At 55.7% G+C, this 57,671-nt stretch carries 41 protein-coding genes and 1 pseudogene (1 of these 42 running past the window's edge); 32 read left to right on the top strand and 10 right to left on the bottom strand.

The features are described from left to right. Positions 1-670, top strand: partial view of a nickel pincer cofactor biosynthesis protein LarB gene (larB, locus tag B149_RS0114200; RefSeq protein WP_018125835.1) — the 3' portion only. The gene continues 80 nt to the left of window position 1, outside the view; the window shows 670 of its 750 coding nt (coding positions 81-750); its start codon lies beyond the left edge, outside the window; the stop codon is at positions 668-670. Between the two features lie 98 nt (positions 671-768). On the opposite strand, the gene purN is transcribed toward larB, so the two are convergent. The 3 genes from purN to B149_RS0114185 form a co-directional block, all read right to left on the bottom strand. After that, on the bottom strand, positions 769-1,476 hold the full coding sequence (purN, locus tag B149_RS0114195) for a phosphoribosylglycinamide formyltransferase (protein WP_018125834.1): 708 nt from the start codon (positions 1,474-1,476) through the stop codon (positions 769-771). A gap of 13 nt (positions 1,477-1,489) precedes the next feature. Continuing rightward, a complete protein-coding gene (locus B149_RS0114190) occupies positions 1,490-2,020 on the bottom strand; it encodes a hypothetical protein (protein WP_018125833.1) in 531 nt (176 codons plus the stop codon). Between the two features lie 69 nt (positions 2,021-2,089). Further along, entirely contained in the window at positions 2,090-2,857 is a 768-nt protein-coding gene (locus tag B149_RS0114185; protein ID WP_018125832.1) for an exodeoxyribonuclease III, read from the bottom strand. Positions 2,858-3,190: 333 nt separating this feature from the next. Between B149_RS0114185 and B149_RS0114170 the strand changes: the two genes are divergently transcribed. Further along, positions 3,191-4,363, top strand: a complete 1,173-nt coding sequence (locus B149_RS0114170; RefSeq protein ID WP_018125829.1) for a BaiN/RdsA family NAD(P)/FAD-dependent oxidoreductase — start codon at positions 3,191-3,193, stop codon at positions 4,361-4,363. A 3-nt stretch (positions 4,364-4,366) separates the two neighbouring features. Here the strand turns inward: B149_RS0114170 and B149_RS0114165 are convergent, their stop codons facing one another. Beyond that, positions 4,367-5,131, bottom strand: coding sequence for a prepilin peptidase (locus tag B149_RS0114165; RefSeq protein ID WP_018125828.1), 765 nt, complete (start codon positions 5,129-5,131; stop codon positions 4,367-4,369). 197 nt (positions 5,132-5,328) lie between these two features. Between B149_RS0114165 and B149_RS0114160 the strand changes: the two genes are divergently transcribed. The 3 genes from B149_RS0114160 to B149_RS0114150 are packed head-to-tail and all read left to right on the top strand — an operon-like array spanning position 5,329 to position 8,894. Next, positions 5,329-6,621 carry a phenylacetate--CoA ligase family protein gene (locus B149_RS0114160; protein WP_018125827.1) on the top strand — a complete coding sequence of 431 codons (1,293 nt, stop codon included), beginning with the start codon at positions 5,329-5,331 and terminating at the stop codon, positions 6,619-6,621. A 42-nt stretch (positions 6,622-6,663) separates the two neighbouring features. Further along, positions 6,664-8,196, top strand: coding sequence for a sialidase family protein (locus B149_RS0114155; protein ID WP_018125826.1), 1,533 nt, complete (start codon positions 6,664-6,666; stop codon positions 8,194-8,196). Beyond that, positions 8,193-8,894 (top strand): dienelactone hydrolase family protein, encoded by a 702-nt coding sequence (locus B149_RS0114150; RefSeq protein ID WP_018125825.1) that lies wholly within the window; start codon positions 8,193-8,195, stop codon positions 8,892-8,894. The genes B149_RS0114155 and B149_RS0114150 overlap by 4 nt, the downstream gene beginning before the upstream one ends. On the opposite strand, the gene B149_RS0114145 is transcribed toward B149_RS0114150, so the two are convergent. Next, complete coding sequence (locus tag B149_RS0114145; RefSeq protein WP_018125824.1) at positions 8,891-9,622, bottom strand: tetratricopeptide repeat protein; 732 nt, start codon at positions 9,620-9,622, stop codon at positions 8,891-8,893. The two genes, B149_RS0114150 and B149_RS0114145, sit on opposite strands and share 4 nt — an antisense overlap. Positions 9,623-9,831: 209 nt before the next feature. On the opposite strand from B149_RS0114145, the gene B149_RS0114140 reads away from it, so the two are divergent. After that, positions 9,832-10,122, top strand: coding sequence for a hypothetical protein (locus B149_RS0114140; RefSeq protein ID WP_018125823.1), 291 nt, complete (start codon positions 9,832-9,834; stop codon positions 10,120-10,122). A 6-nt stretch (positions 10,123-10,128) separates the two neighbouring features. Here B149_RS0114140 and B149_RS0114135 read toward each other — a convergent pair whose 3' ends face one another. Continuing rightward, positions 10,129-11,034 (bottom strand): rhodanese-like domain-containing protein, encoded by a 906-nt coding sequence (locus tag B149_RS0114135; RefSeq protein ID WP_018125822.1) that lies wholly within the window; start codon positions 11,032-11,034, stop codon positions 10,129-10,131. A 223-nt stretch (positions 11,035-11,257) separates the two neighbouring features. Between B149_RS0114135 and B149_RS18105 the strand changes: the two genes are divergently transcribed. Beyond that, the gene (locus B149_RS18105; RefSeq protein ID WP_018125821.1) at positions 11,258-14,320 is read left to right on the top strand and encodes a bifunctional diguanylate cyclase/phosphodiesterase; all 3,063 of its coding nucleotides are present in this window, start codon (positions 11,258-11,260) and stop codon (positions 14,318-14,320) included. Between the two features lie 51 nt (positions 14,321-14,371). Here the strand turns inward: B149_RS18105 and B149_RS0114125 are convergent, their stop codons facing one another. Then, positions 14,372-15,010, bottom strand: coding sequence for a hypothetical protein (locus B149_RS0114125; RefSeq protein WP_018125820.1), 639 nt, complete (start codon positions 15,008-15,010; stop codon positions 14,372-14,374). A gap of 319 nt (positions 15,011-15,329) precedes the next feature. Between B149_RS0114125 and B149_RS0114120 the strand changes: the two genes are divergently transcribed. The 13 genes from B149_RS0114120 to B149_RS0114065 all read left to right on the top strand — a co-directional run bounded on the left by B149_RS0114120 (position 15,330) and on the right by B149_RS0114065 (position 36,142). After that, positions 15,330-15,755, top strand: coding sequence for an RrF2 family transcriptional regulator (locus B149_RS0114120; RefSeq protein WP_018125819.1), 426 nt, complete (start codon positions 15,330-15,332; stop codon positions 15,753-15,755). A gap of 341 nt (positions 15,756-16,096) precedes the next feature. Further along, on the top strand, positions 16,097-16,354 hold the full coding sequence (locus B149_RS18590) for a hypothetical protein (protein ID WP_156816842.1): 258 nt from the start codon (positions 16,097-16,099) through the stop codon (positions 16,352-16,354). A gap of 14 nt (positions 16,355-16,368) precedes the next feature. Then, positions 16,369-17,988 carry an FAD-dependent oxidoreductase gene (locus B149_RS0114115; protein WP_018125818.1) on the top strand — a complete coding sequence of 540 codons (1,620 nt, stop codon included), beginning with the start codon at positions 16,369-16,371 and terminating at the stop codon, positions 17,986-17,988. A gap of 84 nt (positions 17,989-18,072) precedes the next feature. Continuing rightward, the gene (sqr, locus tag B149_RS0114110) at positions 18,073-19,308 is read left to right on the top strand and encodes a type III sulfide quinone reductase, selenoprotein subtype (protein ID WP_018125817.1); all 1,236 of its coding nucleotides are present in this window, start codon (positions 18,073-18,075) and stop codon (positions 19,306-19,308) included. A gap of 18 nt (positions 19,309-19,326) precedes the next feature. Then, positions 19,327-20,031: a DUF1641 domain-containing protein gene (locus B149_RS0114105; protein ID WP_051069588.1), complete on the top strand. Its 705-nt coding sequence runs from the start codon at positions 19,327-19,329 to the stop codon at positions 20,029-20,031. Positions 20,032-20,282: 251 nt separating this feature from the next. After that, on the top strand, positions 20,283-20,642 hold the full coding sequence (gene divK, locus B149_RS0114100) for a DVU0259 family response regulator domain-containing protein (RefSeq protein ID WP_018125815.1): 360 nt from the start codon (positions 20,283-20,285) through the stop codon (positions 20,640-20,642). A 99-nt stretch (positions 20,643-20,741) separates the two neighbouring features. Next, positions 20,742-22,256: a hybrid sensor histidine kinase/response regulator gene (locus tag B149_RS17390; RefSeq protein ID WP_018125814.1), complete on the top strand. Its 1,515-nt coding sequence runs from the start codon at positions 20,742-20,744 to the stop codon at positions 22,254-22,256. 395 nt (positions 22,257-22,651) lie between these two features. Further along, positions 22,652-24,034 (top strand): TolC family protein, encoded by a 1,383-nt coding sequence (locus B149_RS0114090; protein WP_018125813.1) that lies wholly within the window; start codon positions 22,652-22,654, stop codon positions 24,032-24,034. Between the two features lie 85 nt (positions 24,035-24,119). Next, complete coding sequence (locus tag B149_RS0114085) at positions 24,120-26,243, top strand: efflux RND transporter periplasmic adaptor subunit (protein ID WP_018125812.1); 2,124 nt, start codon at positions 24,120-24,122, stop codon at positions 26,241-26,243. Between the two features lie 16 nt (positions 26,244-26,259). After that, positions 26,260-30,198: an efflux RND transporter permease subunit gene (locus tag B149_RS0114080; RefSeq protein WP_018125811.1), complete on the top strand. Its 3,939-nt coding sequence runs from the start codon at positions 26,260-26,262 to the stop codon at positions 30,196-30,198. A 24-nt stretch (positions 30,199-30,222) separates the two neighbouring features. After that, a complete protein-coding gene (locus tag B149_RS0114075; RefSeq protein WP_018125810.1) occupies positions 30,223-30,780 on the top strand; it encodes a hypothetical protein in 558 nt (185 codons plus the stop codon). Positions 30,781-30,951: 171 nt separating this feature from the next. After that, positions 30,952-35,769, top strand: coding sequence for an AAA family ATPase (locus tag B149_RS0114070; protein ID WP_018125809.1), 4,818 nt, complete (start codon positions 30,952-30,954; stop codon positions 35,767-35,769). A gap of 97 nt (positions 35,770-35,866) precedes the next feature. Then, a complete protein-coding gene (locus tag B149_RS0114065; protein WP_018125808.1) occupies positions 35,867-36,142 on the top strand; it encodes an amphi-Trp domain-containing protein in 276 nt (91 codons plus the stop codon). 127 nt (positions 36,143-36,269) lie between these two features. Here B149_RS0114065 and B149_RS0114060 read toward each other — a convergent pair whose 3' ends face one another. Beyond that, the gene (locus tag B149_RS0114060) at positions 36,270-37,895 is read right to left on the bottom strand and encodes a glutamate synthase-related protein (RefSeq protein ID WP_026167623.1); all 1,626 of its coding nucleotides are present in this window, start codon (positions 37,893-37,895) and stop codon (positions 36,270-36,272) included. Positions 37,896-38,485: 590 nt separating this feature from the next. Here B149_RS0114060 and B149_RS0114055 point away from each other — a divergent pair. From B149_RS0114055 to B149_RS0114045, 3 genes are all read left to right on the top strand, one after another. Beyond that, the gene (locus B149_RS0114055) at positions 38,486-38,881 is read left to right on the top strand and encodes a PA2779 family protein (protein ID WP_018125806.1); all 396 of its coding nucleotides are present in this window, start codon (positions 38,486-38,488) and stop codon (positions 38,879-38,881) included. 116 nt (positions 38,882-38,997) lie between these two features. Then, positions 38,998-39,546, top strand: a complete 549-nt coding sequence (locus B149_RS18405) for a C39 family peptidase (RefSeq protein WP_245533222.1) — start codon at positions 38,998-39,000, stop codon at positions 39,544-39,546. A gap of 89 nt (positions 39,547-39,635) precedes the next feature. Continuing rightward, positions 39,636-40,037, top strand: coding sequence for a tetratricopeptide repeat protein (locus tag B149_RS0114045; protein WP_169332927.1), 402 nt, complete (start codon positions 39,636-39,638; stop codon positions 40,035-40,037). Between the two features lie 908 nt (positions 40,038-40,945). Here the strand turns inward: B149_RS0114045 and B149_RS0114040 are convergent. Beyond that, entirely contained in the window at positions 40,946-42,121 is a 1,176-nt protein-coding gene (locus tag B149_RS0114040; protein ID WP_018125803.1) for a Fic family protein, read from the bottom strand. Between the two features lie 512 nt (positions 42,122-42,633). Between B149_RS0114040 and B149_RS0114035 the strand changes: the two genes are divergently transcribed. Both B149_RS0114035 and B149_RS0114030 read left to right on the top strand, forming a co-directional pair. Beyond that, positions 42,634-44,424, top strand: a complete 1,791-nt coding sequence (locus tag B149_RS0114035; RefSeq protein WP_018125802.1) for an ATP-dependent nuclease — start codon at positions 42,634-42,636, stop codon at positions 44,422-44,424. Position 44,425: 1 nt separating this feature from the next. Beyond that, positions 44,426-46,216 (top strand): ATP-dependent helicase, encoded by a 1,791-nt coding sequence (locus B149_RS0114030; RefSeq protein WP_083909246.1) that lies wholly within the window; start codon positions 44,426-44,428, stop codon positions 46,214-46,216. A gap of 168 nt (positions 46,217-46,384) precedes the next feature. Here the strand turns inward: B149_RS0114030 and B149_RS0114025 are convergent, their stop codons facing one another. Next, complete coding sequence (locus B149_RS0114025) at positions 46,385-47,089, bottom strand: hypothetical protein (RefSeq protein WP_018125800.1); 705 nt, start codon at positions 47,087-47,089, stop codon at positions 46,385-46,387. A gap of 164 nt (positions 47,090-47,253) precedes the next feature. On the opposite strand from B149_RS0114025, the pseudogene B149_RS19000 reads away from it, so the two are divergent. From B149_RS19000 to B149_RS0113980, 7 genes and pseudogenes are all read left to right on the top strand, one after another. Continuing rightward, positions 47,254-47,560 (top strand): annotated as a pseudogene (locus B149_RS19000) (transposase); the annotation flags it as partial. 1,117 nt (positions 47,561-48,677) lie between these two features. Further along, a complete protein-coding gene (locus B149_RS0114010) occupies positions 48,678-49,643 on the top strand; it encodes a site-specific integrase (RefSeq protein ID WP_018125799.1) in 966 nt (321 codons plus the stop codon). A 223-nt stretch (positions 49,644-49,866) separates the two neighbouring features. Next, positions 49,867-50,121, top strand: a complete 255-nt coding sequence (locus B149_RS18995; RefSeq protein ID WP_425386882.1) for a helix-turn-helix domain-containing protein — start codon at positions 49,867-49,869, stop codon at positions 50,119-50,121. Between the two features lie 44 nt (positions 50,122-50,165). After that, positions 50,166-51,254, top strand: a complete 1,089-nt coding sequence (locus tag B149_RS0114000) for a tyrosine-type recombinase/integrase (RefSeq protein WP_018125797.1) — start codon at positions 50,166-50,168, stop codon at positions 51,252-51,254. A gap of 899 nt (positions 51,255-52,153) precedes the next feature. Further along, a complete protein-coding gene (locus B149_RS0113995; RefSeq protein WP_018125796.1) occupies positions 52,154-52,945 on the top strand; it encodes an Hsp70 family protein in 792 nt (263 codons plus the stop codon). Continuing rightward, on the top strand, positions 52,857-55,235 hold the full coding sequence (locus B149_RS18100; protein ID WP_169332926.1) for a Fic family protein: 2,379 nt from the start codon (positions 52,857-52,859) through the stop codon (positions 55,233-55,235). The genes B149_RS0113995 and B149_RS18100 overlap by 89 nt, the downstream gene beginning before the upstream one ends. Before the next feature lie 365 nt (positions 55,236-55,600). Then, entirely contained in the window at positions 55,601-56,392 is a 792-nt protein-coding gene (locus tag B149_RS0113980; protein ID WP_018125793.1) for a hypothetical protein, read from the top strand. The last annotated feature ends 1,279 nt before the right edge of the window (positions 56,393-57,671 follow it).

The following is a 57,671-nucleotide window of genomic DNA, read 5'->3' as shown; positions in this document are numbered from 1 at the left end:
GCGCGACCTGCCGTACATGGATCTGGGGCACACCAAGTTCGATCTGCACCGCCCTTTACGAAACGGATTTCCTGAAGTGATCTACGGCGAAGGCAAGACCCCGGAACAGGTCGGCGAAATTTTCACCAGAATGGGAGATCACACCAACATTCTGGCCACCCGCGTCTCTGCGGAAATGGCCGAGCACGTGTTGCGGGTCTGTCCGGACGCCGAACACAACGCCGCGGGCCGCACCCTGACCCTGACCCGCACGCCGGTGGAATACCGGGACGGGGAAATCGCCATCGTCACCGCGGGCACGTCCGATCTGCCCGTGGCCGAAGAGGCGCTTGACACCTGCCGGATGCTCGGCAGCCACGCCTCCATTGTCTGTGACGTGGGAGTCGCGGGCATTCACCGCCTGCTGGAGCGCGTCGAACAGCTCCGAAAGGCGCGGGTGATCATCGTCATCGCGGGAATGGAGGGCGCGCTGGCCAGCGTGGTCGGCGGCCTTGTCTCGCAGCCCATCATCGCAGTGCCGACTTCGGTCGGCTACGGGGCGTCATTCTCGGGCCTGTCCGCGCTGCTCGGAATGCTCACCTCATGCGCCAGCGGCGTGAGCGTGGTCAACATAGACAACGGCTTCGGCGCTGCCTGCGCAGCCTGTAAAATCAACAATCTCGGCTCCTGAGCGAACCTTTTCCCGCCGAGCGCATTGCGAACGGCAAAGAGGCCGGGACGAACCTTGGTTCGTCCCGGCCTCTTTGCATTGCGTCTGAGAGTCGTCTGCTAGAATCCTTCCTCAAGCGGCGGCCAGACAAGAGCGGGCGCCGAGGGCTCCGAATCGGCCCGAGGCTGGGCAGCAAGCGGCTTGGGGCCGACTTTCACATGGACATGCCGCCCGTCCACGGTCAGCCGCTCTTCCGCCAGCCACTGCAGGGCCTGCGGCAGGATGCGGTGTTCGAGCTTGAGGATGCGCGGGCCGAGGGAATCGCCGTCTTCACCCGCCTGCACCGGAACGGCGGCCTGAATGATGATCGGTCCATTATCCATTTTCTCGTCCACGAAGTGAACCGTGCAGCCGGAGATCCTCACTCCGTATTCGGCAGCGTCGCCCTGCCCGTGGATGCCGGGAAAGCTCGGCAGGAGCGCGGGATGGATATTCACCACGCGGTCGGGAAAGGCATCCAGCAACTCCGGAGTGACGATGCGCATGAAGCCCGCCATGACAACGGCCCCCTCGGGGGCGGTGACGCCGTGTTCGCGCATGGCCGCGACCATGTCCCGGTCAAAGGCTTCGCGGCTGGCGTAGTCCTTATGGGACATGACCTTGGTGGGGATGCCGTTGTTGCGGGCGCGGGTGATGCCGTAAGCTCCCGCCTTGTTGGAAATGACCAGCCGGACTTCCGCGTCGAGCGAGCCCTCCTCGATGCGGTCTATGATGGACTGAAGGTTGGACCCTCCGCCCGAGACGAGAACTGCTAGGGGCAGCGCCATGTCGGAATCTCCCTTAATGCGTGCGTTGAAAAACCAGTCCGGCCTTGTCGTCGGCCAGCTCCAGGCCCTTGGTTTCCAGCCAGTGACGGACTTCCTTGTTCCCCCATGGCAGGGTCCCGAGTCCGGCGTGCAACAGGTCCCAGCAATAGAGCCGGTCTCCCCGCTTGCGTGCCAGAAAGAAAACGTTTTTGAAGTCTTCGCTGCCGCCGTCGCCATCGACGGTGAACCGCGAAAAGCTCAGGACCCGGATGTCCGTGCCGGGCACCTTTGAAGCCACGAACCTGCCGCCGTAGCTCTCCCCGCAACCGAAGGCCTGGGCGTGCCACTCGGGTCCGCTTCTGCCGATGACCACTACGGGGTCGACACCACAGTCGCCGGGGGATTCGTCGCTTACGGCGACGTATTGCCATTCGCCGAGCCAGCTTTCCGGCAGCCCGACGGCGTCTTCGTAGACCATCGGCTCCACCGATGCGGGCAGGCAGCCGCTCAGCACGGTGCAAAGAATCAGGGCCGCGAGCAGCCCTTTGAAAAGCATCCTGTTCATGTCTTCCCCCGCTTGCGTGCGGTCCTTGTAATGCAAGCGGACGGGATGCTCAAGAAAAACCCCGGCCCTCTAAAGGTCCAGTTCAATGCCGATGGGACAATGGTCGGAGCCCATGACATCCGGCTCTATCCACGAGCGCAGCACCTTCTCGCGCAGTTCCTCGGAGACAAAAAAATAATCTATGCGCCACCCCGCGTTGTTCTTGCGGGCATTGAAGCGGTACGACCACCACGTGTAGTGGTGCGGTCCGTCCTCGAACATACGGAAGGTGTCCACATAGCCGTGCTCGATGAACTTGTCGAGCCACTGCCGTTCCTCGGGCAGAAACCCGGAGCGCTCGGAGTTGGACTTGGGATTCTTGAGGTCGATCTCGGTGTGAGCGGTATTGAAGTCGCCGCCGACCACGATGGGCTTGTCCTTGCGCAGCTCTTCGGCGTGGGCCAGAAACGCGTCGTAAAAACCCATCTTGTAGCCGAGGCGTTCGTCGGACATCTGCCCGTTGGGATAGTAGATGTTGAAGAGCCAGAATTCGGGATATTCCAGCCGCACCACGCGCCCTTCGCCCTGATAGGCTTCGTCGGGAAGACCGTAGTGCACGGAGAGCGGTTCCGGGCGGGAAAAGCAGGCGGTGCCGGAGTATCCTTTCTTGACCGTGGCCCAGTTCCAGTAGTGATGCTCGTAGGATTCCGGAGCCCTGCCCTCTTCCGTGAGCTGGTCGGGATGCGCCTTGGTCTCCTGTAGCATGACCACGTCACCACCACAGGCATCCAGCCAGTCCTCGAAGCCCTTCTTGAGCACGGCGCGATAACCGTTCACGTTCCACGAATAGATGATCATCCGGCCTCCCGGGAACACGCAAGGGAACCACCCCCGCCAATTCGGGGACGGCTCCCTTGCGGAAAAGATGCTTCGCCCGTCACCGGGCGACCAGTCCTAGTCTTCGTTGGGCGTGCTGACCTTGATCATTACCAACGTGGCGATGACGGCGATCAGACCCAGAAAAAACCAAAAGAAACCCATCATAAGCCTTACCCTCCTCGATTGCGGCGAATCTACGCCATAAGTCCGAACTCCATAACAAAACTTTCCATGGTTGAAAAGCACCCGCGACGCTGAAAGGCAAACGCGTTCCCGCTTGCCAGCGGCGGCCCCCTGCCGTACAAATCCGCCATGCCAGAAAGCGACGTCATCATCCTCGGAGCCGGGGCATCCGGCCTGTATTGCGCCATCCACGCGGCCCGCTCGGGTCAGAGCGTCACCGTGCTCGACCATGGGCAGAAGCCCGCCATGAAGGTCCGCGTTTCGGGCGGCGGCCGCTGCAACTTCACCAATCTGGAGACCGGCCCGGAGGACTACCTCTGCGCCAACCCGCACTTCTGCAAATCCGCGCTGGCCCGCCACACGCCGTGGGATGTGGTGGCCTTTTTCTCGGAATGCGGGCTAAGCTACGAGGAAAAGACCGCAGGGCAGCTTTTCTGCGTGGAAAAGGCCGGCAAGCTCGCCGGGGAACTGGTGGACCGCGCCAAAAAGGCGGGGGTCGAAATCGTTCTCAACGGCAGCATCGACGCCGTTTTCGGCGAAGGGCCGTTCACCGTGCGCTTCAAGGGCGCGGAGTACACCGCCTCGAAGCTCGTGGTGGCGCTTGGCGCACCGTCGTGGCCGCAGGCCGGAGCCAGCAGTCTCGGATTCGACATCGCCCGGCAGTACGGCCTGAAGGTCATCAAGCCCCGCCCCGCGCTGGTGGGATTCGAGCTCTCCGCTCCTGATGCCGAACTGTGCCGCTCACTCGCCGGGACCGCGCTTCCCGCACGGATCGAGACCGGCGGAACCGTCCACCTCGACGACCTGCTGTTCACGCACAAGGGCATCTCCGGCCCCGCTCCCATGCAGGCATCCCTGCACTGGAAGCCTGGCGCCCCGCTCATTGTGGATTTTCTTCCCGGTCAACAGCTTACCGAACTCGTCGAGAACAATCGCGGTCCCATGAAGCTGGGGAAACTGCTGGAAAAGCATCTGCCGAAGCGGTGCGTCGCCCTGCTGCCGGACACCCTGATACGCAGGCCGCTGGCCGAACTGTCAAAAGAAGATGCGACACGGGCCGCCGACCTGCTGCACCGCCGCGAGCTGCTTCCACGCCGAACCGAAGGCTACACCAAGGCTGAAGTCACGGCGGGCGGAGTGGACACGGACGCAATTTCTTCCAAGACTTTCGAATGCGGGAAGGTGCCGGGACTGTATTTCATCGGCGAGGTGCTGGACGTAACGGGGCGGCTCGGCGGCTACAATCTCCAGTGGGCATGGGCCTCGGCGCACGCCTGCGCACAGGCTCTCGGTGAAGATTGATCGCTACAGGGAGACGTACCAGCGCATGGCCGCTTCCCCCACGAGGATGTAAAGCATGGCACCGAAACACAGGAAGGGGCCAAAGGGAATTCTGGTCTTGAAGCCGGATGAACCGGGCAGTCGCATGTAGATGAAACTGCCGACCATGGCGCCGAGCGCGGCGGCGAGAATGGTGAATGGCAGCCCCGCCGGCCCCACGAGCGCCCCCACCGGCAGCATGAGCTTCACGTCGCCGGTGCCGAGGCCTTCTTCTTTTCGCACGATGCGGTAGACCCGCTGCATGACCCAGAACAGTCCGGCGGCGAACCCCGCACCCAGAAGCGCGGGTTTGAGCGGCATCAGGATATTGCCGAGATGCAGGCCGACAATGGCCTTGTAGGCGATCGCCAGCACGAAACCGCCGAGCGTCACGCGATCCGGCAGGATGAACGTTCGCAGGTCCACGAAGCTGCCGAAGATGAACAGCGCGCCGAAAACCATGTTCGCCAGCCAGAACCACGACAGCCCGAATTTGAGTGAGAGCGCGGCCGCCCAGAGCACAAAGGTTACCTCGATGGCCGGTCCGTGGGGCCGCTCCGGGTTGCCAGCGGGAGCGGGCGAAAAGAGCCAGCGAAGCGGCATGGGGAAGCGAAACGGCGACAGCAGCGGCTTTTCCTCCACGTAGCGATGCACGAAAAGGGTGCACAGACTGCCGAGAAACAGCCCTGCGACCATGGCGAACGGCAGGGCGATCCACAGTGTTTCGGGTATGGCATCCGGTGACGGCATGAGGCTTCCCACTTGATGAATGCGTCGGAATTATGCATGAATGGCGCGTAGCGGGCAGTCGATACCGCAAGCTTTGCGCACTGCCCCCTCCGACCGCCGGGACCACCACGCGGCTCCCGGACGTTCTCGCCATTTTGGCTACTTCATTTCCAGCCCGCGCACAAGCCGGGTCCACACGGAATCATTCGAGGGAGACCATGTCCGAGCATCGATTCATACCGCACCTTTCGCAAGACGAAATCGCCGACATCCAGAGCAGGGGGCTTCAGTGGACCGTGAAGCACTCGTTCGAGAACAGCCCCTTCTACGAGGCGAAACTGCGCGAGGCCGGAGTGGAGCCGGGCGACGTCACCTCCCTGGACGACATCACCAAACTGCCCTTCACCACGGCGGAGGACCTCAAGGCGGGGTACCCCCTGCCGCTGCTGGCCGTGCCCGAGGCGGACGTGGTGCGCATCCACGGCTCCAGCGGCACCACGGGCAAGCGCAAGATTCTCAGCTACACCCAGCGCGACATCGACACCTGGAAGCACATGTTCGCCCGCTGCTACGAGCTGGCCGGACTGACCGTGGAGGATCGTGTACAGATATGCGTGGGCTACGGGCTCTGGACCGCCGGCGCCGGTTTTCAGCTCGGCTGTGAACATTTCGGGGCCATGGCCCTGCCCATCGGCCCGGGGATGCTGGAAATCCAGCTTCAGATTCTGGAAGATCTAAGCCCCACCTGCCTGTGTTCCACGGCCTCCATGGCCCTGCTCATGGGCGAGGAAGTGCAGAAGAACGGCCTGCTGGAGCGCATCTCCCTCAAGAAGGCCATCTTCGGCGGCGAGGCGCACTCCGAGAAGATGCGCAAGCAGTTCGGCGAAGCGCTGGGACTGGAAGACAGCTTCGACATCACGGGTATGACCGAACTTTACGGTCCGGGCGCGGGGCTGGACTGTCCCGCCCACGACGGCGTCCACTACTGGGCGGACATCTACATTCTGGAGATTCTCGACCCGAACACCCTGCAACCCGTGGCACCGGGCGAAGTGGGCGAGATGGTGGTCACCACCCTTTCCAAGGAAGCCTCCCCGCTGATCCGTTATCGCACCCGCGACCTGACGCGCCTGATCCCCGGCACTTGCGACTGCGGCGTTTCCATGCCGCGTCACGACAAAATTCTTGGCCGCTCGGACGACATGTTCATCTTCCGCGGCGTGAACATCTACCCCGGCCAGATCGCCGAAGTGCTGGGACACGTGCCCGGCGTCTCCGCCGAATACCTCATTCAGCTCACCCGCCGCGACGGGCTGGACCACATGGCCGTGCGCGTGGAACGCAGGCCAGGGGAAAGCGCCGACAGCGATCAGGCGCTGGCGCGGGCCGTGGGCGACGAGATCAGAAAGCACATCCTCGTTCGCAGCGAAGTACAGATCGTCAACCCCGGCGAGCTTCCACGCAGTTTCGGCAAGACCAAGCGCGTGCAGGACGACAGGGCCGATACCTGATCCAACCGCAGACCCGCCCCGAGGGGTCACAAGGAGAACGCCGTGCCAAGCATTTCCGACGACGCTTCCCGCCACGTGGTCATCGACCATCGGCAGGGGCATTACCTCTGTTTTCCGGACGTGCGCACCATGGACGACGGCAGCCTGCTCGTGGTCTACAATGAATATGATCGGCACGTGGGCAACCGCCGCAGGCTCATGCAGCAGCGCAGCAAGGACGGCGGCCGCACATGGTCCGGGCCGAGGATGATCCGCGCCCGCCGCAGCCACTGCCCGCGCCTCAGCGCACTCTCTGACGGACAGATTCTGCTCATGGACGACGTGCCGCCCAACGCCACATGGTCCACGGACGAAGGCGAGCACTGGGTGACGGACGACCGCGTGAAGATCACCGGGCACGGGCTGCTGGACCGACCGCTGGCCCTTGACACCGAGACCCTGCTCACCACCGGCCACTGTCACCGAGGACAGGCGGCGCATCCTGCCATCCGGCAGGCGCCGACGGAGCAGATGCTCTACCGCTCCGATGACCGGGGTGCCACGTGGAAGATGCACGCCCCCATTGCCCGCCACCGCAATCTGGTGCTGTGCGAAGGTAGCCTGTGCCTGCTCCCCGACGGCAGGTTGGCCTGCCTCATGCGCGAAAACAGCATGGTCTATGAGCCCATGTACCTGAGCCTGAGCGATGACGGCGGCAACACATGGTCCGACCCGATCCCAACTCCGCTCATCGGCCATCGGCCCACGCTGGGACTCACCCCGGGCGGAAAGCTGCTGGTGACCTACCGCAACGTGGGACCGGACTGGGGAACCGCAGCATGGCTTGGCGAGCTGGACGAACTCACTTCGGGTTTCCGCGTGCACGGCAGAATATCGCAGGCGTCGCCGCCGGAATTCACCACCGAGGGGATGCGCGTGCGAAACGGCCCTGGCCCCGATGTCACCCGCTTTGCCCTGCGGCCCATGACCGATCCGCGCTCCGCCACCGCCGAGCTTGAAGCCACCCTGCGCGTGGACCGTGCCGGGCAGAACGGCTGCGGCCTGCGCCTTGGCTGCTGGTGGCGCGTCTTTCCGGACCGCGTCGAGTCGGAAGGCGAGCACGTGCTGCCGCTGAAGTCCGGGCAATTCAACCACTTCCGCCTGAGCTACTCGGGCGGGGTCTGCGAACTGACGGTCAACGACCGCGACCGCATCGCCATGACCGTGCCTCCCGACGGCGCGGAGACGCGCGGCATCATGGTCGGCGCGCCCCTGCCCTTTGAAGACAACGAGGTGGACTGCGTCTGGCGGGACGTGAAACTGAACGTCAATGAACCGCGCGAACTGCGCGAACATCAATTTACGTGGGACCACACGCAGGGCCTGCCGGACCGCTGGATGCGGGATAGCGTGCTGGAGCTGAAAAACGACCGCCATGCGGCATGGGCGGATTTCGGCTACTCGGGCTGGTGCGTCACCCCGGACGGGGACTTTTTCTGCGCCTATCACCACGGCGGGGGCGAAGAGCCGGATTACGCTCCCGGCCTGTCATCGCGAATCATGGGTACACGTTTTTCAAGGGATGATTTCAAATGATACGGGAACAGGATTTCGAGCACGAACACGACGGCACGCGGCTGCAAAGCGTTCTGGTTCTGCCGGACGGCGATGGCCCGTTTCCCGGCGTGCTGCTGATTCACGAGTTCACGGGCCTCGGAGAGTCCACCCTCGACCATGCCCGCGCCCTTGCCGCCGAAGGATTCGCGGTGCTGGCCGCGGATTTCTATGGCTCCGAACTGCGTCCCGCCACGCGCGACGAAGCAGCCACGGCCCATCGCGTCTTTCGTGACGACAGGCCGTTCATGCGTCGTCGGGCCAGAGCTTGCCTCGATGCGATCGCCCAGCATTCCGCGGTGGACGAAAGCCGTCTCGGCGCGCTGGGATTCTCATTCGGCGGCGGAGCCGCACTGGAGTTGGCCCGCACCGATGCGCCCATCGACTGCGCCGTGAGCATCTACGGATATCTGGACACGTCACATCCGGCACAGGCCGGAGACATCCGTGCGCAACTGCTTGTGGTGCGAGTGGCCGAAGACCCTGTGGTGCCCGAAAAACAGGCATCGGACTTTGAAGAAGAGATGAACGCGGCCGGAGCCGAGTGGGATATGGTGCTGCTGCGCGACGTGGAGCACGGATTCGCCGACGTGGGCAACGACTGCTTCGAGGCCCCCGCCGCCTCGCGGGTACAGGACATGATCGCCGGAACGCTGATCGAAACGCTTCGGGAGCGCTAGCAGCCCATCTTCTTGGTGACGAGCACGAGAAACGCCTCGGCTTCGGGGAAACGCGGGTTGAGCTTCAGGGCCTGCTTGAGATGGTCGCGGCAGTCTTCGAGCTTGCCTTTCTCGTACCACGCGCGGGCCGCGTTGAAGTGCAGGTGGTCGTCCTCGCCATTGATCTCCATGGCCTTGACATAGAAGCGAATGGCGTCGTCGTAGAACTCGCGTTTTCTCAGGTTGATGCCGAACTCGTTGAACTTGTGGCGCTGCTCTTCGCGGAAGACCTCGTCATTGTTCAACAGTCTATCCAGCACTTCCCGCAGTTTGGAGAATTCGCGCTGCTCCGAGTAGACGTCGGTAAGCCCGATGTTGGCATCAACGTTTTCCTCCTGCATGACCACGACCTCGCAGAATTCGCGCTCCGCGTCCGTGAGCTTGCCAAGGTTGAAATAACGCCTGCCGAGCTTCACCTTGCGGTACAGGGTCTCCATGCAGGGAAGGGTCCGTTGCTGGTAGTAGTCCAGTTCCGGAGTGTAGTATTTGAGAAATTCCTCGCGGTCCACGATGCGGCGGACACCGGAGGGAAGACTGTTGGCATTGAGCGGCTGCACCTCATAGGCCTCGTCGTGCAGTTTGCAGACGAACCAGTAGGTACCGTTGCGGTACCGGGACCCGCGCTCACCAACCTTGTACTGATAGCGCGTACTGTGGGAGTAGACCCCCAGAATCTCCCTCTCGCTCACGTAACCCCTCACATAATGCGTTTATACGCCCGAGGCCATGCACCGAAGCCGCACCCTCTAGCAGTGCGCCCCGTCCTCGACGCAAACCGTTCCCCGTCCCGAACGCATTTGCGACATCCATCCGGCAACTACCCGATATGCGCCCGGGAAGCAACAGTCCCTTGCATCGCGACAGGATTTGCCGCAGTATGGAAAGTGGAGGTATTTACATGGAAAAGCAGCGAATCAAAGACATCTTCGACGCCTATTTCGAAAAGTACAAGAAGACTGAAGGCGACCGCACGTCGTGGTCCGCCTTCTGGACAGAGCACACGCCCAAGGGCGAGCTGGTGCTGAACATGACCAAATGTCCCGAAGGCCTGACCTTCAAGATTTTCGTGGACAACAAGAAAATCGACGAAGTCAAGGGCTGGGACGCGTTCTTCGAGGCGGTCTCCAAGCTGGACCCGGAACTCTACGACGAGGACACCATCTTCGAAGCCATGGAGTTCGCCACCTGATTCCGGTCAGACCAGCAGCATCCGGAAATCCACGCTGATGAGGTCAAAGACCACGTGGTAGCCAAGGTGCTGGAAAAAGCGGGACGAACCATAGATGATGCCCCATTCGGTGCGGTCGAGGTCGAGATTTCCCTGAAGGGATACTCCCTCGGCCGCATTTCGGAGTTGGGCTGCGAAAAAGACGTCACGACTGGCTCCGCACATGGTCAGGTCGCCCATGACACGGTAGTTCGGCAGCGTGGCCGGGGCGTCGGGGATGGCCTGCATTCCGGTGATGCGGAACACGGCGTCAGGGAAAAGGGACGTGAAGAAGAAGTCGTCCGAATGCAGATGCTCTTCCAGCACGGGGTGAAGCTCGTCCCCTTCAAGGTCAAGGTTCTTGAGCCCGAGCATGTCCAGCTTGAATTCGCCGGTCATGCTGCGGGCATCGAATTCCCCAGCGCTCACCGGCAGCAGGCCGTAATGCGAGCCGTTGGCGCTTCGGCCGGTCCAGCGGATCACGCTCGCCCGAGCCGCCACAGGGTATACCCGCTGCTCCAGCACCAGCTCCGGATGCGGCGGATCCACGGCGCGCACGGCCGACCCTTCCAGCGGATACCCTTCCTCGCGCCACTCTTCCAAACCGCCCGGGAAATAATACACATGGGCATATCCGGCCCGTTCAAGCTTCTCGGCCGCGGCCAGGCAGTCCAGCGATCCAGGACCGGCACCGTAAAGCAGGACCGCCGCATTTTTGTCCGGAATGATCTTCTGCATGAGCGCAAGAAAACCAACCTCGTAGACGCAGGCATTCACCGCGCCGGGAATGTGTCGCCGCTCGAAATGTTCCGGGACCAGCACATCCACCAAAACCGCTTTCTCTTCGCGGATCATATCCATTGCTTCAATGATGCCGAGCTTGCCGATTGCCATGTCATCCTCCGGGCGTTGGCCAGTTCCGAGCCACAACCGGCCCGGACGCATGTTTCGAGTTGTCCATTCAACCCGGAATTTATTGCAAACCGTAAGCTTCCGTCAACCCGAAGCAAAAACTTGTTCCGGCAGCCGTTTGCCGCTTCGCCGGAGCACAGCCTCCCTCCTGTCTAATCCGCTTGTTTTTTGAGAACACCCTGATATCGTGTTCCGAGGTAAAAACATGCGCACAACCATTCGCTCCACCACCCTGCTGATTCTGGCGGGCACCTTTGCGGCCACAGTGATGTCCGCTTTCATTATTTTTCATGCGTTTCTGCTTCCGGAATTCGAAAAAATCGAACGGACACAGGTTCACACCAACGCCGTGCGCGCGGTCAAAGCCATCGAGCATTCGGTGGACAGCCTGCAAGACCTGACGCGGGACTGGGCATGGTGGGACGACACCTATGCCTTCGTCAAGGACCGGAATCAGGCATTTTTGCAATCGAACCTGGTCCCCTCCACCTACACGGAAACCAATCTGCAGATAGTGGCCTTTTTCACCCCGAAGGGACAGGTCATATGGGGCGAGGGGCTCGCGGACGACGACCGCTCCCTCGTGCAGATTCCATGGCAGCTGGAAGCCTTCATGCAGCAATGGGCACCGAAAGCCGCCCAGGACGAAACAGGCCACCTCAAGGGATTGCTCGCACTGGGCGAACGAATCCACATGATATCCATAGAGCGTATTCGCACCAGCGACCTGAGCGGCCCTTCGCGCGGCTGGATGCTCATGAGCCGTCTTCTGGACGCGGCGATGCTCGACAGGATCGCAGAGCAGGCTCAGGTGAACCTTTCCGTTTCATCGCCGGAGCGAGTGCCCCGATCCGAAGGGGCAACGCTAACCAGAGAGGGAGACCTGCTGAAGGCTTCGACCGTGGTGGACGATGTTCTGGGCAGGCCGGTCCTCGGGGTTTCGACCACGCTGCCGACCCGCATCTCCGAAACCGGCTACCGTACCATGTACACCCTGCTGGGCATGCTGGTCGTCGCCAGTTTCGTGTTGTCCGGCATAGCCTACAGACAGTTCAGGGTTCGCGTGACGGACCGCATCATGAACATCCGGAACCAGCTCGCCACCGTGGCGGGTGACCGTGAAGGCAAACGCTTCATTGAACTGCGCGGCAATGACGAAGTGACCGATCTTGCGCAGGACATGAATACCGTGATCCGTGAATTGCGGGCGCACGAGACCTTCCAGCAGGAGCTCATAGATTCGATGCAGGTGGGGGTAGCCATGGTTTCCGCCGACACCCGCACCGTGGTGCAGGTCAATCGCAAGGCCACCGAGATGATCGGCCTCGCGGCGGACGACGTGCTCGGAGTGCCCTGCCAGAAGGTCATCTGCCCGCAGAACAACGACGACTGCCCCATACTCGACAGGGGCATGAGCGGCGAAATGCGCCGATGCGAGATCGTCACCGCCGACGGCACGCGCAAACACATTCTCAAATCCGTGGTTCCCGTCACGCGCCACGGTGCCACCTTCCTGCTCGAATCCTTTGTGGACATCACTGAGCAGGAAAAAGTCCGCCATGAACTTGCAGAATCCGAGAACCTGTATCGCACGATTTTCATGAATACGGGTACGGCCACCATCCTCATTGATGACGACTGCACCATCGTCATGGCCAACGGAGAGTTCTGCAAACTGGTGGAAGCGCCCTCCGAAGAGGTGGTGGTTCACAGTTCCCGCTGGATGGATTTCTTCCACCCGGACGACGCCGTCTGGATGCTCGAATATCACAACAGACGGCGCGAGGACCCCAACAGCGCACCGCGCTCCTATGAAGCCCGCGTCCTCACCTCCGGCGGCGGCATCCGAAACGTGGAACTCACCGTCGGCATGGTTCCGGAGACCTCCATGAGCGTGGCCTCGCTGCTGGACATCACCCGGCGCAAGGCGGTGGAGAACGAGCTGGCCAAAAAGGCCTACCACGACAGCGTCACCAACCTGCCGAACCGCTACTATCTCATGGACGAGCTCGACAGACGGATTCCGGAAATCACCGGAACGAAACGGGTTCTGGGCATGTTCATGCTCGACATTGATGAATTCAAGAACATCAACGACACGTTCGGCCACGCTGCCGGCGACACGCTGCTGGCGGATGTGGGCAGCCGCCTGCAACAGAATTTGGAGTCCGGCGACCTGCTTGTCCGGCTGGGCGGTGACGAGTTCGGAATTCTTTCAGAAACCGAGCTGGGCCGAGACGGCCTGAGCGACAAGGCAGTCGTCCTGCTCGACTGCTTTCAGACTCCCTTCTCCGTGGGCGGCGCCAGCATCTATCTCGGCGCCAGCATCGGTATCGCCGTGGCTCCCGAGGACGGCGAACGGACCGAAGATATCGTCCGCTCCACCGACCTGGCCATGTACCAGTCCAAACAGATGGGCAAAAACACCTTCAGCTTCTTCACGGAGGCGCTCAATCAGCGCTCGCGCGATCACCTTGAAATCGAAAACGCCCTGCGGCACGCGCTGGACCGTGATGAGATGGAAGTGTGGTACCAGCCCAAGGTGGATGTCTCCGACGGCACCGGACGCATCATCGGCATGGAAGGGCTTGTGCGCTGGCGACGCGACGGAAACCTCGTGCCTCCCGGGGAATTCATCCCCTTCGCCGAAAAAACCGGACTTATCAAGAGCATAGATCTTTTCGTCATGGAGAGAGCCTGCCGCGATACGCTGGACTGGTATCGGTGCACGGGCATCATGCGCCCGGTTTCCATCAACCTCTCCGCCAACCATTTTATGCAGGAGGGACTGGTTGAAGAAGTTTTCGGCGTGCTGGAGCGCACCCAGCTGCCACCGAAGCTGCTCACGCTGGAAATCACCGAGACCACGCTCATGAAGAACTTCGAGGCCGCTGCCTCAGCCATGAAACAATTGACCGCTCGGGGCGTCGTCTTCTCACTTGACGACTTCGGCACGGGTTATTCGTCACTCTACTACCTGAAGCGACTGCCTTTCAGCACGCTGAAGATCGACCGCAGCTTCATCTGGATGCTTGACAGCGAGGACGCCGAAGGGAGAACTTTCGTGCGGACCATCGTAACCCTCGCGCGGGAACTGGGGCTGAACACCGTGGCCGAAGGCGTGGAAACGCCCGAACAGCTCAAATATCTCATGGCCGAAGGATGCAATTGCATTCAGGGCTTCCTGTTCTCACCACCAATTCCTGCGTCCGAATTCAGCCAGAAACTGGACGAGGACGGCTTCACGCTGCCGCAACCCGAACAATAAAAAGGGCGGGAGGAAAACCTCCCGCCCTTTCTCTGTTTCGTATCTCGTCATCTATTCAGCGATGGTCATCACGGAGTCGGCAACGAATTCACGGCCTTCGAAAAGGTCCTCGTCCATGTTGCCGGTGACGCTGACCACGTCGCCTACGTCAATGCGCTGATATCCTTCATTGTCCAGCGGGTTGAACGGCAGCTCGTCCACTTCTACGATGACTTCGCGAAGGCCCGTGTCGAGCTTGAACTCCTCGTCACCCACGATATCCGTCACCACGCCTCGCAGAATCATGTCGCCGTATTCCACGCGCCCGTAGTAGGTCAGCGCGAAATCCTCTTCATCCGCGGGGCTCGCGTAGAAATAGGTGTTCAGCTTTTCGACGTATACGCTTGAAGCCTCGATTGTTCGCTTTTCGTACACATCGTCATCGACACGACCGGAAACGGTTACCTCATCGCCCTTTACCAGCTTGTAGCCATCGGCGTCACGGTCTCCGTCATCCATCTCGACGGTGATTTTTCCGTCTCCGTAATCAACCAGAAAAGAGTTGGCCTGCACCTCTTCAACCGTGCCGCTGAAAGTGATCCACGAATCGTTCCTGGCTCCGGCGGGGTCTGCCGCAACAGCGGTCAGCGCGGTAAAAAGAACCAGCATCATTGCCGTTGTCATACATGTCGTCAGCTTGATGTATCGCATGGAACCTCCTTGTTTTCGGTTCATTGAAACCAAGTTTTCCGACGGTAAGCATATTGCCGAAAACAAAGAGCACCATGAAGGGAACAATTTCGGTAAAAATCGGTGAGCCGTTTTTACCCAGCGAAAAATAGTCCATTTGCAAAAGGCGGTTGAGGATAAAAAAACGCGACCCCGTCTTTCTGCACCACCAAGCAGGCTTTCAATCATCACATTCATTGCTTTCGAGACGCGTCAAATCTTGATTTATCTGCCTAATCAAGTAGAATTATAACTCGTCTAAAACGGAATATATCCTTCAATCCTTATCCCCCTGAGGACCATGAAACTTTCCGCACGCTCCCGCTACGCGACTCGGTTGCTTCTCGATCTGGCGCTGCGCCAGACAGACATGCCGCAATGCACCACGGTTTTATCCGAATCCACGGGTATTTCCGCCCAGTTCATTGAGCAGATCATTCGGCCCTTGAAGAAAGAGGGACTGATAACATCCGTACGTGGTGCCGCCGGTGGACACATTCTGGACAAGGACCCCGCCGACATCACCGTCGGTGACGTGGTGCGCATCATGGAAGGCGGCATCCGTCTTACCGACTGCATCAATGACGAGGGCCTTTGCGAACGGACATCAGTCTGTCGAACCAGGCAGGTCTGGCAACGGGCATCCAAGGTTCTTGAAGAAGAGCTTGATTCCATCACCCTTGCCGACCTCATGGAATCGCCCGAAGGCTCACCCTTCTTCGACTGATCCGCCCACGTCCGAACCGCCCCTCCCTTGCTCTCTTCGAGCTGTCGGCACCCCTCATTTTTACCAGATTTTCATGTTAAAAAAATCGCAATCTCAATCGGTTTTTTCATAACACACTGTTCTAAAAGAACATCTTAAAAATACCCCCCCTTGACAAGTATACAATTTTCCGGTTAATCCGGACTCATCCAATCGGAAATAAATCGGTACGAATTATTCTCATTTCGGACCAAATCAATTCCGATTGACTTTGTCGGATATTTGAATCGTTCCCCATTTCAGGCTCAGGCGAGTCTGCGCAGGAACAAAAGGGACGCTGTCCCGAGGATAGGGCGAGAGACGTGAACAGAGCCGACACGTACCGACACACGAGCAAATCGCTCCACTACGAGGCACCGAGGCATCGCGAGGTTTTCGTTTTCTCGGCGGACCACGCCGTGCTGGAAGCCGATGCCTGTGACGGTCCCGACGCCCTCGTCCCACAACTGCCCAACCGCCCCGGCGTCAGAATATCCGCTCAAGCACCTTCTACCGCATCGTTGCGGGAAGTGAAGAACGCCCACTCTGAACCTCCCGGCAACAAAGCTGTCGAGTCGTAAAACTGGAGTCCCCAATGCCGGAACGAATTATCATCATTGGCGCCGACGCCCCCGCGCTCAACGGCGTTCTGAAATATATCGACTCCCGTCCTGCGGAAGCTGTCGTCCTCTACCCTGAAGAGAACCCGCTGCCGGAGTTCTCGTGCTCCGCGCTTGAGCAGTATCTCGGACGCGGCATAGACTTTCCCGAACGACTGCGCGCGTTGAGTGCTGATACAAAGAATCGCCGCGTGCTCGTCCGCGACATCGTTTCAGGCTCCGAGTCAACCCTTGAATACGACAAGCTCGTCTTTGCCACTGCGGCGGCCCCCTCCGATCTGGACGTTCCCGGCGAGCATCTCACGGACATTTCCCGCATCGCCACGGACGAAGATGCGCGCCGCCTGCGCCCGACCGACGGCAAAACCGTCGTGATCGGCAGCGGCCACAACCTGCTGCTCACGGTTTCCGCCCTGATGCAGCATGGTCGCGACCAAATCGAAATCATCTCCGGCCCCTGCCCGCAGGGCTTTGATCCACTTTCCGGCAGCCTCATGGACATGGTCGCCCACCACATGACCGAAAAAGGCGTCGCCATCCACGAGGGGCATGAGCTTCAAAGAATCGAACGGGACAAGGACGGGTTGAGAGTCGTTACCGACCGGGCAACCATCAATGCCGACCGCATCATCAACGCCCAGTTCAGCAGGCCCCTGAGCGCCATCGCCGCCGACGCCGGGCTCGAAATCGCCCAGACCGGTGCGGTGATCGTGAACGAGAGCCTGCACACCAGCATTTCCGATATCTTCGCCTGCGGCAGCTGCGCCGCCTTCAAGAACGTCAACTGCAAGACACCCATCCCGGGCACCGCGATCCGCTCCACGGAACTCCGGCAAGCCACGGTGCTGGCCGCAGCTCTGGCAGGAGCCGAACCGGTTTTCGCAGCTCCGGCCTGCGCCTACTCCGTCAAGTTGGGAGACCTGACCGCCGCCGGCGCAGGGTTGACCGTTGACGCCGCCCGTCGCTGCGGATTCACCGCCATGAGTTCCACGGTGATCCAGTTCGACCGCGCTCATTTCATGCCGGACGCCGCCCTCATGACCCTTGAACTGGTCTTCGACGGGCCTACGCGCCGAGTGCTCGGCATTCAGGGCATCAGCACCATGGGCGACGCCCTTAGCGGCCGCATCAGTGCGGTTTCCGCCATGCTGACCAAGAAGCCCTACATCGAAGATGTCGCCAACCTTGAAGTCGCCTATTCGCCCCCCTTCGCCTCGGCCATGGACGTGCTCAACACCGCGGCGAACGTGGCCGACAACATGCTGGCCGGGATCAACAACGGCATCGACGCCCGAGAATTCCGCCGTCTCTGGGACGAGCGTGAAAACGGCGACCACTTTTTTCTGGACTGCAGGGAACTGGGCAACGCTCAGCCGTTTCTGGAACGGCACCCCCTGCACTGGAATCACATCCCGCAGGGCGAACTGGCCCGGCGGCTCGATGAAGTCCCCGAAGACTCGAAGATCGTTCTGGTCTGCAACACCGGCACCCGCTCCTACGAGGCGCAGGTGACCCTGAGGCACGCCGGTTTCGAGGATGTGATCAACGTTGACGGCGGCATGTCCGCCCTCAGACAGAGCGGCGTCAAGCTGTAGGCCGCTCACGACCAAGGCAACAGGTCTCTCCACAGTTCCGGAGGGGCCGGAGAAGCATACATTAAGTTTCAAAGGAGTCCTGAAATGAAAAAACTGGTTATTCTCGGCGCGGGCGCGGGCGGCACCATGGTCGCGACCAAGATGCGCGAAAAGCTCGATCCCAAGGAATGGGAAATCACCGTCATCGACCGCGACTGGAAGCATCACTACCAGGCCGGCTGGCTGTTCGTGCCCTTCGGCATCTACACCCTCGACGACTGCGAAAAGCCCAAGGCCGACTTCCTGCACGGCGTGAACTTCGTGCAGGACACCATCCAGAACCTCGACCCCGAAAAGAAAGTCGTCACCTGCAAGGAAGGCAAGTACGAGTACGACTGGATCGTGGTCGGCACCGGCTGCCGCATCGTGCCCGACGAAATCGACGGCATGATGGACGACTGGCGCGGCGACATCCATGACTTCTACACCCCCGACGGAGCGGAAGCCCTGTTCAAGAAGTGGAAGTACATGAAGAAAGGCCGCGTGGTTCTGAACATTGCGGAAATGCCCATCAAGTGCCCGGTTGCTCCGCTCGAATTCGTTTACCTCGCCGACTGGTTCTTCACCGTCAACGGCGTGCGCGACAACATCGAAATCGACCTCGTCACCCCGCTCACCGGCGCGTTCACCAAGCCCGTTGCCGCAGAAATTCTCGGTCGCGTGTGCAAGGAAAAGAACATCAACGTCGTGCCCAACTTCAACATCGACAACGTTGACCCGGGCAAGAAGGTCATCGAGGACGTCATGGGCGAGCAGGTTCCCTACGACCTGCTGGTCTCCATTCCGCCGAACTTCGGCGCCCAGTTCCTCATGGACTCCGAGATCTCCGATCCCATGGGTTACATGGACACCGAGAAGCACACCCTGAAGTCCGCTCAGTACGAAAACATGTACATCATCGGCGACGCCACCAACTGCCCGACCTCCAAGGCCGGCTCCGTGGCGCACTACGAGGCCGACATCGTGGTGGACAACATGCTGCGTGAAATGGACGGCGAAGAGCCGCGCCCGGACTACGACGGACATTCCACCTGCTTCATCGTCTCCGGTTACGAAAAGGCCTACCTCATCGACTTCAACTACGATGTCGAGCCGCTGCCGGGCAAGTACCCGTTCCCGGGTCTCGGACCCTTCGCGCTGCTCGGCGAGAACCACCAGAACTACTGGGGCAAGATGATGTTCAAGTGGGCCTACTTCAACCTGATGCTCAAGGGACACGAACTGCCGCTCGAATCGCAGATGTTCATGGCAGGCAAGATGCGCCACATGGCAGGCAAATAACCCTGCGGAGGCAATATCATGAGTAACGAAGCAGCTATTATGGAACGCCTCGACAAGATCGAGGAAAACATAGCGTTCCTGACCGAACGCGCGAGAGCCACCGAAGAGCTCAAGCAGGACCTGACGCCCATCTTTCACGATGGCTTCAAGGTGCTGATGACGGAATTCGGCAGCATCGAGCACGGCTTTCAGCTTGAAGACCTCACCGAGTTCATCAAGAAGCTGATGCTCAACATCAATAACCTGACCTACATGCTGGACAAGATGGAAGACGCCATCGACCTCTGGCAGACCATGGAGCCGCTTCTGCACTCCTCGGTCCCCCAGCTCATCCAGTATCTGGACGAGATGGAACAAAAGGGCGTTTTCGAAACCTACCGCGCCATGATCGATATCCGCGCGAAGGTTGCCGAGACTTACGGCGTCGAAAACATCCGCAACATGGGCGACTCCTTCGTCTTCCTCATCGGCATGCTGGAAAAGCTGAGCGACCCGAAGGTGCGCATGATGATCGAAGGCGCGGCGAACGCCTTCTCGGAACTGGACCTCACCGACGTCAAGCCCACCGGCCCGCTGGGCATGGTCGGCGGCATGGCCTCCAAGGACGCCAAGCGCGGCCTGGGCATCATGCTCGAAATGACCAAGACGCTTGGCAAGATCGGTATGGAAGTTCCCAAGGTGGACGGTCACGGCAAGCCTGCCGAGACCAAGGAAAAGGCATAAAAGGCCAACCCCGGCGGGCTTGACGCTTTACGCGCCGCTCCCGCCGGGGTTCACATACAGGCCGCAATAGTTCTGCCAATCAGTCAGGACTCCATGACGGCCCATGCCGCTTCCTCACCTCAACCTCAAGGACTGGAACTGGTCCTTTGGCGGCATGGGCCCGCTTTGGAATCATTGCGGGCCTGAAAATAGCTACCGGCCTTCAGGCTACGGACCTCAGGTCCGGCCGGGGCCACAATGCGAGGAGCATTATGGCTAAAAAAATACTCATCATCGACGACGATCCGAATATCGTCTCGTATCTCGACGACCTGTTCACGGACAACGGTTACCAGACCTGCTCCACCAGTGACGGAGCCGGGGCCGTGGACCTCGTGAAGAGCGAAAAGCCCGACCTCATCACCCTCGACCTTGAAATGCCGAAGGAATGGGGCCCGCGGTTCTATCGCAAACTCACGCAGCAGGACGACGAATACAGGGATATCCCCGTGATCGTCATTTCAGGCCTCGAGAGCAATCAGTACGCCATTCAGAAGGCTGTTGCAAGCCTCTCGAAGCCCTTTGACAGGGAAGAACTGCTCGGGATCGTCAAAGAGACGCTCGGCGAGTAGCTTTCCGGCAACCTTCCGGCCCGGTGGACGCCTCACAACGTCATCTCCTCCGCCGGGCCGGATTTCCTCCGGCAACCCCGAGACCGCAGAAAGGCAGCTATGAAGACACGGGTTCTCCTCACGGGCAAAGACACATCTCGCACCGAAGCCATTGCAAACATGGCGGCCGAATCCGGACGGCCCGTCACGCTCTGCGCGACGGGTGCCGAGGTTCTGTCCACGCTCGACTCCGGAACCGATGGCGGCGACTTCATAGTTCTGTGCGACCTGCATCCGGCCGACATGACTGGACTGGACCTTGTCGAACGGATTCGCAGCACGCGCGCAAATGCCCGGACCGTGGTCGCGGTCGGTCCCGATGAAATCGAGCAGGGGGTCAAGGCGCTCCAACTCGACGCCTCCGATTTCATGGTGGAACCGATCACTCGGGACGCGCTGGACGTGTGCCTGAAACGAGCCGACCAGAGGCTTCGCACCGACGGGTGCGAAGCCTCGGCTCAGCTTCCGGCTCCTTTCGACGCACCCCAGCTCACCTTTCAGCAGCTCTTTGACGAAGTGCCCTGCTACATCTCCGTGCAGGACCGGAACCTGCGCATCACCCGGGCCAACCGCCGCTTCAAGGAAGACTTCGGCGATGAAATCGGCGGGCATTGTTACCATATTTACAAATACCGCACCACGCCCTGCCCCAACTGCCCGGTGGAAAACACATTTTTCGACGGCAAACCTCACCAGACCGAGGAAATCGTCACCACCAAGTCCGGCGAGCAGCACAACGTACTCATCTGGACAGCCCCCATCCGCGATGACTCCGGTGAAATCACCCATGTCATGGAGATCGCGACCGACATCACACAGATTCGCGAGCTGCAGGACCACCTGACCAACCTCGGGCTGATGATCGGCTCCATTTCTCATGGCATCAAAGGCATGCTCACTGCCCTCGACGGCGGCATGTACAAGCTGGAATCCGGTGTCAAACGCAAGGATTATGACAAAATCGAGGAAGGGGCCGACCTGATCAAGCTTATGGCCAACCGCGTTCGCAACACGGTTCTGGACATCCTCTTCTACGCCAAGGAACGCGATCTCAACTGGGAGAACGTGAATGTCGTGGAGTTCGCGGACGAAATCGCCGCCGTGGTGGACGCCAAGGCCAAGAACGAGGATATCCGTCTCGTCCGCGACATAGACAGCTCTCTTGGCGTGTTCGACATCGACCCTTCCGTGGTCTCCTGTGCGCTGGTCAACATCCTTGAAAACGCCATTGAGGCCTGCCGGGACGATGACCCTGAAAAAGATCACGAGATCCTCTTCAGTGTCTCCCGCCAGAACGGTCACGTCATCTTCAAGGTTTGCGACAACGGACCGGGCATGGACCGCGAGACGCTCGGCAAGATGTTCTCCCTGTTTTTTTCCTCAAAAGGAAGCAAGGGCACGGGCCTTGGCCTGTTCATCGCCAACGACGTCATCGAACAGCATGGCGGCAAGATCGAGGTCGAATCCGAGCTCGGGGAAGGCACCTGCTTCACCATTCTTTTGCCCGCCACCTGCCGCTGGCATCACAACAAGGCATCTGACCTCGCCTGCCTGAGCTCCGGCCCGATCTCCTGATTGGTTCGCAGTATCACTTTTCCGCTCAATGGGGGGCTGAAGGCGGGAACCGGGAAGGGGCGTTCCCGGTTCCCGCCGCTCGCTCCCCCTTCTCGCTTCCTCCTGTCTGAAAAACAAATTCCTTTCATTTGCACAGGGCCAGTCTAGCCTTGTTCATCGTATCCGTGTTATAATTCCATCTTATAGAGTTTCATATCACCCTTCCAGTAATAGAGGTGGTATGCACACTTGCTGTCCCGCCGCTGCACATAAGTGCACAAAAAAAGGAAAAAGCTTGCACTTTTTTATACTTCTTGGGTATGGAAATCAATCGAAACTCGTGTAACATTATGTTTTTATGAAACATTCTCGTTCGGCACGCTTATTGTTAAGGGATCTACATAAAGGAAGCACCCATGTACGCAAAAAAAATCATCATCCCACTTGCCATGTTCATCCTGATCGGCAGCGCACACATGGCTGCCGCCCAGTCCGAGGACGCACCTCAGGAAACTGCGGCCGGCGGCTACATCGGCGACAGGCCCGAGCTGCAGGATCTGCGGGGTTACCTGAGCCGCGCCGCCGAAAACAACAATGAACTCCGAGCCGCGTTCCAGCGTTGGCGGGCGGCGGTCAAGCGGTCGGTCCATGCCGACGTGCTGCCCGACCCCAAGTTCACCTTCGCTTATTACACCACGCCGCTTGAAACGCGAGGCGGTCCGGCCCGTTACAAGTACGGCCTTTCCCAGACCCTGCCATTTTTCGGCAAGCTGGACTTGAAAGAGCAGCAGGCCCTACGCGAAGCGGACGGACTCAAAGCACAGCTGGACGAACTCAAGCTCAAAACATTTTATGAGGTCAAGAAGGCTTACTACGAGTATGCCTATCTCGCCCGCGCCATCGACATCACCCGCGAGACCATCGCGCTCATGGAGTATCTGGAACGGATCGCCAATGCCCGTTTCACAACCGGCTCCGCCTCCCACTCCGACGTGATCCGCCCGCAGGTAGAGCTCGGCAAACTGGAAGACCGCCTGCGCTCCCTTCGAGACCTCAAGCGCCCACAGGCTGCCCGCATCAATGCTCTGCTGGATCGCCCCGAAGGAACCGAGGTGCCCCTGCCGCCATCGATTCCGGTCATGGTCATCACCGAGGAAGAGGAAAGCCTCGTAGCCGAGATGAAGGAATCGAACCCCGGCCTGCGATACTGGGACATGAAGGAAGCCAGCGAAGAGACCGGTGCCGAGTTGGCGGAGCACGACTTCTATCCCGACTTCACTTTCGGGGTGGAGTCCACGGAAGTGGATGACTCCCGCGCGCCCACCCACGTCACCGGCGACGGACAGAATCCGGTCATGGTTTCCATGTCTTTCAATCTTCCCGTTTGGTTCAACGACAAACAGGCAGCCGTGGACGAGAACCGCGCCAAGGCAAGAGCAGCCCGCCGCAGCCGCGCCGGTCTGGAACGCAAGCTGGAGGCCGATCTACAGTTGGCGCTCTACAAATACCGCGACGCGGGCCGCAAACTCGAACTCTACAAGAGTGCGCTGATCCCCAAGGCGGAGCAGTCTCTTGGCGTTATCATGGAAGCTTTCATGACCGGCTCCGGCTCCTCGCTCGATCTTGTGGACGCCGAACAGACTCTGCTGGAACTCCAGCTTTCCTACTACCGCGCCCTTACCAATCAGGCCGAGCGCATGGCCGAGATCGAAATGCTGGTGGGCCGGGAACTCCCCTGCACCTTCCACGGCTCGTTGCTGAAGACCGACCCGCTCAACGAACAGGAAGGAGAATCCTGATGCGTCATACTTTTCGGCATGCACTGTTCATCCAGGCTGGCCAGCGCAACATTCTGCCTGTCAGCAAAACACCCCGGACCGAATCATGAGCAAAAAGAAACTCATCCTTTTCGCGGTCATCCTTGTAGCCGCAGCGTTTCTGGCAGGATACGCACTGCGTGGCGGACAGGCGCCGCAGAGCCAGACCGAAAGTGTCGAAGAACACGCCGAACACGGCGTCGAAGCCACGACTGATGAATCGGGCGAAGTCATCTGGACCTGCTCCATGCATCCGCAGATTCAGCTCCCGGAGCCGGGCAAATGCCCCATATGTTTCATGGACCTGATTCCCCTCGAACCCGAGGAAGGCGGCGAAAAGCAGAGCCTTCGCGAGATCAGGCTCTCTCCGGAAGCCCGCAAGCTCGCGGGCATCAGCGTGGAGAAGGTCAAGCGGCTGGACGTCGCGGTCCAGACACGCATGGTGGGTAAGGTCAACTACGACGAAACCCGAGTCCGGGCCATCACCGCCTGGACCGGAGGACGCATCGACCGGATGTACGTGGACTTCACCGGCAGCGAGGTCAAACAGGGCCAGCCGATGGTCTCCATTTACAGCCCGGAGCTGCTCACCGCGCAGGCAGAACTCATTCAGGCAGTCAAGGCCGTTCGCGAGCTCAGGGACAGTTCTCTTGAACTCGTGCGCAAAAGCGCCGTGCGCACCGAGAAGGCCGCGCGTGAAAAGCTCCGTCTGCTCGGCCTGACCCGCAAACAGATTCAGCAGGTAGTGGATCGCGGTGAGCCCCGCGATCACATTACCCTCTATTCGCCCCTGAGCGGCGTGGTCATCGAAAAGGAAGTCAATGAAGGCCAGTACGTAGACACCGGCACGACCATTTATTCCGTGGCCGACCTCTCCGCGCTCTGGGTGGAGCTTGAAGCCTACGAGTCCGACCTGCCGTGGATCGAACTCGGCAAGAAGGTCGAATTCCGCACGGAAGCCTATCCCGGCAAGCGGTTTTCCGGCGAAGTGGTCTACATAGACCCGCTGGTGGACGAAGATACCCGCACGGTACGGGTGCGCCTTTCCGTGTCCAACAAGGACGGCAGCCTCAAGCCGGGCATGTTGGTCAAGGCCGTGCAACAGAGTGACTCCCCGGCCGAAGGCGGCAAGGACTCTCCGCTGGTAATCCCGGCCTCCGCACCGCTGATCACCGGCAAGCGCGCCGTGGTCTACGTGGCGGGCGAAGGCAATGACGGCACCTATGAGGGACGCGAGATAGTTCTCGGCCCCAAGGCCGGCGACTTCTACATCGTCAAGAACGGCCTTGAGGAAGGCGAACTCGTGGTCACCAAGGGCAACTTCAAGATCGACAGCGCCGTGCAGATCGTGGCCAAGCCCAGCATGATGAATCCCTCAAGCGTCGCGGCCGGAACGGCCGAGCAGGAACTTCCCGAGCTGTTCCGTTCCAAGCTGCGGTTGCTTCACCAGAGCTTTGTCGAGCTGGAAAAGGCAGTCGCCTCCGGTGACCTGGACAAGACGCATCTGGCTTTCGGCAGCTTCAACAAGGAAATTCGCACCATTGACGACGACTCTCTGGAGGGTGACGCGTCCCTGAAGTGGCGGGAGTATTCCATGCTCCTGAGCAACGACGCCATCCTCGCTTCCGAGGCGCCTGACACGAAGCGCCTTGATGAAATCTTCGGCGAGATGAAACAGCATTACGCCCAGCTCAGAAACGCCTTCGACCTTCAGTTCGGTGGCGGAGAATCCACTGTTCCCCGGATCTTCAGCGAAGAACTCGGAGCGGTCTACCGCGAATACGTGGAGCTGGCGGCAGCGCTGGCTGCCGACGACCTTGAGGCGGCGCGCAAGGCTACCGAGTCCGTACACGCAGCCCTGCAACAGGTCGATCCTTCGGTCCTCGACGGGCCTTCGCACAACATCTGGACCTCGGCCCTGACCCGCATGAACGACGGACTGGCAGCCATGCGCGAAGCGGGAGATCTGGTGGGCATCCGCGCCGGATTCGAACCGCTCTCCACCGGCCTGACCGATGCCGTCCTCAAGCTGGATGCCGAGACCGGCGGTCCCGCCTACGAGATGTTCTGCCCCATGGCCTTCGATTACGAAGGCGCCACGTGGCTCCAGAGCGACGAGGAAGTGCGCAACCCCTACTTCGGCGCGGCCATGCTCGGCTGCGGCGAGGTGAACCGCCAACTCAAGCGCTGATCGGGGTCGGAAGACAATGGAGAACAATACAGAGAACAGGATTGAAGCCAAGAGCTTCACTGACAAGATAATCAGGTTCTGCCTTGAGCAGAAACTCGTGGTGGTGCTGCTTGTCCTGCTGACCATGGGCTGGGGCATGATGGTCGCGCCCTTCGACTGGAACATCGGCGACGTGCCGCGCGACCCGGTTCCCGTGGACGCGATCCCGGACATCGGCGAGAACCAGCAGATCGTCTTCACGCAGTGGACCGGTCGCTCCCCTCAGGACATGGAGGACCAGGTCACCTATCCGCTCACGGTCGCCCTGCTGGGCATTCCGGGCGTCAAGACGGTCCGCAGCTACTCCATGTTCGGATTCTCGACCATATACGTCATCTTCGATGAGGACGTGGAATTCTACTGGTCGCGCTCCCGGCTGCTGGAGAAACTCAACAGCCTGCCGCCGGGGACCTTGCCGCAGGGGGTGCAGCCAACCCTCGGGCCCGATGCCACCGCGCTCGGGCAGGTCTTCTGGTACACCCTTGAAGGACGCGACAAGGACGGCAACCCAACCGGTGGCTGGGACCTCGACGAACTCAGAAGCATACAGGACTGGTACGTCCGCTACGCTCTGCTCTCTGCGGACGGCGTGAGTGAAGCGGCCTCGGCGGGCGGCTTCGTCAAGGAATACCAGATAGACGTGGATCCGGACGAGCTCTTCGCCGCAAACGTAAGTCTCGAAGACGTGTTCTCGGCCGTGAAGATGTCCAACCTCGACGTGGGCGCGCGAACCATCGAGGTCAACAGCGTCGAATACCTGATTCGTGGTATCGGGTTCGTCAAGAACCTTGAAGACATCGGCGAATCGGTGGTCAAGGTGGTCAACAACGTCCCCATCCGTGTGAAGGACGTGGCAGAGGTCAGCCTCGGCCCGGCCCTGCGCCGCGGCGTGCTCGACAAGGGCGGCGCCGAAGCGGTGGGCGGCGTGGTGGTCGCCAGATACGGCGAGAACCCGCTTCAGGTCATCAAGAACGTCAAGGCCAAGATCGAGGAGATATCTCCGGGCCTGCCGACCAAGACCCTTGAGGACGGCACGGTCAGCAAACTGACCATCGTGCCCTTCTACGACCGCTCCGGGCTTATCAAGGAGACGCTCGGAACACTCGACAGCGCGCTGACTGAGGAAATCCTCATCACCATCATCGTGGTGCTCATCGCGGTGATGCACCTGAAGAGCTCCCTGCTCATATCCTCGCTTCTGCCCATGGCCGTGATGATGTGCTTCATCGGCATGAAGGCCTTCGGCGTGGACGCGAACATCGTGGCGCTTTCAGGCATCGCCATCGCCATCGGCACCATGGTGGATATGGGCATCATCATCTGCGAGAACATCCTGCGAAAACTGGAGCGGGCCACGCTCGACTGCAACAGGATGAAGCTCATATTCGAGGGCGCCTCCGAGGTGGGCGGAGCCATCATGACGGCGGTGGCCACCACCATCGTCAGCTTCCTGCCCGTGTTCGCCATGGAAGGCCCGGAAGGCAAGCTCTTCAAGCCGCTTGCCTACACCAAGACCTTCGCGCTCATCGCCTCCATCATCGTGGCCCTGACCGTGTTGCCGACCATTGCGCACCTCATATACAAGCGCAGGAAAGGCAGGGGATTCCGCTTCTCCAGCCACCTCGTGACCGCCATGTATTTTGTGGCCGCGGCAGCTGTCGCTTTCTACGTCAAGTGGTGGATCGGGGCGTTTCTGCTGCTGCCCGCCATGCATCGCCTGTTCGCCAACAGGATGCCCAGACGCGTCGAAAGCCTGTTCGGCCACACGGAGAACATCGGCGTAATCCTGCTGGTGGGAGTGGTACTTTCCGACCACTGGCTGCCGCTGGGACCGGAAAAAGGCGACCTGCTCAACTTCCTGTTCGTGGCAGCGCTCATCGGCGGAATCATGGGCTTCTTCCAGATCTTCCAGCGAGGATACCCGACCATGCTCCGCTGGACTCTGAACCACAAGGCGGCATTCCTGTGCCTGCCATCGGCGGTGATCCTTTTCGGCGCACTGGTATGGTTCGGAGCGGGTCCGCTTACCTCCTGGCTGCCGGACTCGGTGCGTGCCTCCCGGCCCGTATCCGCGCTGGTGCACGCCATGCCCGGCCTTGGCAAGGAGTTCATGCCGCCGCTGGATGAAGGGTCGTTCCTGTACATGCCCACCACCATGCCCCACGCGTCCATCGGCGAGGTCAAGGACGTACTCGCCAAACAGGACATGGCCATGCTGGACATACCGGAAGTGGATGAAGCCGTGGGCAAACTGGGCCGCGCTGAAACACCACTGGACCCGGCACCGGTCTCCATGATCGAGACGGTAATCAACTACAAGCCCGAATACCTGGTGGACGAGTCCGGCACCCGCAAGCGCTTCCGGTTCGACCCGGACCAGAAGGACTACTTCCGCTCCGAGGATGGCGAACCGCTTCCGGCCGGGGACGGGCTGCCATATCTGGTGCGGGGCTACTACCCCCGCGACGAGCAGGGACGACTCATCCCCGACCCTGACGGCAAACCCTTCCGCCTCTGGAGAAGTCCCCTCGACCCGGCCCTGAACCCCGGACGCGAGGCATGGGGAGGCATCGACGACCCGGACGACATATGGGAGGCCATTACAGAAGCCGCCGACATGCCCGGAACGACCTCTGCTCCGAAGCTGCAGCCCATCGCGGCCCGCATCGTCATGCTTCAGTCCGGCATGCGCGCCCCCATGGGCATCAAGATCAAGGGGCCGGACCTCAAGTCCATCGAATCCTTCGGTCTGCAGCTTGAGACACTGCTCAAGGAGGTGCCCTCGGTGCAGCCCGCCGCGGTTGTCGCGGACCGCATCGTCGGCAAGCCCTACCTTGAGATCGTCATCGACCGCGAGGCCATCGCCCGATACGGCATCAAGCTTGCCAAGGTGCAGGACGTCATTGAAGTCGGCGTGGGGGGCAGCCAGATATCCACCACCGTTGAAGGACGCGAACGCTACCCCATGCGCGTGCGCTACCAGCGCGAGCTGCGCGACAGCATCGACGAGCTGGAGAACATCCTCGTGGCTGCGCCGTCCGGCGAACAGATCCCGCTCAAACAGCTGGCGGAGCTGCGCTACGTGCGCGGCCCGCAGGTCATCAAGAGCGAGGACACGTTCCTCATCGGCTACGTGCTCTTCGACAAGAAGTCCGGCTATGCCGAGGTGGACGTCGTGGAGCAGGCCCGCGCCTACCTCCAGAGCAAGATAACCTCGGGAGAACTGACTGTTCCCAGCGGAGTCTCCTACGAATTCGCCGGGAACTACGAGAATCAGGTACGCGCGCAGAAGAAGCTGGCGGTCATCCTGCCGCTTGCGCTGCTGGTCATCGTGATCATCCTGTACCTGCAGTTCAAGTCCATGGCCACGACGCTCATGGTCTTCTCCGGCATCCTCGTGGCGTGGTCCGGCGGATTCATGATGATATGGCTCTACGGGCAGGACTGGTTCCTCAACTTCAGCGTGTTCGGAACACACATGCGCGAGTTGTTCCAGATGCACTCCATCAACCTGAGCGTCGCCATCTGGGTGGGCTTCCTCGCCCTGTTCGGCATCGCCTCGGATGACGGGGTCATCATGGCAACCTACCTCGACGAGAGCCGCGACAGACGGGACATGTCCAACATTCCGGCGGTGCGCGAGGCCATCGTGGAGGGCGCGAAGCGCCGCATCCGGCCTGCGCTCATGACTTCCGCCACCACCATCCTCGCGCTCATTCCGGTGCTCACCTCCACCGGGCGCGGCGCGGACATCATGGTTCCCATGGCCATCCCGTCCTTCGGCGGCATGACCATAGCCATCCTGACCGTCTTCGTGGTGCCGGTGCTCTACTCGCTGGTCGAGGAAATCAAACTGAAGAACGCACAAAAAACAGCCAGGCTCGATGCGGAAATGTCCGACTCGACCTCGGCATAAAGGTAAAACTCCAAGGAGATCGACATGAAGAAACTGACTCTTTTCGCTCTGGCACTGACCCTGACCCTTTCCATGGCCGGATTCGCTTCGGCAAAAGGCATGGGCCACGGCAACGACAACGGCGGCATGAACCACGGCAGCATGGACCACAGCAACATGGGTACCAGCTCCGGCATGGACCACAGCAACATGAGCAGCGACTCCGGCATGGATCATGGCAACATGAACATGCAGGGCGCAGCCAACGCCCAAAAAGGCATGATGCAGATGGAGACCAACCTCGAACTCATGAAGAAGGACGTCGAGGCCATGAAATCTGCGGCGGGACGCGACGCCGCCATGAAGGCCATGAACAAGCACATGATGGACATGCACATGGGCATGAAGTCCGTGAAGGATCACGCCCACTCCACCGGCAACACCGGCATGCAGAAGTCCATGAAGCGCCTTGACAAAGACATGATGACCACCATGAAGGGTATGGGCCTCATGAAGAAAAACCCGGATCAGGCCGTCCCCATGATGATGGAAGGCCTTGAAGGCATGGAGTCCACCGTGGATTCCATGAAGGGCCAGATGTAGGCTCGTCCGGCGTTCGGAACCCGGCGGGGCGCGGCTTGTCCGCGTCCCGCCTTTTTTACGACACCACTCCGCTTCGTCGCCTTGGGAAGTCTCCCGTCAATCCTTTATTATCGGGCCAAAAGACACCCATTATAAAAGACCGTTTTTTCATTGGGATGATACATAACCTCCATGCACAACACCAACCTGCAAACGTGCCGGGATTATTCTCCATCCTTCGCACTGAACATCACTTCCAAGCTGTACGGGCGCGAAGGTGCAATCGAGAGGATGCTCGCGGCCTTCGAAGATGTCTGTCTGGGAGATGGGAGGTTGATGCTCGTTCCCGGTTATTCCGGAGTGGGCAAGACGGCACTGGTGATGCAGCTCGAATCCCCCATTGCCGAACGCAATGGCTTCTTTTGCAGGGGAAAATTCAACCAGTTCCGCAAGAACGTCCCGTACTTCGCCATCCGGCAGGCTGTTGACGATCTTCTGGAACACCTGCTTCGGGAGCCGCAGGAACAACTTGCAATATGGAGCCGCCAGCTCCTTGAGGCAGTGGGAAACCTCGGCCAGCTGCTCATAGACCTCTCTCCGAAGTTCGAACTCATCATCGGTCCGCAACCCGATGTTCCGGGCATCAGCCCCCAGGAGGCCAGACATCGCTTCACTCAGGTGCTTCGCAACGCCCTGAAGGTGTTCAGCAAGCCGGACAACCCCTTGGTCCTGTTCATCGATGACTGGCAGTGGGCAGACCCTGCATCGCTGGAACTGCTGAAACAACTGCGCATTGGCGAGGACCTGCGTTACCTGCTGGTCATTGCCGCCTACCGGGACAACGAGGTGGGTGAGGACCATCCGTTCCACGCCGCATTGCGCGACCTGCGCATCCGCGAAACGCCCATCACCACGGAATACGTGGCTCCACTGGAATTCAGCGACGTTGACCGGTTCATCCGGGACAGTTTACGTCCTGCCGTAGAGGCGCCTTCCGGGCTGGTCGAAATCATCCACGAACGTACCCGTGGCAATCCGTTCTTCATGCACGCCTTCCTCGGATTCATCCACCAGACAGGTATTCTGCAGTACAACTCCGAGCAGCATATCTGGACCTGGATGGACGAGCGCAAACATTGTGCGGAACTTCCCGGCGACGTGGTGGAACTTTTCAGCCGAGAATTCAAGCAGTACGAGGAGAACGAACAGGACCTCATATTCAAGGCGGCCTGTCTGGGCAGCCGGTTCCGAACCGACATCCTCGCCGTGGTCAGCGGATACTCAAGCGCCCAATGCATCGACCTGCTGACATCCACGAAGATGACCCCTTTCTTCATCAGACAACCGCTTTCGCACAGCCACGCTCAGTCGGACGAAACCATCGCCACATTTCAATTCGTTCACGACAGGGTCCAACAGGCGGCTTATGGTCTTGTCCCCGATGAAGAACTTCCCCTTGAGCGCCTTTCCATCGGCAGGGCGCTGCTCTCCAAGCTGGATGAGCGTCAGGCAAACGAGCACCTTTTCGAAATAACCGAGCATCTCAACGCAGGCCAAACGCTCATGGATGACATCGATGAGCGCATCCGCCTGCTGGACCTGAATATCCGTGCCGCAGGCAAGGCCCGGGCCGCCACCGCGTATCAGGCCGCGCTCCAGTTTCACCGTGCCGCGGGAAGCCTTCTGGCAGACGCCGCCACATCAGACAAGGCATGGAAAGAGCATCATGAGTCCACCATGGCTCTGCATCTGGGCTGGGCGGAAAGCGAATTCCTCGAAGGAGATCAATCCGAATTCCGGCAACATATCCAAGCCGCCATGAAACACGCGCGAACACCGCTGGAGCTAGCCGAAGCCCAGCGGGTTCTCATTGTCCAGTACACCTTGCTGGCCCGATATCCCGCAGCCATCGCCGCAGGCATCAGCGGGCTCAATGCCCTTGGGGTCGAACTGCCGGAAGAGGACTACGAAGCCGCCCGCGACCATGAACTGCGCCAGATCCGGAGAAATCTCGATGCGCACGAGGTCAGCTCGTTCTACGACATGCCGGTCATGAGCCGTGAAGACACCCGCATGGCCACGCAACTGCTCATCACCATGGGACCGCCCTGCTACAGGGCCCACCAGCGGCTTTGGTCCGTGCTTGTCCCCAAGGTCGTCAACCTGATTCTTGAACACGGCAACATGCCCGAGGCCGGATACAGCCATACCGCACTGGCCGGTCTGCTGGTCTGGGTGAACAACGATCTGAACCTTGCCAGGGAATTCACGGATCTCGCCGCAAAACTCCTCACCACCACATTCGATACTCCTTCCGACAGAAGCGTGTTCTACCTCATGATCGGCAGCTCCGCCCGCCACTGGTTCAACCACATGAACCACAGCTCGCAGGATTATGCGGACGCCTATGAGATTGGCTCGCGATCCGGCAATCTTCAGTATGCGGCATACGCGTTCGGCCACAACATGTATTGCCGACTCTTTCAGGGAATGCCGCTGACAGCGCTGAAAAAGGAAGCGAACAGTTCACTCGCGTTCAGCCGCACTCGATTCAATCAATGGGCCATTGACCTGCTTGAAGGCGGTATTTTTATCGTCGAGCAGCTTTCCGGCAGCGGCGGCGACCATGGTTCGGCCCATAATTGGGAAAAAGCGTATCTCAAGCGAGTAGAAAGACATCACAACATTCAGGTCCTGTGCATTTACAAAGTGATGCGTTCCTTCCATCTGCTGGTCATGGGCGACTACGGACACGCAAAAGCCGTGTCAGACGAGGCGCACGAGATCATCTATACCGTCGGCACGCAGGGCCTGCTCCCGTGGCCCGAGCACCTGTTCATAAGATTCATGATTCTTGCCGCCCTGCACGACAACGGCACCGGTTCCGATCAGGACGGTGAAATGGAGCAAACCCTCGATCTGTTGGAGCACTGGGCAACCCACTGCCCGGCCAACTACGAATTCAAGCGCCTCCTCGCAAATGCGGAAATGGCCCGGCTGCGCGGAGAGCCGGGGCCGGCCATGGTTCATTATGAAAGCGCCATCGCCGCCGCACAGCAGGGAGGATTCATCCAGTGGCAGGCATTGGCCAATGAACGCGCTGCGCTGTTCTGGGAAGGGCGCGGAATCGGACAGGTGGCGCAGACATACTGGCAGCAGGCCTACAACGGTTATGACGAATGGGGGGCGGATGCGAAGACACAGGCCATGGAAGACCGCTTCCGCCAGTTGCTGACCCACGCCGTCCCCGCAGGCAGCGCAGGCGCTCCCAGAGACCTCGATCTGGTCCGTTCGTCGCTCATCGAAAGGCAGATCGACCTTCTGCGCTCCAAGGAAATCCGGTCCGAGGAATCCCTCAAGCGACAGGACGCCGAACGACAGGCACGCGACCTGGCCGAAGCCACGGGACGTCTGCGCGAGGAAGTGGCACGACGAAAGAAGGTCGAAGAAGAGCTTCGTGAAAGCGAGGAACGCTACCGCCTGACGATCGTGGCGGTCCGCGACGGCATGTGGGACTGGAACATGCTTACCGGTGAAATAGGCTGGGACCGTCGATCGTTCGAAATGCTCGGCTTCGAGGAAAACGCCTTCTCGATTCACATGGGATCATGGGATGAGCTATTGCACCCTGACGACAGAGAGACGACCGTAACCTCTATGGGGCAGCAGATTCGCGACATGAAGGCCTTCAACATAGAATTTCGCTACATGACTGCCGACGACGACTGGCTCTGGGTCCAGAGCCGAGGTCAGGTCGTCAGCCACGTGGATGGCGAACCTGCACGGATGGTCGGCACCTGTACCGACATCAGCGCCCGCAAGCGCGCCGAGGAATCCCTGCTCGTGGCCAAGGATCAGGCGCTGGCCGCCAACAGGTCGAAATCCATTTTCCTCGCCAACATGAGTCACGAAATCCGCACGCCCCTCAACGGGGTCACCGGCATGTTGCAACTCATGCAGACCACCGAGCTGGACGAGGAGCAGAGCGAGTACGCACAGACCGCCCTTCAGTCCAGCAAACGCCTCACCCAGCTTCTGAGCGATATTCTGGATCTCTCGCGCGTCGAGGCCGGTCGGATGAAGCTCACCGACGCGCCTTTCGATTTTCAGGAGGCCATGGACGCCATGGTGCAGCTCTTTCGTCCGGTCGCCCGGCAGAAAGGCCTTGAACTTCGGGCGCACATCGACCCGGCCACCCCGACCTTCCTCTCCGGCGATTCGCTGCGAATCCAGCAGATTCTGAGCAACCTCATCGGCAATGCCATCAAGTTCACGGATAAGGGGTACGTTGAACTCAGGACCCACTTCATTCCGGACACCCACACCAACACTCCCCGACTGCTGTTCGTGGTGGCCGACACCGGCATCGGCATTGCCGAAGGCATGCAAAGCAAGCTCTTTGAAGCCTTCACGCAGGCAGAAGGTGAATATAAGCGCCATTTTCAGGGAGCCGGACTCGGATTGGCCATCTCACGAGATCTGCTCAACCTCATGGGAGGCAGCATAGAAGTGTCCAGCCGGGAAGGCGAAGGGACCGAATTTCACGTAGCAATCCCCTGCAAGCCAGTGGAGGAGAACGCAAACGCAAGCCCCCGTATTACCGAATCCTGGGACACCGAGAACCTTCGCGTGTTGCTCGCAGAGGATGACCGCATAAGCCAGCTCAGCATGCAACGGATGCTCGAAAAGATAGGCCACGAAGTCATTGCCGTGGAGAATGGACAGGAAGCATTGGACGCTTTGCGGAAAGATGCCTTTGACCTTGCCATGCTCGACATCCAGATGCCGGTTCTCAACGGAGAGGAAACCACGAAGGCGATCCGTGACGGGATGGCCGGTGAAGCCGTCAAGGATATCCATCTCATTGCCATGACCGCCTACTCCATGTCCGGTGACCGGGAGCGATTCATCGCCTGCGGCATGGATGACTATCTCTCAAAGCCTGTTGATCTTGCCGAGCTCAGGAAAGTGCTTTCCTCGGTAAAGAACAGGCACGGGACAATGAACTAGGCTCATCCCGTTGGGAGCGCCTATTTCGCTCGGAACCGTTTGCCACGCCCGGCGCCTTGGAATATGATTGCGGCAATACCCTTTCAAGGAGGCTTCCATGGGACGCGAGACCATTCTTTTCAAAAGTGAAGAGCGCAAATCTTCGGCAGAGGCCGCAGCCGTGCTGAGAACCGTCGCGGACAAGATAGAGACCGGTTCCATCACGCTGACGGCTCAGGACACACAGGTGACGCTGGATATTCCGTCACAGGTCACCCTTGAAATCAAGGCCGAGGAAGAGGAAGGCAGGACGCTCAAACGCTCACTGGAACTCGAAATCGAATGGGCGGAAGGTGAAGACGCCTCGGCCGCGCAAGGTGTCACTATAGACTGATTGCGTCCAATCACTTTACCCCCGACCAATCAAAGGAAAGGGCCGACGGATCAATCCGTCGGCCCTTTTATCACAATGGGGTGCAGCGCGTCTCGCCACTTCACAGCGACGCACGCATACTGCAATATTACATGTCGAGAATCCGCTTGGCGGTCTCGTCCATGACGTCTGTAATGAACGGGACGCCGGTTTCACGTTCGGTTTCGCGGTTGCCGGAAGCGATGTCGTAACGCGAGATTTCCTCAAGGGAGAACTTGCGCGCACCGCACAGCAACTGCTGCAGTCCGGCAGAGAGCTTGTCCACGAGACCCCAGATGGCCACGGCGCCGAGCGGCACGTTCTTCATCTCGTCCTTGCCGACCTTCTTCTGCACGTCCTGATAACTGGTGAAGATTTCTTCGGCGGTGCTGCCGTAACGGGCAACGGAAGCCGGGAGCTTGTCCCAGTTGCCGTTGACGGCTTCGCGGCGCTCGGGATGCAGCACGCCTTCGATGTTGGCACCGAGGAACCCGGGGATCATCATGGCGCGGCCCATGCAAATCATCTTGGTAAACGGCGCGCCAAGCGACAGCGCCTTGAAGATGTTGCTGCACTTGCCGAAGCCGCCGGCAAAGGACATGTCCGGCACGCGCTGACCCTTGGCGGCGAGGTGCGATGCATACTCGTGCGCCTTGGAATGCAGCAGGATGGACGGCACGCCCCAGCTTTCCATCATGTTCCAAGGGCTCATGCCGGTACCGCCGCCGGAGCCGTCCATGGTGAGCAGGTCCAGCTCGGTTTCGGAAGCGCTGGCCATGGCCATCAAGTTCGCTTCCATGCCGTAGGAGCCGGTCTTCAGGGAGATGCGCTTGAAGCCGAGCTCGCGCAGGTAGTTGACGGTTTCGTAGAACTCGTCACGCACCTGCTCGTAAGAGGAAAGGTTGGTGTATCCCAGACGGCTGTGACGGGCAAAATGCTTGATGGCGCCCTGATGGAAACCCTCCTGAACCTCGGGCTTTTCCGGGTCCGGGTCCACAAGGTAGCCGCGCTTCTTGAGGAAGAGCGCGTAGTCGAGGCTGGAGACTTCGATCTCGCCACCGATGTTCTTGGCGCCCTGCCCCCACTTGAGCTCCACGATGACCTTGTCGCCGTATTTTTCGGCAAGGTATTCGGCCACGCCATTGCGAGTGTCCTCGACGTTCATCTGGACGATGATGGCGCCGTAGCCGTCGTAGTAGCGCATGTAGGTGTCGATGCGACGCTCCAGTTCGGGAGCCTTGGTGATGCGACCGTTGCTCATTTCGGCCTCGCGGTCCACACCGACCACGTTTTCGCCGACCACGATGGGCGCGCCAACCAGAGCGCAACCTGCGGCAAAGGAGTCCCAGTATTTGGCGGCGATGAATGTCGAGCCGAGAGCACCGGTCATAAACGGCACGCGACATTTGGTCTTTTCAGATGCACCGAAGGACGTTTCCAGATTCACGTCGGTAAAGAGGAGGTCCTCATCGCTGTTAACGGGGCCGGTAGCGCCGTAATTCAGCCCCTGAATGCGAAGGGAGTTGTAGGAAACGCCGACATGCGTGGTGTTGCCACTGCCCGCAGTGACCAACCCGAAGTCGCGGGGGTACAGAATTTCACGTCCACGCATCGAGGACATCCATGTCTCACATTTGCCCTGACAATCGGCCCGGCAAAGAGTGCACAGACCGGATTCAACGGCATTCCCGCGGTTTACGCTTCCCAGAACATCATTGCTTTTTGACCAATTCATTATTTGGATTCTCCTTCCATATGGATCATGAATAACAGTGCGAAGGGCAATACCAATAACGCAATGCGGTGTCACCCCTAAATGCATACTTTTGACATTTTCAGCCCTTTTTTCGACCAAAAAGCCACTAAAAAGCACTCATTACGCAGCAAGAAACAACATTATTGGCAAAAATCACTTCTTTTTTTCAAGCAAAAACTTCGGCACGCAATCAACGCAAAGGACATTTTCACACGAATGTGAAATGGCACTGTTTCTATAAAAACCTCAGGAAAAAGCCTTTTCTGCGAAATGCGAAAGGCCCACTACATGAACTCCCCCCTCTCAACCGAACCCGACCAAAGCCTAAACTCATCCACGTTTACCCGTATGGCTCTTCGTTCGGGAGTCTTCTTTCGGGGCAAGTGTTCCCGCCTGTGACTTGTTCGGAAACAACTGCGTAATGAGAGGTGAAGCCCTGAAACCAATCGTACGTCCCGGGAGATTAATATCGACTCATCGACTTCTGGGCTTTGCATCAGGCAGGATTTTGTGGTTATATTAAAAATAGTAGGTGCCATCTTTAGCGCAGTCCAAGAAGNAAGGAGTCTATGCAGAAGATTTTACAGTCCAAAAGCGTTCGTGCTCTGGTGATGCTCATGGTCATGGCAGTGTTCAACGCCGGATACGTGTCCGTGGCAAACGCGGAACTCATCCCCAGTGGAAAAACCCAAATATCGCAGGAACGAGCTCAGGACATGACCACTGTGCGGCAGGCCCTTGAAAGCAAGGTCGTCACCGAGCGATTGAGCGAGCTGGGCTTCTCCGAGCAGGAGGTTGACCAACGCCTTGCCATGCTCACTGATCAGGAAGTTTCCCAACTGTCCAACGACATTCAGAATGTGGACACCGCGGGTAGCGTAATTGGTGCCGTGGCCGGTGTGGCGGTGGTTTTAATCATCGTGCTGGCCATTCTGGAAATCACTGGCGATGCTGACAACTTCTAGTCACTACGAACACAATGCAAAAATTCACTCGCCGAATATTCGGCCGCTCCCGTGCTTTGGGAAAACCATGGCGCGGGAGCGACTCTTCCCGCACACGTGCACTCACAAGAACACTATTGGCCGGGTTAGTCGGGCTGGCCTTCGGTCTGGGTCTGGCCGCCTGTTCCACGCGCACCCTTCCGCCCGACTTCTCGCAGCCCACTGAATCGCACACTATCTCCTCGGTTCCCGCCTTTAAGCAGCGAACCATGCAATGCGGTCCTGCGGCGCTGGCATCAGTGCTCAACCACTACGGAAACTCTATCTCCCCTGATGAAATCGCTGCGGAAATCTATCGTCCAGAAAGTATGGGAACACTTAATCTCGATCTAGCCCTGTATCCGAGGCAGCGTGGATACAGCACCAAATGGTACTCTGGATCGCTGAGAAAGCTTCTGAACGCTGTGGACCGAGGACTCCCGCTCATCGTCATGGTAGATCGCGGCCTGCCTCCTCTGCAGGCGCTTCACTTCATGGTGGTTGCCGGTTACACCCCCGAAGGACTGGTGGTCATGGCCGGTGAAGACAAACCGGAGTTGACCCGTTGGAAAACCTTCGCCACACAGTGGGAGCGCACGAACCGCTGGACGCTCGAAATCCATCCTGACACGCAAGGCACCCCATGAACCCAATGAAGACACCGAAATCTTTACACTCGCTCAGCATCTGCCTCCTGACGCTCCTGCTCGCGCTTTCAGCTTCCGGCTGTGCCACAATGCGCGCTGTGATCGATCCACCTTCTGACCCGCTTACAGCCGAAGAACACCTTGACCTCGGACTGGCCTACGAGTCCGAAGGCCGCCTCAAGGAAGCTGTCAGACAATACGATCTTGCCGCAAAAGAAATCCCTGAAGCTTTAATGCTCAAGGGAAATGCGTTGTTCGCGCAGGGTAAATTGAAACAGGCCGCAGATTCCTTCGAATCCGCTGTGGAAGAACAAGACGACAACGCTGAGGCACGAAACAATCTGGCGTGGACATTATACGTGATGGACGAGGATCTTGAACGAGCTGAAAAACTTGCTGTGCGTGCGCTTGAGCTTGCCGGACCCACAAACCGTGAGGCTTACGAGGACACCCTCATTCGCATCCGCGCCAAACGGGCTGGTAAAGACTGACACCCGCGAGACACTACGATTGCGATTATTCACCCTTCAGCGGCAGTGCCATGAAGGGTGTCTCTCAGGTGAGGCCACGAAAGGACAATACGGCACAAAAAAGAACGCTGCCAACTTTCATCATTTCAACAGGTTAAACTTGCCACAGAAAACACGTTTCACACAGCTGAAGCCACGTACGAGTCACGCAAACCTTGACTTCGGAGATTCAATTTTCAACTTGCACCGATGATTCGACCAGTTCGAAAAAACACCTTTTATATCCCGGAAAATCAAAAGCCCCGCATATACAGTGCAGGGCTTTTAATTGAAAGCTGTTTCTTGTGGCCTTCCAGCATCAACTTCCATCAGTAAACACGATATTTTCCACCTTGTCAGCGGATATTTGCCGAGTAGCTTCGAAGGTCGCTTCTTTTGTTTTCTTGGTTATTATTGCCCCCGGGCCGCTGAAGTACACGGAAGAAACCGCATTTTCCGCTTGTCGGGTTTTGAGGCTGGCCCATTTACAGCTGAAACGATGGAGACATCACAAGACGAAAGCACCTGAAAAAGCATGCTTTTCGGAGCCTTTTTCAGGTGCATATTCACAATTATTTGCACACAAGGCCTTTGTGAAAAGCCCAAAGAAAAAGGACACCAACCGAAATGATTGGTGTCCTTGATTCTTTAATGGCGGAGCCGAAGGGACTCGAACCCTCGGCCTCCGGCGTGACAGGACACAAAAGGAAAACGGGAAGGCCGCTTATTTATATGATTTCAGCCGGTTAAAAACGTCACCAATCGCATTAAAATCACGTTTGACACGACTGAAGCCACGGACGAGCCACGTGAATTGGGCCTTCGACCAGTCTCTTTTCCGTCTGATCCATGGCTATTCCTGACCCGGATTTCGACATCTACTGACCAGTCTATGCAGAGTGCTCGCCTGGGACATCCAGCCCCATGTCCATGATGCGGATATACTCGCTGTAGGCGTACACCCGGTTGCGTTTTCTACCACTGACTTCCTTCACGATGCCGAAGAGCTCCAGGTTGCGCAAGGAGCTGTTGATCGTCGCATGAGTTTTTCCCGTAGCTTCGACCAGACTGGACGGGGTGGAGATCGGCTGTGCCAGCAAGGCGTCGTGGATGGCCTTGGCCGTTTCCTTCGCCTTACCCAATCCATTGATTGTCGCTGAATCCCTGGCAAACATGTCCTGAAGCTCCTTGGCCGTGAGGACTGCCTGGTCTGCCGTTCGCACGACCGCTTCGGCGAAGAACGCAAGCCAGGATTCCCAATCCCCTTTCCTTCTGACCGTATCCAACATGTCGTAATATTGCTGGCGATACGTCTTGAAGTAGAGACTGAGATACAAGGACGGCTGCTTCAAAAGCCCTTCCGCGCACAGAAGCAGAGTGATCATCAATCGGCCAAGACGACCGTTGCCGTCGAGATGTGGATGGATCGTCTCAAACTGCAAGTGCGTCAAGGCAGCCTTAAGGAGCGGCGGAATATCTTCATCATGAAGGAACTTCTCCAGGTCGCCCATAAGGTCCATCAAATGAGTATGTGGCGGCGGAATGAACACGGCATTTCCCGGACGAGTGCCACCAACCCAATTCTGGGTTCGCCGATATTCGCCCGGCGCAAGATTCTGGCCGCGCCCACTCCGAAGCAGAATCGCGTGCATCTCTTTAAGCAAACGCAAGCTCAGTGGGAAACCATCCTCCCGCATGCGCTTCAATCCATGATTTAGTGCTGCAACATAGTTGCTGACCTCGGCCACGTCATCCTGGGGAACAGACACGGCCTCGCCAACCTCGTGTGTCAGTAAGTCTGATAACGAAGACTGGGTTCCCTCGATCTGGGAGGAAAGAACAGCTTCCTTACGTACATACATATAAAGGAAGAGTTCCGTATTCGGAACGATCTCATTGATGGCGTTCAATTCGCCTAACGACACATGAGCCTGATCGAAAAGCTTCTGCAAGTCGCCGCCCCACTTGATACCCGGCTCCGGCGGCAGTGGATCAGGGATGAATGCCTCCACCCGTTCATCCTTGACGCTGACAATCTCGATACGTCCTGTTTTCTTTCTTAACATAAGAAGCCTTCTTATTTTAGAATAATCGACTAAACTAAAATAACAGAGCTGCTTATTTTAGGCAAATACGAAACTAAAACGAATATGCAGACCTCCACAGTTCTTCACATCAGACTGAGGAAAGGACTATTCATCCCCGGCAGTACGGCGTGTGTGGAGCCACCAAAGCCCCCTAATGACACGTTGTGGACAAGCATCATAGTTGCTCAAAAACACAATTTGGCGTTCCATCTTTTGGAATAAACTTTGGTTATCATTTGCGGGAGGGGCGACGTCAGAGGAAATGCCCAACTGTGCGATGGTCTTTTTTCAATCCACGCCCCTGCGGGAGGGGCATCTCCATTGGGCCAGAATTCTCTAATTTGCAATGGACCTAGTTTACGGGGACTTTACAAACCCATTGCTAACAAACTGAACACAACTTGAGCTATTTGCATTGTTCGCTCTTCAATTTCTGGTTCATTTTGTTTATACACCAATCAATAGTCAACATATTATTGTAAGGCCTAAACATGCACATCTCTCACGTTTCAATCAGAAATTATCGAAATTTCAAACAGCTAGACATATCTCTCGCCAACAAAGCGGTAATCATGGGAGAAAACTCGGTTGGAAAAACCAATTTTCTTCGTGCGCTTAGATTAATATTGGACCCCACCCTTCCCGATTCCGCGAGACATTTAACCGAAGACGACTTTTGGGATGGCCTGGATTCCCCCATCTCAAACCACAAGACAATTGAGATAGCTATTCTAATTGAAGGGTTTGAAGGCAACCCTAAACTTATGGCGTTACTCTCCGATTACGTCGTGTCCCCCAAAAAACCCCACCAAGCCAAAATCACATACAAATTTAAACCCGTCGCAGGGAGTGTGCCTGGCGAAGACGCAGAGTATGAATTTAATATTTATGGTGGACTAAACGAAGAAAACACCTTTGGGCACTATCAAAGAAAATTCATGCCCCTTCAAATACTGCCTGCTCTAAGAGATGCAGAAGGAGACTTAAAGTACTGGAATAGGTCTCCACTACGCCCCTTAATTGAAAGCCTAGCGCTAACCCACAAAGAATTAATCCCTGTAGCCACAGGGATAGACTCTGCTCAAAAGGAACTTGGAAAACTTGCTGGCGTTCAAGAATTAAGCGAAAGAATTGGGACACGCCTAAAGCAGATAGTAGGAGAACTCCACTCAATATCCCCATCACTCGGCGTAGCATCAACAGAAACCACACACCTATTAAGATCACTCAAACTCTATGTTGATGGGATCAATAAACGCTCGGTAGGCGAAGCAAGCTTGGGGCTGTGCAACCTTATCTACCTTGTACTCCTTTCCCTTGAACTAGAACGCAAAGAGCTAGCGGGTGAAAGAGCTACCACGATCTTAGCAATCGAAGAACCAGAGGCCCACCTCCACCCCCACCTTCAACGACTCGTTTTCAAAGATTTTTTCGACAAAAAGACAACCATTATACTAACAACTCACTCCCCTAATATAGTAAGCATAGCACCGATTAAATCCTATGCAATTCTTCGAGACTCAAACGGAGGAACAAAGGGCTATTCTTCTGCGCAGTCTGAACTAAGCGAATATGAACTCAACGATCTTGCTAGATACATGGATACCAATAGAGGCGAACTATTGTTTTCACGTGGTATCATTTTTGTTGAAGGCGCAGCGGAAGAGTACCTTACAACTCCTTTTGCAAAATGGCGAGGCATAGATCTTGATCAAAAGGGAATATCAGTGTGCAGCATAAATGGCACCCATTTTGAGCCGTATATCAAGCTCGTAAGCGAAAAAAATCTGAACATCCCATATGTCGTAATAACAGATGGAGATCCAGTTGATAACAATCGAAAAACCATAAACGCAGGCCTATCTCGAGGGATCAACATCGTAAACAAGGCATTAGGAGAAGACACGAAACACCTTGAAGCTCAATATGAACGCGGCTATTTGAAGGAAGTCCGTGTGAAACTTCAAGATTACAATATCTTTGTTGGAATTCACACACTTGAAATTGACCTTTGTAAAAATGCTCAAGATGAAATGTATAAAGCACTGGAAAGCTTGGGAGCAGGCACGACCACACTAAAAAGGTTTGAAGAACGAATTGCTGACACATCATTGGACGGCCTGCCGAGCTACGACAATAGGGCCTACATTTTAAACCGAATAGAAGATTATGGGAAAGGGCTATTTGCTCAACGGCTAGCATCAATATTAGATGATGACTATTCGCCTGAATATTTTGATTTAGCCATTGATAGAATCGACGACCTCGTCACCCCCAACTAAAATGTCGATTTATCTTCAAAAACAATTGAATCTACTACGAAAGAACGCTGAACAGTTCGAAGCATACAATTGCACAAACAGTTGTGCTGTCACAGCTGGACCAGGCAGTGGAAAGACCGCTGTTCTTACTCTAAAAATGATGAAACTTCTTAATGAAGACATCTCAGCGCCTCGTGGTGCAGCATGTATAACGTATAGCAATGAAGCAGTTAATGAATTCAGAGGTAGATTTAAAAAACTTGGCTTAAGACCCCGCCCTAATGTCTTTTTAGGGACACTCCACAGCTTCTGCCTTACCCACATACTAACACCTTTCTGTCAACACTACCTGCCAGAAGTACCACACCCATTAACAATCGCTTCAAATGAAATCGTTTCAGTTTGTAGAGCAAAAGCCAAAGACAAGCTGCCAACAGCAAGACTACCATGGGATGTTGAAAACGAGTACTTAAACGTAAGGCGAAAAATTCTAGATCGGTCTAGTCCGGCTTGGCATCAAGACCCTCAATGCGCCATGTACATTAGGGAATACGAGAGGCAATTAAGAAATCATGGATGCATCGATTTCGACGACCAAGTACTATTATCCTTAAACATAATTGATCAAGTCGACTATGTTAGGCGCAGCCTTGAGGCAAAATTTCCTTGGATTTTAATCGATGAATATCAAGATCTTGGCCACCCATTGCATCACTTGGTTATAACCTTACTTAATCAAACCGAAATAAAAATCTTCGGGGTGGGAGACCCAGATCAAAGCATATATGATTTCCAAGGGGCTGATCCAACTTACTTTAATATTTTCTCATCAAACGAACTCGTCAAGCCAGTCTCCCTCAGTCTCAACTACAGATGTGGTCAGAAAATTATAAATGCTGCTAGTTGCGCTTTGCCTACAGAAAATGCTGAAATACAATCTTGCTCCAGAGGCGACGCCGATCCTGGTGAAGTGTACTTTTGGGATAAGCCCGGTGGCTTGTCAGAACAATCTGAATACATAGCAACCCAGATAATACCTGGGATGATTGAAGAAGGAGTTCAATTAAAAGAAATTGCAATACTCTATCTGGATAAATACGACCTTGGGGTAATACAGCCAGAATTAGACAAATTTGAAATTCAGTACTCTGGCGAAAAAGATTTGAGATATGACAGAAGCCCACTTATCAGGTGGCTTGAAAGGATTGCACTGTGGAGCTGTAAAGGGCCAACAGAAAGCGGCATCCTATTCAAAGACCTGTTTCAAGATTGGCAGAAGTATAAAACGACAAGCCTCGAGGCTTCTTTAAGGCATGAACAATTAACCAATTTTTATGAAACCATAGCTGAGTTATCACTACCGAAGATATCGCTCATAGATTGGTTGACTCAGTTAAATAAGACTCTCGAAATCACTAAAATTTTATTAGAAAAAAGATCGTACGAACAAGCAAAATTTTCCTTGTTATTAAAAAACGCTGAAGCTGGGGGAAAACTAGCAAGCTACAACCTTGAAAACTTTGCAGGATGTGGGGCTAACCTCAACAAATTATGTTTGACAACCCTGCACGGCTCAAAAGGACATCAGTTCGATGCCGTTATCATTCCTGGACTCGAAGAAGGCCGAATCCCTAGATACGACAACACACCAACACAAACAGAAAACCAACGTCGACTATTTTACGTTGGTATCACTAGGGCAAGGAAATACGTACACCTGCTTTACTCTGGTTGGTATCGCACCCCCCGGAGTACGTTTAAACAGGGTCCCTCTTGCTTTGTTACGGAACTACAAAAACTTATCGTAGAATAGGCTGCTCAGCTACACATCCATTGCCGGCAACCAAACTTGTGATTAGTGATACAAACACAATCATCCCGGTGCAATTTATTAGCTCAATAAATCATGATCCAAACATGTTGTAAGTTCCAATCGGATTGAGCAAAGACACAGGCGCTAGCTCTAAACCATAGAGCACCATTAAGAAGTACCAGTCTTTGGCAGCCCTTCTTGGGTCGGCGGTCTATTCTCGTCAATAAACGCCGAAGTACATGGTAAACGATGAGCAATACCAAAATCGTTGAGCATTGCCTCATAATTCTCATCACCGCTTGCAATATAAGCAAACTGCTCCTTCAGCATCTGCTTATTCGCGACATTATTAACATAAGCCGAAGAAATATTTTCAAAAAGATTTAAATATGTCACAACGGTCTGTCTCATAATAATAGAAGCATGTGCTGTTAATTTGTTTTCAGCAGCACCTTCAAATACATACTTACATTCCTCGCACTCTCTACCGCACCCAGAATCTCGACACACAACAGACTTAACTAGCCCTTTCAAATCATCCGGGACAGAAAAAGGAGTCCCTTCGATTAAAGCCTTCTTATCTTTAACGGGTAGCTCTTTAACGAGCCTACGTGCAACAAAATTAATTCCATTGTTATTTAACGCATTCCATTTATGAAGCAAATCCAAAGAAACGGCTCTCCTTCTTTGCTTATGCTCCTCCACCATTTGATCCTTATTTTGTTTGAGTTGATCATTCAACGACCGAAGTTGTAACAAGGCAATAACAATAGCTATCACAACGAGTGACTGGGTTAAGAAGTAAACAATTTCCACAATAGAATTATTGGTGCTAAACAACAAAAACTCATCTTTGGGACCAAACCACAACATGACCATTCCCCATTTTGTTTCAAACTATATAACTATATTAATCATATTAACCATTTACCATCAGACAAGGTCGCAACTATTTCCCCATTCCCCCTAATTGCGAAGAAACACAATCCAAACAAAAATAGTCACATACATGACCTGAGAAGTAAACCCATCTCTGTGTAACGAGCATGGCCGTGCTGGTGGCCGTTGGCGTACGCATGGACGGCCATCGTGAGGTTCTCTGAGTGGAGGCCAAGGTGGGCGAGCGTTATCTTCTTTGGCGGGACTTCCTACAGGATTTGACCAGCCGTGGCCTGCATGGCGTCCGCCTGGTGATCAGCAATGCCCATGAGGGCCTGAAACGGGCCATCACCGAGGTCTTCCCGGGGGTCAAGTTGACAGCGGTGCCGTGTGCATTTCATGCGCTCCATCTTGGCCCACGTCTCGAAGCGTTACCAAGAAGTGGGTTCACTTTTTTGGACCACCCAACGGCAAAACTAAAGTGGCACACAATCAATCCAATTCTGTAATCAAATAATCCCAACATCCCTTGAACCTGAGCCGCCATCCCCGTCACCGTCGCCTGAGATTGACACGGCACGGGTTAGGCGGTTCGGTCAAGGCCGGATGACCGAAGGGAATCCGCCCGAAAGGGCTTGGCCTTGACCGGGCCGGTGACCGTGCCAGCCTGCAGGCAGGCGACGGGCGGCAATAAGAAATCTTCAGAAAGTCGGGCCCCCGAGTGGAAATCTGCAAAAGTGCCGTGGTATGGAAAACCATAAACCTAGACAGAAGGAGGCACTACAACCGATTTGGTCGTCATAAGTTTTGACGACAGTCAGAACTGATGACGACGTACGAAGCCCACGGCTTCAACGCTTACCGCCGTTTTTCCGAAACAAACGGCATCCTTTCCGAAACCAACGCCGGTTAAACGCATCAAACTTTGCCAGATGAACGACAGGACTACGCGCCTGCCGCTGCCAGCTTCCCCGAAGGTCACTTTCTGCTTGTTGCAGGCTTAAGACATATGCGCTTATGCGTGACATCCACTATTAAATGGACAATTAAAAGAGATCTCTTTTTACTGGGAACAGGGCATTCTTCATCCCGTATTTTGTTTGTGTGCGACTTTCGCCACAGGTTGCCCTATTTGGGCGGCTTGGCCCTCCTTGTTCTGAAGCGGTAATGCCTTTTCAGAGTGAGGGATTGAAAGCAGATCTCCTTGTGTCCGTTCGACGTTCCGGCCCTGTGCCGATTGTTTTATTTATCGTAATTTTGGGCGTCCCGGACAGGGACGACCGATTCTGAGTACACACCTTGCCCCGAGCATAGTCGTGTCCCTGTCTTTTACCCATGAAATGAGAAGCCCCTTCAGGGGGCTTTTGTCATTTCCGCGCCATGAGCCTGTCAGAAAAAGGGGGCGTCTTGCCGCCCCCTTCAAGGTGTGCTTAATGACAAGGTGGTTAAAAAAAAGCCGGAAAAAGGGAAAACCCAGAATGATGCATTTTCCATGTTTACGCCCTTGATTTTTTGATTTTGCACATGGTTATGATGATGGGTTGGCCCAATTCCGAGTCACCCAATAACCATGGGGACATCCATGAAGAAAAACACAAAGGGCCTTCATTTCGCAGTCGCCAGAGCAAGCCTTTCTGGTCGAAAGTCGAAACAACATCGGATCCGCAACAACGCAAAGATGTTTGCAACTGAGCTTCAGAGAGCAGGACTGGGCGTTAAAAAGTGGGAAAATCTGACTAATAAGCACTTTCAACGTGTGGCGGATTCGATGAAAGCCCGAGAGGTTGGTGATGGGCGCATCGCTGAGGTCTTCTCTGCAGCACGTCACGTATGTAATGCATATGGAAACGACGGTATTGCACGCGAAAACAAAGAGTTCGGTGTTGAACGTGGGCGGATTGGCAACAACATTTCACGGGCCGCCGATCCTGAAAAAGTCGTCCAAATCATCGATGGGTTGCGTAATGATGACAATTACAGGCATTCCGCCCGATGCGCTGTACAGATTGAGCTTCAATATGAACTGGGTCTTCGCCGAGAAGAGTCCGCGAAAGTCGATTTAGTGAATGACTGGGACCGGGAGCAACATACCCTATTGGTTCACAATGGAACCAAGGGAGGCCGACCTCGTACCCTTCACTTGTCGGAGCAACAAGAAGCTGCCTTGAAATGTGCCGAAGAGTTCGTTTCGCCATCAAACCGAAAAGGGGTTTTCAATTTAATGCCCCCGGGGATGGGTGACTCCTGGCTGAATCGCTTAGACTATGCCGCACGAAAAAGTGGCCTGACAAAAAAGAGGTTGGGTTACACGCTTCATGGCAACCGACACGAGCGTTTCAGACAGGTTTACGTGGAACACACAGGCTTCCAGCCACCAAACCAGCACCGGTCTCATGAAGACTTTGTGCAAGAAGCTGAGAAAACCGCCGGGACTCAGTGGCCGTCACTGGACAGCGAGGCCCGGGACCAAATCGAGGTCATGGCTGGCCATTCCCCAGGCCGGCGAGACATCTCTGATGCCTACCTTGGGTCAAGCAAGATTAGATGACAGAAGCCCCCGCAAGGGGGCTTCTCAGTTCTTTCCCTAACAAGTCAGGGAGAAGGTCTGGATGAGCAGAAAAGCATCTTTCGGAACGACCTTTTTTGACGATTTTCATAACCACATGATTTAAATAAATATAAATTTTCAAAAAACCTACCCCTGAACCTAGAGATTTCCGTTTCGCACGTTGTAAGCAGGCGGGTTAACCAACAATCAGGATGGTCGTTTGGTGCCCGAAGTGTTGAAAGTCAAAGACGTAGCGAAGATGCTGAATTGCTCCGAAAGCCTTGTGCGGCGTGCGGACATGAAGCAGCTTCTTGGTGCGTTCACGGTGGGGAAGCGAGGGATTCGCTTTCATCGTCAAGCTGTGGAGGCGTACATGCGTCAGGGGTGCGTAAATGTTTCCGAGCGTGAGGTTTCAAGGGGTTGTGACGCTCCTCGCCAGCGCAAGCGGAAATTGACGTCTTTACATGATCTTTGGTAATATCTTCAGGTAAATAAGCGGCCTTCCGAGAAGAGGATACCTACATGCCTTACAAGGAAGGAAAAAAGTGGCGGGGCGCGGTGCGTTTTACCCCGTCGGTTGGAAAGCAGCTTCGACGCACAAAGCTCTTTGACAGAAAGCGAGAAGCCGAAGCGTGGGAACGCGAGACCCTCAAGGTGCTTGAACTGGCTGATCGCCAAAAGCGCAAGGACTTGGACACTGTCGGCAGACTCCTTGTTGCCGGGGAGTGGGCCGAACGGTACTTGGATTACGCCAAGACCACTTGGTCGGAAAAGACGTATGATTCAAAACGTCGGGCCTTCAAGCGGCTGTTTAGAGACAGCATCAGGCCGGAAATGCCGGTTGGCGAGATAAGCCCCGCCGTTGCGCTGGATCATCTGAGCAAGCTGAACCGGCGAAAGAACGGCAACACGGCAAACAAAGACCGCAAGAATCTCGTCGCCGCATGGAACTGGGGAGCCAAATACCACAATATGAATCGAGTCAACCCGTTTCAGCTGGTCGACAAGTTCCCTGAAAAGCGGCACCCCCGCTATGTTCCGCCGTTTGCGGATTTCAAAACGGTGCTGGACACTGCTGACGAATATGAGCGGTTCGTGCTCCTGACCACCTTCTTTACGGCTGGCCGGAAGTCGGAAATCTTCCGCATCAAGTGGAGCGAGGTGGATTTCGACAAAGGCACTGTTGGCTTGTGGACGCAAAAGCGCCGTGGCGGAAACTGGGAATTTGATGAAGTTCCCATGGCCGACGCTCTCCGGGCAGAGCTTGCCAAACGCAAGCTGCAAGCCGGAAAAGCGGAATTTGTGTTTGATCAGTCCCTTTGGATGGTCCGGGACAGCCACAATCGGTGGCTGAGCAAGCTGTGCGACAAAGCCGGGGTCAGGCAATTCGGGTTTCACGGCATCCGCCACCTGTCGGCAAGCATCGGCATGGAGACCGGAGCAAACATTCTGGACATCCAGCAGTTGCTTCGCCATACCTCTACACGCACGACGGAACGGTACATCCACCGCACCACCAGAAACAACCGGGCGGTGAGCGCCTTGGACAAGGCCATGCGGACGCCGTCGAGCGAACACGGCCTGTGGGACAAGGCAGAAGGTGAAAGCTGATGAGGTACAGCCAAGTTGAGAAAAGTGCCGAAAAAGCTGTGTGCCACCTGAAGCCACGAAGACGAGCCACGAAACGCGAAAACGGCACAAAAAAAGGGTCACACTTTCGTGTAACCCTTTGATTTTAATGGCGGAGCCGAAGGGACTCGAACCCTCGGCCTCCGGCGTGACAGGCACGTGACCTAGCTAATCACCGCCGTTTTTATTGAATATTATTGGGGCGTACGAAGCCTCGGTGCGGCTCGGTGGGTTTAAAGGGCCCACCTGTGGGCCCACTAAAGTAGTACCGTTCCACCATGTAAGATCGATTCTATTTCTCACGTTCTTTCGCTTCGAGAATTACTATCCTATCCAGCTAATCATCTTGAGTGACAAAAGTAGGTCCACTTTGTTGGATCACCTGAAAGCTATGCGGAATCCATGAAAACAAACCACCGAACACGAAAACGGCATGAAAATGGCTCAAGCTTACGTAAGAAACTGATTTTAGGACAAAACCAAAGAGACTCGAATCCTCATACTTCGACGTGAATTAGCAGAGGTAAAGTCTATTATTCAAGAATTTTACAGAGCTCTAGTTCTGAAAAAACATGCACTTGTGATATAGGCGACAGGGACCATCTGTCCGTATTTCCACCTAATCCTCATCACCATGAGATTATATGGAAAACCCGGATGATTATCTCAATTTTGGAAGAGAGATGCTATGAGCTTTGATAGGAGCACTTTGAACTACTTAATTACGGTTGAAGGAGAGACCTTAAATAACTTGCCCTAAATACGAGGCATTGAGGAAAGCTGAATAGGTCGACTTTTAAGCTCACATCTTGGCATTGCCATCGTCATGGGTTATAGACTGATAAAAAACAATTGTCTAATCCCCAATCCAGAAAAACATTATGCAAAAAAGTGTACTTATTAAACTCTCAGAGGATCAAATTCCTACAGTTGTATCGTATAGCTTAGAAAAAAATGAACACTCAATTGGGACAGAAGCTAGAGCAAGTGGCCTAAAAGGTATTACCAATGTCTTCAATTTCAAAAAAGATCTCGGACAAAGCGAAAAAGAATTCACAAGGAAAAAATACTGGATCGCCCCTTCTGGCATCCACGATAGAGACACCAAAGTTCTCAGCGCAAAAGAAGCTGCAAAAATCTTTATCGAAAAGGCGCTTGGCTCACATGCTGTTCCTGGCAAAGTGGTAGTAGGCGTACCAGCCATACCTGACCCGTCCTGGGCAGAGAGATATCGAGCAAACATTCGCGACATTTTTACTGAATTAAAAATGGAGCAACCTGAATTTTTTCATGAACCGCTAGCAATTTATAATTCATACAAAAAAGCATCCCAAAAACGAGCTGCTCTAAAACAAAAAGAAGATGTCTTGATCATCGACATTGGTGGAAGCACTTTTAATAGTTGCATCGTCAGATCCAAAAAAGATGGAAATATTCATCGATCAGGATCTTATTCTGTCCCACTAGGGATTAATGCGGATTTTGATGGGGGGAGTAAGGTCGATCAGCTTTTGTTGGAAAAGCTAGTCAGTCAATTCTTTCCCATTGTCGGTCACCTCCTGGACGTTTGTTACGCCCAATTCGGTGTCCAAGAAAACCCTAGGGCAATCCAGTATCTCAAAAAGTGGAGTTGCATGGAAAGAAGATCCGATGAACCGGGCATTGTCAGGTAAAAAACCAACTCTAATGCTCGTGGAAGACGCGAAGATCAAGCTTTGCGGCGAGCTCCGAGGCAAAAAACTCCACCACAATTGCTCAAAGAATTCTGTAAAATTAACATTCCCTCCCGGATGGCTTCATCATGAATCGGAAATATCAACAACTCTGAACGGGAATGACATAAAGAAAATTGTTATAAAAATATGGGAGAAAGAGTGGCTTCCTATTATTGAAAACACAATCAGTGACGCTAATCAAAAGATTAAATCGACCAAACGTGGCGACAAAGACCCTATCAAAATTTCCAAGATCATCTGTGCAGGCGGGTCCTCTAACCTCCCGTTCCTTCCCTTGCTCATCTATAAAGCATTTGCGGATACCATCAGTCAAAAAGATATTTTAAGGAGCCAAAACCTTGCTGCCACAGTAGCCACCGGGTTGGCGTGTGAGTGTAAGTACCAATCAGACAGGCAACCCTCCCTGATGAGTGACAAACTCGCACCCTGCCTTCTTAATGAACTGTATTTCGGAATAAGAAGAGACAGAAGCTCTCCAATCATTCCCGTAAAAATTCTAAACGGAGGAAGTAGCATAAAGAATGGCAGATTAACGCTCAGCCCATATATCCTAGACAATTATAAAACAAACCTTGCTATTGAGACTCCTTTCCCCCTTGAAGACAAAATACTCTACTGCTTCTCAAACAAACCCTTTGGAAGCGAAACTGAATGTCAATTAAACTTCTCTGACGACATTGCGCGATTGCCATTTAATGGCAAGGCGGCTTCTAAAGCCAAAATTGAGATTGAATTTAAAGAGGATGGTTACATCAAATGTAATCTTTACGTGAAAGGAAAGGGTGCGCGGGCAAAGTCAGGATATGAAAAAGTCTCTCTGCCTGAATTTGAATTCCCCAACTTACACATACGAGAAGGAAACATATACTATGGGTTCGACTTTGGAAATTCCAACAGCTACCTAGTCAAAGTTCATACAAAAAAAGAATCGTCGCTCAACATCGAGTCATACCCATCATACATTGTAAACAAAAAAACCAAAAACAAATTACATAGAATCCATGAGGAACTCGGGAAAACCACATTCAACAAATCTAAAATCATAGCATATGCTGACAGGATTAAGGCAGAGCACGTATATCATTCGAACAAAATTGAGCAAATAGACTTTAGCAAAGGCGAAACCGAAAAAATCATCGAAGAAAATAATCCGAATGAATCTTCGACAACGGAAGTCAGGAATCTTGGGAAAGCATACACCTGGATGACGCACAACTGTAATACGGTAAGCGATTCACCAGAAAACTTTATTAGAGAACTTAACAGGCAGTTACTTTCTGGAGTGGCTGATAACGCCGGAGAATACCGTTCCGGTCCTGTGCGAATTGGGGGAGCTAAAATCACTCCCCCCAATGCAGCCACTGTGCCTGCTTTAATGCATGAGCTCGCAGAAGAGATCAGAACAAAGAAAGATGATCGTTCCCCTCTAGAGTTTGCAGTTAGCATGCATACGAAATTTGTTTTCATTCACCCCTTTGAAGACGGTAACGGCAGAACAGCACGCTTGCTACTAAACTGCTTACTTATTAATAACGGACTTCCTCCGATGCTGGTAAGCTCCGAGAACAGGAACAGATACATCAATTCACTAGACAACGCCTCTTCAGGTGACCTATCTGAACTGATTCTTTTTTTTATTGATGAATTCAAATCGACACTGTCAGCATACAATTCATTTGCAAGTCGAAAGGAGAAGCCTAAGGAAGACAAACCCCAAAAGGATCAACCAAAAATCAAGAAAACAAGCTCATCACCAGTTTTTGCTGCTAAGTCCAAAAGTTGCGACAGCTATCTCTACGAATCTATTTTGCACATGGCGAAATATTGCACAAATATCTTCTTAGTTAAAAACAGAGGCTTCAATATATCTATTGAAGATTACTCTCTTCCCACTTGTGAATACTTATCTGGGAAAGTCGACATAATAGAAAAAATAGTCAAATGGTATTTTGTTCTAGAAATGACAAGCGGAGCCCGAGTTGAAAAGTTTTTATTCTATTTTGATTTTGTCACACCTCAGACGTATGGAGACATCAGATTAGGCAACACTACACTCAATATTGCAAGGTATTCAGATGGCTCTTATGAGGATCTCTCCGTTGAGCCGATTACTATGCGCGACCTAAGTTCAGGAGAAAGAAGTATTTTTATTTCTCCACACCTAACGAAGCTAAAGGAAGAATCTTTTTCAAGGCTACTAACAGAGATAAAAGAGGCCTATTTTTAGGCACAGCAACACGTTATCTTCAGAATTGCTGGCACAGGGTATTCGATTTTGACGTTGAGCGTGTAGTTCATTGATAGAAAAGTATAGACATCTGGAAATGAGTCGATCAAGAAAAAAAGAGGTGAGTCTGAGATATTGGGCCACAACTTAAAGTGGACGTAAGAAGGCCAAAGGAGGCTTTTAATGTCCAAGAAGAGAAGAAGATTTCCCACTGAGTTCAAAAGCCGTCTTGCCTTGAAGGTTCCTTTCCGGTGAACACCCCTTAGAGCTTCTTTCACAGAGCTCATATAAGATTCTGGTTTCCTCTATCCTGCAGTCATTCCCCTTCATTTGCATCCGGGCCTTCGCTGTTCTACTGAAACTCAATGTCTGTCCCCCACATACAGTTCCAAATCCTCCGCCACCTAGCTGCCTCATGGATCACATCCTACGGCATCCATGATTTCAGACGTGAGGCAGAGCGCCAGCAAAAGCCAATAGCAAGCGCCGAGTTAGCCAAGTGGCTTTCTTTTTACCGAAATCATCGCCGCCTGACTGACGGGATATTCCGTTCTTTTGGTCTGAATGACCTTGGCCCATTCGATAAGCCTTATGGCAGCGCCTCCTTACCGGATGGCTTCCGTATGCAGGATTTCCATGACCAATCGGCAAAAAGGGTTGAACCAGAGCTAACCGCCGAAGGACAGTTTTCCATTGAACTGGCGTTCATGGCTCTCGTCTGGGTTCCTTGCATTGCCCTGTATGGTGACTATCCTCCCAACCTTCTCCGAAAGGCTCGACACGGGGATTTGGACACGATCTGTCGTCTTATTGTGGTCGATAAGTCTGTTGTTGCTGAACCCCGGATAGCGCAATGGGTTCTCGAATGGTCCTTGGCTATTGACCGACCCAAGTTGGAGCAGATCGGCAAGGCTTTTCAGACTGATTTACCGAAACTCACCCCGAAACAGTGCAAGATCACTTGGGCTCAGTTTGTCGATTCCATGGCCGTACGCATGGGCTACCCTATAAACATTCCTGAGATAAGAGGAATCTTCGACTCTTTGGCGCAAGAGGAAGGGCTAGGCCCACATGACCTCGATCTAGCCGAAATGACGGATGATGCCCTCTACAGGGCGATTCGAAAGCGCCCCAAACCCTTGAAAGACCTCCCTTAGCCCTGCCTTCCCCCAGCCATCCCTTGAGCCAGAGCTGAAAAGTTGCCATCCCTCTCGCCGTCGCCTGACATCCACGCAGCATGAGCAAGGCCGTGGAATCAAGGCCGAGCGACCGCAGGGAGCGAGCCGCAGGGCAGCCTTGATTCTTCGGACGCTCATGCTCTTCTGCCCCAACGAGGGCGAGCAAAATCAGCTAGTATACCACCCGGCCCAACCGAGCACCCGGACATTTTTTTCTTTCGATGTGTCCGGGTGCTTTCGTGTTTGATTTCCTAATCAAATCACATGCAAAACAAATCTCAAACCAACGGAAATCGTCAGAGGCAGCCCTCTAAAGGGGGGCGAATGACTATCAGCCCCCCTCCAAAGGTGAAAACGAGGCCCCAAAAGGGTGTGCAAGTGCTTACGGGCGGCGTGGATTCCCTGAATCTGGCTCTGGATATCCAGTGGAAGGATGAAAAGACGTTCAAGATTCTGGAAGAAGCAAAAGCGTGTGCTGCAAAGGATCAAAAGCCCAGCCCTGTCTTCATCTATGATCCCGAGCAAGAGAGAAATATTCCCTTTTCCGTTCTGCCGCATGGCACTAATGGCTATAGCTGGATACTCACAAGCCGTGAATATGCCATACGGATCGGCGATTGGATCGACCCAAAGCAACGGCCGAGCGCCATGGTGGAAGTCCGATCCGAAACCCTTTGGCATCGTGGGCTGGTTGATTCGGTAACAAGCATACTGCGCGGGCTTGAAGCGTGTGAGGCCAAAGTGTTGAAGACCAAGCCAAGCCGCATGGATCTTTGCATGGACCTCCTTATGCCTGAAGCCATGTGGAAGCCTTCGCTTGTCGAAAAGGCTTTCACCAGAGCCACGCAGTATTCAACCTACATGCAGCACCGCAAATTCTCAGGGATGAGCATTGGTAAAGGCAAGCTCAGTGCCCGCTTGTATGACAAGGCTCTGGAAATCCAGTCTCAATCCAAGAAAACGTGGATGTACGACATCTGGCAATTGGAAGAAGTGCCGGAGGGCAAAAAGGTCATTCGGGTTGAATTCCAACTCAGGCGCGAAGCGCTGAAGGCACTCGGACTCGATTGCATTNAGGATGCGTTCAAGAGCCTTGAAAATGTCTGGGCCTATTGCACGCAAAATTGGCTCAAGTTCCAAACAAGCGGCAAGCATCATACGCAACGCCGCACCTTGCCGTGGTGGAAGAAGGTCCAGCAAAGCTACCTCGGTGTGCATGATCCGGTACCGTCCATCAGAGCCAAGGCCATTCGCAATG

The organism is Desulfovibrio oxyclinae DSM 11498, assembly GCF_000375485.1.
Taxonomy (GTDB): Bacteria; Desulfobacterota; Desulfovibrionia; order Desulfovibrionales; family Desulfovibrionaceae; genus Pseudodesulfovibrio; species Pseudodesulfovibrio oxyclinae.
This window is presented reverse-complemented; position numbering and strand designations above follow the sequence as displayed.

Coding starts and splice junctions, on each gene's coding strand:
- purN (WP_018125834.1), bottom strand. CDS start 1,476: ATGGCGCTGCCCCTAGCAGTTCTCGTCTCGGGCGGAGGGTCCAACCTT.
- B149_RS0114190 (WP_018125833.1), bottom strand. CDS start 2,020: ATGAACAGGATGCTTTTCAAAGGGCTGCTCGCGGCCCTGATTCTTTGC.
- B149_RS0114185 (WP_018125832.1), bottom strand. CDS start 2,857: ATGATCATCTATTCGTGGAACGTGAACGGTTATCGCGCCGTGCTCAAG.
- B149_RS0114170 (WP_018125829.1), top strand. CDS start 3,191: ATGCCAGAAAGCGACGTCATCATCCTCGGAGCCGGGGCATCCGGCCTG.
- B149_RS0114165 (WP_018125828.1), bottom strand. CDS start 5,131: ATGCCGTCACCGGATGCCATACCCGAAACACTGTGGATCGCCCTGCCG.
- B149_RS0114160 (WP_018125827.1), top strand. CDS start 5,329: ATGTCCGAGCATCGATTCATACCGCACCTTTCGCAAGACGAAATCGCC.
- B149_RS0114150 (WP_018125825.1), top strand. CDS start 8,193: ATGATACGGGAACAGGATTTCGAGCACGAACACGACGGCACGCGGCTG.
- B149_RS0114140 (WP_018125823.1), top strand. CDS start 9,832: ATGGAAAAGCAGCGAATCAAAGACATCTTCGACGCCTATTTCGAAAAG.
- B149_RS0114135 (WP_018125822.1), bottom strand. CDS start 11,034: ATGGCAATCGGCAAGCTCGGCATCATTGAAGCAATGGATATGATCCGC.
- B149_RS18105 (WP_018125821.1), top strand. CDS start 11,258: ATGCGCACAACCATTCGCTCCACCACCCTGCTGATTCTGGCGGGCACC.
- B149_RS0114125 (WP_018125820.1), bottom strand. CDS start 15,010: ATGCGATACATCAAGCTGACGACATGTATGACAACGGCAATGATGCTG.
- B149_RS0114120 (WP_018125819.1), top strand. CDS start 15,330: ATGAAACTTTCCGCACGCTCCCGCTACGCGACTCGGTTGCTTCTCGAT.
- B149_RS0114115 (WP_018125818.1), top strand. CDS start 16,369: ATGCCGGAACGAATTATCATCATTGGCGCCGACGCCCCCGCGCTCAAC.
- sqr (WP_018125817.1), top strand. CDS start 18,073: ATGAAAAAACTGGTTATTCTCGGCGCGGGCGCGGGCGGCACCATGGTC.
- B149_RS0114105 (WP_051069588.1), top strand. CDS start 19,327: ATGAGTAACGAAGCAGCTATTATGGAACGCCTCGACAAGATCGAGGAA.
- divK (WP_018125815.1), top strand. CDS start 20,283: ATGGCTAAAAAAATACTCATCATCGACGACGATCCGAATATCGTCTCG.
- B149_RS17390 (WP_018125814.1), top strand. CDS start 20,742: ATGAAGACACGGGTTCTCCTCACGGGCAAAGACACATCTCGCACCGAA.
- B149_RS0114090 (WP_018125813.1), top strand. CDS start 22,652: ATGTACGCAAAAAAAATCATCATCCCACTTGCCATGTTCATCCTGATC.
- B149_RS0114085 (WP_018125812.1), top strand. CDS start 24,120: ATGAGCAAAAAGAAACTCATCCTTTTCGCGGTCATCCTTGTAGCCGCA.
- B149_RS0114080 (WP_018125811.1), top strand. CDS start 26,260: ATGGAGAACAATACAGAGAACAGGATTGAAGCCAAGAGCTTCACTGAC.
- B149_RS0114075 (WP_018125810.1), top strand. CDS start 30,223: ATGAAGAAACTGACTCTTTTCGCTCTGGCACTGACCCTGACCCTTTCC.
- B149_RS0114070 (WP_018125809.1), top strand. CDS start 30,952: ATGCACAACACCAACCTGCAAACGTGCCGGGATTATTCTCCATCCTTC.
- B149_RS0114065 (WP_018125808.1), top strand. CDS start 35,867: ATGGGACGCGAGACCATTCTTTTCAAAAGTGAAGAGCGCAAATCTTCG.
- B149_RS0114060 (WP_026167623.1), bottom strand. CDS start 37,895: ATGAATTGGTCAAAAAGCAATGATGTTCTGGGAAGCGTAAACCGCGGG.
- B149_RS0114055 (WP_018125806.1), top strand. CDS start 38,486: ATGCAGAAGATTTTACAGTCCAAAAGCGTTCGTGCTCTGGTGATGCTC.
- B149_RS0114045 (WP_169332927.1), top strand. CDS start 39,636: ATGCGCGCTGTGATCGATCCACCTTCTGACCCGCTTACAGCCGAAGAA.
- B149_RS0114040 (WP_018125803.1), bottom strand. CDS start 42,121: ATGTTAAGAAAGAAAACAGGACGTATCGAGATTGTCAGCGTCAAGGAT.
- B149_RS0114035 (WP_018125802.1), top strand. CDS start 42,634: ATGCACATCTCTCACGTTTCAATCAGAAATTATCGAAATTTCAAACAG.
- B149_RS0114030 (WP_083909246.1), top strand. CDS start 44,426: ATGTCGATTTATCTTCAAAAACAATTGAATCTACTACGAAAGAACGCT.
- B149_RS0114025 (WP_018125800.1), bottom strand. CDS start 47,089: ATGTTGTGGTTTGGTCCCAAAGATGAGTTTTTGTTGTTTAGCACCAAT.
- B149_RS0114010 (WP_018125799.1), top strand. CDS start 48,678: ATGAAGAAAAACACAAAGGGCCTTCATTTCGCAGTCGCCAGAGCAAGC.
- B149_RS0114000 (WP_018125797.1), top strand. CDS start 50,166: ATGCCTTACAAGGAAGGAAAAAAGTGGCGGGGCGCGGTGCGTTTTACC.
- B149_RS0113995 (WP_018125796.1), top strand. CDS start 52,154: ATGCAAAAAAGTGTACTTATTAAACTCTCAGAGGATCAAATTCCTACA.
- B149_RS0113980 (WP_018125793.1), top strand. CDS start 55,601: ATGTCTGTCCCCCACATACAGTTCCAAATCCTCCGCCACCTAGCTGCC.